This window comes from Pseudomonas sp. KCJK9111 (assembly GCF_046231935.1).
GTDB classification, from domain to species: domain Bacteria; phylum Pseudomonadota; class Gammaproteobacteria; order Pseudomonadales; family Pseudomonadaceae; genus Aquipseudomonas; species Aquipseudomonas parafulva_B.
Genome location: NZ_JBJJMO010000024.1, coordinates 1 through 54,855 on the forward strand (window position 1 = coordinate 1; position 54,855 = coordinate 54,855).

Here is a 54,855-nt window from a genome sequence, read left to right on the forward strand (position 1 = left end):
CCGCAAGACCTGCGTTCGGCCTTCTGAAGTCGCGAAGATCAAGATCAAGATCAAGATCAACAGCAACAGCAACAGCAACAGCAACAGCAACAGCAACAGCAACAGCAACAGCAACAGCAACAGCAGGGGCAGAGAGTGCCTTAGCAACATATTCTGAGCTGCTAGATTGCTTAGTTGCAGTTATGGAAAATTCAAGGTGGTTCGATTCAAACGATGGGCACAGTATAAGCCACGTAGCAGATTACTTATAACCCACCGACCACCACACCCCTTGCCGCCTACAACCTTGGAGCTGATGTAGTGCGAAGTCCAATTTATCGACATCTCTGTACGCTCTGTGCTGGGCAATGATCCGGGGGCTCTCTATACACGAGGTCAGGCACAGATCCTGCCTTCGGGGGAGTTGGAACCCAACGCTTTAGTGACGCCCTACAAGCACCATGGCGCCCACTGGCAGACCCTGCCAAACCCACGTTGGTCGCCCGCGTTGTTACGCAATCGGTAAAACACCGTTGCATCTAAGACTAAGGTCGTCTGGTTGCCGTCCAACAGCCGCATAAAGTAAGGGTGTGGGTTACATTCCCTCTCTGTGCTGCTAGGACAAAAACAATGAACGACAGCATTTACCTCTCGATACAAAACAGCCCCCGTTTCAAGGAGCTGGTCAGCAAGCGCGAACGGTTCGCCTGGATACTCTCGGCGATCATGCTCGGGCTCTATTGCGCTTTCATCCTTCTGATCGCCTACGGCCCCCAGGTACTGGGCGCCAAGATCAGCCCTGATTCATCGATCACCTGGGGCATTCCCCTGGGCGTCGGGCTGATCATCTCGGCATTTGTCCTGACCGCCATCTATGTGCGCCGTGCCAACGGCGAATTCGATGAGCTGAACAAGGCCATCCTGAAGGAGGCGCAACAATGATTCGTCCTGCCAAGACACTGGCCGTTCTGGCCTGCGGCGTCTTTGCACCCGCCGTGTGGGCTGCCGATGCCCTGACCGGCGAGGTGCAGAAACAACCGCTGAACGTTTCTGCCATCGCCATGTTCGTGGCCTTCGTGGCCTTCACCCTGGGCATCACCTACTGGGCTTCCAAGCGCAACAAGTCCGCCTCGGACTACTACGCTGCCGGTGGTCGCATCACCGGTTTCCAGAACGGCCTGGCCATTGCCGGCGACTACATGTCGGCAGCCTCGTTCCTGGGTATTTCCGCCTTGGTGTTCACCTCCGGCTACGATGGCCTGATCTACTCCATTGGCTTCCTGGTAGGTTGGCCGATCATCCTTTTCCTGATCGCCGAGCGCCTGCGTAACCTGGGCAAATACACCTTCGCCGACGTCGCCTCCTATCGCCTGGGGCAAAAGCAGATCCGCACCCTGTCCGCCTCAGGGTCGCTGGTGGTGGTGGCCTTCTACCTGATCGCACAGATGGTAGGTGCAGGCAAGTTGATCGAACTGCTGTTCGGCCTGGACTACCACGTGGCCGTGATCCTGGTCGGTATTCTGATGTGCCTGTACGTGCTGTTCGGCGGCATGCTGGCCACTACCTGGGTACAGATCATCAAGGCGGTGCTGTTGCTGTCGGGTGCAAGCTTCATGGCGCTGATGGTGATGAAGCACGTAGGCTTTGACTTCAACACCCTGTTCTCCGAAGCCATCAAGGTGCATGCCAAGGGCGAGGCCATCATGAGCCCCGGCGGTCTGGTCAAGGACCCCATCTCGGCCTTCTCGCTGGGCCTGGCCCTGATGTTCGGTACGGCTGGTCTGCCACACATCCTGATGCGCTTCTTCACCGTCAGCGATGCCAAGGAAGCCCGCAAGAGCGTGCTCTACGCCACCGGTTTCATCGGTTACTTCTACATCCTGACCTTCATCATCGGCTTCGGCGCGATTCTGTTGGTCAGCACCAACCCGGACTTCAAGGACGCAGCCGGCGCCTTGCTGGGCGGTAACAACATGGCCGCCGTGCACTTGGCCAATGCCGTGGGCGGGAGTGTGTTCCTGGGCTTCATCTCGGCCGTGGCCTTCGCCACCATCCTGGCGGTCGTGGCTGGCCTGACCCTGGCGGGCGCTTCGGCGGTTTCCCATGACCTGTACGCCAGCGTGTGGCGCAAGGGCAAGGCCAACGACAAGGACGAAATCCGCGTCTCGAAGATCACCACCGTTGCGCTGGGCGTCTTGGCCATCGGCCTGGGCATCCTGTTCGAGAAGCAAAACATCGCCTTCATGGTGGGCCTGGCCTTCTCCATTGCGGCCAGCTGCAACTTCCCCGTACTGCTGCTCTCGATGTACTGGAAGAAACTGACCACCCGTGGCGCCATGATTGGCGGCTGGCTAGGCCTGATCAGTGCAGTGACGCTGATGGTGCTCGGCCCGACCATCTGGGTGCAGATCCTTGGCCACGAGAAAGCCATTTACCCTTACGAGTACCCAGCCTTGTTCTCGATGCTGATCGCCTTCGTGGGCATCTGGTTCTTCTCGATCACCGACAAGTCTACGGCTGCTGAGAACGAGCGGGCGCTGTTCTTCCCGCAGTTCGTGCGCTCGCAGACTGGCCTGGGCGCTTCAGGGGCGGTATCGCACTGATTCGCAAGCATGAAAAAACCGCGCCTCGGCGCGGTTTTTTTTTTGCTTCACTAGATCATGCCGAGTAACAACAGCACCAGCAAGATCACCAGCACCACACCGACGATGCCGGACGGGCCATAGCCCCAGCTGCGCGAGTGCGGGAACACCGGCAAGCCGCCAATCAACAGGAGGATCAGGATGATGATGAGAATCGTGGTCATGGAGGAGTCCTTGCGTGGTTGAGGGTCAAGGGCCCAGGTTGCCGGCCTCTTGTAATTAATGACCGACGCCGCTTGTGAAAGATTCCATCGGCGTGTTGGCCATCGCCCCGTCTTTGTGCGCAGCGGGCGGTTCATGGCCGCTCATTCACTTGCCTGATAAGCACCCGCCCTGGGCATCGGCTTGATTAGACTGGGGCCACACCCTCTGAAAAAAGGCAGTCGCCATGCACAAGCGCATCATGATCACTGGCGCAGGCTCCGGGCTGGGCCGCGAAATTGCCCTGCGTTGGGCGCGCGAAGGCTGGCGCCTGGCGTTGGCCGACATCAGCGAGGCTGGCCTGCGCCAGACGCTTGAAATGGTGCGTGCCGCGGGCGGGGACGGGTTCGTGCAACGGTGCGATGTACGCGACTACAGCCAGCTCACCGCGCTGGCACAGGCATGCGAGGAGCACTTCGACGGCATCGATGTGATCGTCAATAACGCCGGGGTGGCATCAGGCGGGTTCTTCGCCGAGTTGTCGCTCGAAGACTGGGACTGGCAGATCTCGGTAAACCTCATGGGCGTGGTCAAGGGCTGCAAAGCTTTTCTGCCGCTGCTTGAACGCAGCAAAGGGCGCATCGTCAACATCGCCTCCATGGCAGCGCTCATGCAGGGCCCAGGCATGAGCAACTACAACGTCGCCAAGGCGGGAGTGCTGGCGCTCTCGGAAAGCCTGCTGGTGGAGCTGCGCCAACTTGGGGTGGGTGTGCACGTGGTCTGCCCGTCATTTTTCCAGACCAACCTGCTGGACTCGTTCCGTGGGCCGGATCCGGCCATGAAAGCGCAGGTCGGCAAGTTGCTGGAAGGCTCGCCCATCAGTGCCAGCGATATCGCCGAGTGCATCTACCACCAGGTGGCTGACGGGCAGTTTCTGATCCTGCCCCACGAAGCGGGGCGCCAGGCCTGGGCGTTGAAATGCCAGGCACCTGAACGGCTGTACGATGAAATGGCCGACATGGCAGTGAAGATGCGTGCGAAGGCCCGAACCCGTTAAGGAGTAGGGCGGCTCTGTAAGAAAGGTTACCTAGCCGTGTCAGGTCTTTCTGAATGAGGGTGGAAGTATTGAGTAGCCAAATGGCTAAGCTGCACGCTCCGGTTTTCCCTTTCGCTGGAGAACCGGAACATGTTGGTAATAGGACGCGAAGTGGGTGAGGTCATCATGATCGGCGATGACATCCGAATCATGGTGGTAGAGACCCGGGACGGGATGGTGCGCTTCGGTGTCGATGCACCCCGGGAGGTGCCGGTGCACCGCGCCGAGGTCTACAGGCGTATCAAGGAAACGCAATGTGCCAGGGCGCGCCGGGCGCACAAGGCTTCATAAGGCCGCCTGGAAGTCGCCCCGCCTGTGCCTTACTCCAGCAGTTCGCGAGGCACGTCGTGCTTGGCCAGCAGCTGGCACTGCTGGCTTTCAGGGTCGAACAGGATGAACGCCTGCCCCTTGGCCAGCGCCTGGCGGACCCTCAGTACACGGGTTTCCAACGGCGTGTCATCACCATTGTCAGTGCCGTCGCGGGTCACGAAGTCCTCGATCAGGCGAGTGAGGGTGTCGGCTTGCAGGTGTTCGTAGGGAATCAGCATGGGTAAAGTGTCTGAATGAGTTGTAGGCATCCTACGCGATTTCGATGGCGCAGGGACCGCCCGCCAGGCGGTCCCGCACTTGCTGTCAGGTCTTCTGACCGACCAGGCTGTCCACCGCCGGCACGCGCGTGTCGCTCTCCATCTGCGCATCGTGTTCAAGCTGATGACTGAAGCGCTCAAGTGACGCATTGGCTGGCTGCGAGTCGCTGGCAAACACGGGCGGGCTCAACAGGTAGGCCGACAACAATTGGCTCAACGCGGCCAGGCTGTCGATGTGCGTGCGCTCATAGCCGTGGGTGGCATCGCAGCCGAAGGCGACCAGCGCCGTGCGGATGTCATGGCCCGCGGTCACCGCCGAATGGGCATCACTGAAGTAGTAGCGGAACAGGTCGCGGCGTACCGGCAATTCCTGTTCGCCTGCGAGCTTGAGCAGGTGTCGGGACAAGTGGTAGTCGTACGGCCCGGACGAATCCTGCATGGCCACGCTGACGGCGTGCTCACTGGAGGCCTGGCCGGGCGCGACCGGGGCGATATCGATCCCGACGAACTCGCTGACATCCCAGGGCAGGGCGCCGGCGGCTCCCGAGCCGGTTTCTTCGGTGATGGTGAACAGCGGGTGGCAATCGATCAGCGGCTGGCGGCCACTTTCCACCACGGCTTTCAAGGCGGCCAGCAAGGCAGCGACCCCGGCCTTGTCGTCCAGGTGGCGGGCGCTGATATGCCCGCTGTCGGTGAACTCGGGCAGCGGGTCGAAGGCCACGAAATCGCCGATCCCTATGCCCAGCGCCTCGCAATCGGCACGGGTTGCACAATAGGCGTCCAGGCGCACTTCCACATGATCCCAACTGATGGGCATCTGGTCGATGGCGGTATTGAAGGCATGCCCGCTGGCCATCAGTGGCAGTACGCTGCCACGAAATACGCCTGCATCGGTGAACACGCTGACGCGGCTGCCTTCGGCGAAGCGGCTGGACCAGCAACCCACCGGCGCCAGGGCCAGGCGACCGTTGTCCTGCACCTGGCGCACGCTGGCGCCGATGGTGTCCAGGTGCGCGGAGACGGCGCGGTCCGGGGAGCTTTGACGCCCTTTGAGGGTGGCGCGAATGGTGCCGCGTCGGGTCAGTTCGTAGGGAATGCCCAGCTCGTCCAGGCGCTCGGCCACGTAGCGCACGATGGTGTCGGTGAAGCCTGTAGGGCTGGGGATGGCGAGCATTTCCAGCAAGACGCGCTTGAGGTACTCGAGATCGGGTTCGGGATGTCGTTCAGACATGTCCAGGCCTCCGGTCGGTTGAAAAAGCGTTGGGTGATCTGGTCGTCACGGTCGAGCGGGAGCGGCGCCGGCGCCGGGCTCCCGTCCGAGCGAAGCATGGGTGTATCAGGCCAGCGGCCTGCTATGGGGGAACAGCAGGTTGATGAAGCGCTCTGCCGTCGGTTGCGGCTCGTGGTTGGCCAGGCCTGCACGCTCGTTGGCCTCGATGATGACGTAGTCGGGTTCGCTGGCATCCTTGACCATGAAATCGAGGCCCACCACGGGTATCTCCAGTGCCCGCGCTGCACGGATGGCCGCATCGGCGAGGGTAGGGTGAAGGCGTGCCGTGACATCTTCGAGCGTGCCGCCGGTGTGCAGATTGGCGGTGCGCCGCACGGCCAGCTGGCGGCCAGCGGGCAACACATCCTCATACCCAAAGCCGGCCGCGGCCAACGTGCGCTCGGTCTCATCGTCCACTGGGATCTTGCTTTCGCCGCCCGTGGCTGCCTGGCGCCGCCGGCTTTGTGCGTCGATCAGCGCGCGGATGCTGTGCGTACCATCGCCCATCACCTGCGCCGGGTGGCGAATCGCGGCCGCGACCACTTCATAGCCGATGACCACGATGCGCAAGTCGTGCCCGGCATGGAAGCTTTCCAACAGCACGCGGCTGTCGAACTGTCGAGCGTGTTCGACCGCACGCGTGACCTCTTCGATGGTCGTCAGGTTGACCGCTACGCCTTGGCCCTGTTCGCCATCCACGGGTTTGACCACGACCGCGCCGTGGTCCTCGAGGAACGCCAGGTTGTCATCGGCGTTACCGGCCAGTTGCTGCGCCGGCACCAGCAGACCTGCATTGTGCAGGGCGTGTTGGGTCAGGCGCTTGTCCTGGCACAAGGTCATGGTCACGGCGCTGGTCAGGTCGCTGAGCGACTCCCGGCAGCGTACGCGGCGACCGCCCAGGCTCAGGGTGAACAGACCGGCAGCGGCGTCGCACACCTGCACCTCGATACCCCGGCGCAGGGCCTCATCGACGATGATGCGCGCATAGGGGTTGAGGTCAGCCTGTGGGCCAGGGCCCAGGAACAGGCGCTCGTTGATGACGTTCTTGCGCTTGACGGCGAACGTGGGCAGGTTGCGAAAGCCCAGTTTTTCGTACAGGCGCTTGGCCTGGCGGTTGTCGTGCAACACCGACAGGTCCAGGTAGGCCAGGCCGCGGCTCATGAAGTGCTCGATCAGGTGGCGCACCAGCACTTCACCCACCCCAGGACGGGTGCAGTGCGGATCTACCGCCAGGCACCACAGGCTGCTGCCGTGTTCCGGGTCATCGAAGGCCTTGGCATGGTTCAAGCCCATGACACTGCCGATGATCGCGCCACTGTCTTCGTCCTCGGCCAGCCAGTACACCGGTCCGCCCAGGTGCCGCGGGGTGAGCAGCTCAGGGTCCACGGGCAGCATGCCGCGTGCCTGGTAGAGCGTGTTGATGGCTTGCCAGTCACTGGGGTTTTGCGCCCGACGCACGCGAAAGCCGCGAAATACCCGTTGTGCCGGGCGATAGTCGGTAAACCACAGGCGCAGGGTGTCCGAGGGGTCCAGGAACAGTTGCTGCGGTGCGTGGGCCAGCACCTGCTGGGGTGCCGCCACGTACAGGGCAATGTCGCGTTCGCCGCGGCATTCGCCCAACAGGTCTTCGGCCAGTTTGGCCGGGTCGGCATAGGTATGCCCGATCAGTAGCCGTCCCCAGCCACAGTGCAGGGCACGTGGCTGGTCGTGGGGCTCGCTGCCATCGCCCGCAAGGCGTGCCTGCAGGCGCTCGTAAGAGGGCGCCTGGCCGCGCAGCAGGCGCTGGCCATAGGCCGTTTCGTGGGCTTTCATGGGTTCAGAGTCCTTGTTCGGTCAACCACAGGTTCAGCGCCGCCAACTGCCACAGTTTGGAACCGCGCAGGGGGGTGAGCTGGCCGTGCGGGTTGCTCAGCAGACGGTCGATCATGGCCGGGTTGAACAGGCCGCGGTCCTGGCTCGGGTCGGTCAGCAGGTCGCGTACCCAACCCAGGGTGGCGCCTTCGAGGTGCTTGAGGCCAGGTACCGGGAAGTAACCCTTCTTGCGGTCGATGACTTCATGCGGAATCACCCGGCGCGCCGCCTCCTTGAGCACCTGCTTGCCGCCGTCGGGCAGCTTGAAGCGTGCCGGAATGCGAGCCGACAGTTCTGCCAGGCGGTAGTCCAGAAACGGCGTACGGGCTTCCAGGCCCCAGGCCATGGTCATGTTGTCCACACGCTTGACCGGGTCGTCCACCAGCATCACCGTGCTGTCCAGACGCAGAGCCTTGTCAACGGCCGCGTCGGCGCCAGGGCGGGCGAAGTGTTCACGGACGAAGTCGCCAGCAGCATCGTTCTCCAGCTGCCAGGCCGGCTGCACGGTGTCACGGTATTCGGCATGGCTGCGGTCGAAGAACGCTTCGCGGTACGCCGCGAATGCATCGTTGGCGCCATCGACCTGCGGGTACCAGTGGTAGCCGGCAAACAGCTCATCGGCGCCCTGGCCGCTTTGCACGCCCTTGCAGTGCTTGGCCACTTCGCGCGACAGCAGGTAGAAGGCGATGCAGTCATGGCTGACCATCGGCTCGCTCATGGCGCGGAACGCCGCAGGCAACTGATCGATGATCTCGTGCTCGGCAATGCGCAGTTGATGGTGGCGGGTACCGTAGTGCTTGGCGATCAGGTCCGAGTACTGGAATTCATCGCCGCGCTCGCCGCCTGCGTCCTCGAAACCGATGGAAAAGGTCGACAGGTCATCCACCCCCACTTCGCGCAGCAGGCCGACCAGCAGGCTGGAATCGACACCGCCGGAGAGCAGCACGCCCACGTCGACGGCAGCGCGCTGGCGAATGGCAACCGCATCGCGGGTGGCGTCAAGGACCCGTGTGGTCCAATCCTCCAGGGTCAGGTCACGCTCATCCGGGTTGGGGCCGTACTGGAGTTGCCACCAGGTGCTGCGCTCGACTTCGCCGTGGCGGTCGATGCGCATCCAGGTGCCGGGTTCGAGCTTTTGCACGTTGGCCAGCAGCGTGCGCGGCGCCGGGACCACGGCATGAAAATTCAGGTAGTGGTTCAGTGCCACCGGGTCGAGCATCGGGTCGATGTCGCCCCCTTTGAGCAGCGCCGGCAAGGTCGATGCAAAGCGCAGGCGCTCGCCGTTGCGCGAGAGGTACAGGGGCTTTACGCCCAGGCGGTCACGGGCCAGGAACAGGCGCTGGCTGTCGCGCTCCCAGATAGCCAGGGCGAACATGCCGTTGAGCTTGGGCAGCAGGGCCTCGCCCCAGGCGTGGTACCCCTTGAGCAGCACCTCCGTGTCGCCGTCGGACCAGAAGCTATAGCCCAGGTCCAGCAGCTCCTGGCGCAATTCGGGGAAGTTGTAGATGGCGCCGTTGAAGGCCAGTGACAGGCCCAGGGTGCTGTCCTGCATGGGCTGGGCCGAGCCGTCGGACAGGTCCATGATTTTCAGGCGACGGTGGCCGAGGGCGATTGGCCCCTGGCTGTAAAAGCCCCACGCATCCGGGCCACGTGGCGCCAGGTGATGAGTAATTCGCTCAACGGCAGCCAGGTCGGCTGGGCGAGGGGCTTGACCGAGGGGGGTGAAACGCAATTCTCCAGCTAGTCCGCACATGTAACGTAAACCCTTTGAGTTTCGGCACTCATGGCGTCACTGGCTTTTCACGCGTACCGCATTTGTACTGCTTCCCGCAGGCTTAGGCTGATCAAACTGCGCCCAGTCGTTGGGGCGTTGATCCACCTGGCGCATGGAGAGCAGCACCTGCACGCTGTGCCCGAGTTGCGCGGCGATGAATGCCGGGTTCATGCCGGCCACCAGGCACATGGTTGCGTACGTGTGGCGCGTGTCGTGCATCCTGCGGGGCCTGATACCAAGCATCCGCGAAGCTGCCAGCCAGTAACGTTTTTGACTCGCTTCGGGGCGTCTGAACAGCGCCGAACGGTCGTCTGTCCCACTGGGCGCGAACACATCATCTGAACGCGCCTCGGTGAGCGGTCTGGGTTTTTCGAGGGCGTACAAGGCCCGATCGTTCAATAAAACTTTGCATGTGCGCCTGGTTTTGGTGCGATTTTCGAGAATTTCCAGTAGCTCAAGTCCCCCGGCGTCGGCCCTGTTAAGGGCACCGATCAATCGCTCTCCAACCCAGCGCTGCGCCCACCTGAACACGCTTTCGCAGGCTCGGTTGAAGCCCGCCAAGCAGGCCGTATGAATCATCGAAATGCCGTTCGTCGATGCTTGATGGCGATTCATCCATGACGGCCATTGGCACAAGATGTTGACCCGGAACGATTTTGATGGTCATCTGCGCGCCTGTTTCAGGTGCCCCCTGCCGCCGTGCATGGGGTGAAACGGGAAGCCGGTTCGTCACCCCAGGGTGATCAGTCCGGCGCTGCCCCCGCAACGGTATGCGAGCGATGCTTTCGACAGACCACTGTGCCGCCGGCATGGGAAGGTGACGGCATCATGACCCTCGCGAGCCCGGAGACCGGCCTGAAGCCTTGTTTGGCAAACCCGCGGTGGGCGGGCGCAGGCCGGTTTCCGTGGGCGCGTGCGCCTGCGCGTTCCCCATGCGTTGTTCCCTCCGGGATTCTTTCGTTCCTGCTGCAAGTGGAAAGATATGTCCCGCTATTGTGTTTTTCTTACCCCTCAAGGGGCGTTGCTAGGCGCGAGCCTGGTGCCCTGTGTGTGCATGGCCGTCCCGGTTCAGGCAGCCGAAGATGTCCATGCGCTGGCATTGCCCGCCACAGCCATCACCGGCACCGCCGAGCAGAACCCTCCCGTGGACCTGCACACTCCTGGCACCAGCGGTTCGCGCCTGAACCTCACGCCCTTGGAAACGCCAGCCAGCGTCACCCGCATCGGCGCCGAGCAAATTCTCGGGCGCAACAACGCCACGGTGCAGGACGCGGTGACCCGCACCCCCGGCATCACTTTCGTCGGCACGCCTGGCAACGGCGGCACTGCGCTTTCGGCCCGTGGCTTCACCGGGCACAGTTCGACCATGCAGCTGTATGACGGCACCCGCCTGTACGTGGGCGCCGGCACCGTCACGTTTCCCGTGGACACTTGGTCAGTAGAACGCATCGACGTGCTGCGCGGCCCGGCTTCGGTGTTGTACGGAGAGGGCGCCACCGGTGCGGTGATCAACGTGGTGCCGAAAAAGCCCTTCGACGGCGAGATTCGCAACCAGGTTCGCCTGGGCTACGGTTCCAATGATCGTCGGCAGTTGGCGTTGGACAGCGGCGGTTCGCTGACCGATACCCTGAGTTATCGCCTGAACCTCAACAAGTTGGACAGCAATGGCTGGGTCGACCGTGGTGAGTCAGCCAGCGTTGCTGTCAGCGGTTCATTGCGCTGGCAGCCGAACGACGATTTCAGCGTCACCCTCAGCCATGACTACGGTGACCAGGACCCGCAACAGTATTTCGGTACGCCGCTGGTCAATGGGCATTACCGTGAATCGCTTCGTGACCACAACTACAACGTGGCCGACGCCGAGGTGCATTACAACGATCAGTCCACTCGATTGGTCACGGACTGGGTGATCACCGACAACCTCACCGCCAATAACCAGCTGTATTTCCTCAAGGCCCAGCGCCGGTGGCGAAATGCCGAAAGCTACACTTGGCAGCCGGGCGACCAGGTGCAGCGCAGCAATTTCATCAGCATCAAGCAGACCCAGGAACAGATTGGGGATCGCCAATCGGTCACCCTGCAGCACACCCTGTTCGGCCTGGACAGCCAGACCGTGGTTGGTGCGGACTACAACGCGATCCGCTTCGTGCGCAAGCATGATTTTGGCAACACCTACACAGATACCGTTCCGCTATGGGGCTCGGGCGGCGGCGATTACATCAGCACCGACCCCTACCGCTCGCGCGAAGCGAACCAGGCCCGGCAATTCTCCCTGTTCGCCGAAAACCGCACGCAACTGACCCAGCGTCTGTCGTTGATCACCGGTGTGCGGCATGATCAGGTGCACCTGAACCGTGACGATCTGGACACCGATACCCGCGCCGATCGCAGTCTGAGTGGCGACAACTGGCGGGCGGGCCTGGTGTTCGCGCTGACCGAGGACCTCTCGGTCTATGGTCAGTACGCCACCAGCACCGAAGGCGTGAGCAACTTGCTGACGCTCAGTGCAGCGCAACAAAGCTGGGACCTGAGTACCGCCAAACAGACCGAAGTCGGTGTCAAGCAGATGCTGCCTGAAGGCCGTGGCGAGTGGACACTGGCGGCATACCACATCGTCAAGAAGAAACTCCTGAGTACCGACCCACTCAACCCCACTGTCCAGCAACAGGTCGGCCAGCAATCCTCGGACGGCATCGAGGCCACCCTGGCGTTGCGCCTGCCTTACGGTGTGCAGCTTTCGGCCAACGCCGCCTGGGTCCGCGCCGAGTACGACGAATTTGCCAGTGGCAACAGCGACTACAGCGGCAACCGGCCGATCGATGTGCCACGGCGGTCGGCCAACCTGTGGTTGAGCAAAGACTTTGGTCGGTTGTTCAGTGCCGGGGCTGGAGCGCGGTATGTCGACAGCCGCTATGGGGACAATGCCAATACCGTGCAGGTACCGAGCTACACCGTGGTCGACGCCAACGTTGACTGGCACGTGCAGCCGGACCTGACTTTGGGCCTGCAGCTCAACAACCTGTTCGATCGTCAGTACGCCACCACTACCGAAAATAACGGCCGGCAGTGGTACCTGGGTGAACCACGGTCGTTCTTTGTCACGGCCGATTACCGTTTCTGATCCGTCCCACCGGCCTGCGGGCCGGTGCTTGCTGGAGTGAATCCGATGACTCGACTGAGTATCGAAGGCCTGCACTGGGCAGTGCCTGAGGCGGGGCGCAGGGTGCGCCAGGTCCTGCAAGGCGTGGACCTGCATGTGGACGACGGTGAGTGCGTAGGGCTTGTCGGCCCCAACGGCAGTGGCAAGACCAGCCTGCTACGTTGCGCCTATCGCGCCACGCAACCCACCGCAGGCAGGGTCAGCGTGAGCGGTGTCGATATCTGGCAGCGCAGCCCGCGCTGGTGTGCGCAGCGTATCGCGGTGGTGCTCCAGGAGTTTCCTGGCGAATTCGGATTGAGCGTTGCCGAGGTGGTGAGCATGGGGCGCACGCCGCACAAGGCCCTGTTTGATGGCGACACGCCCGAGGACCGGCAAAGGGTCGCTCATACGCTTGTGCTGGTTGGGCTGGCAGGCCATGCCCAGCGTACGTTCGCTTCGCTATCCGGAGGCGAGAAGCAGCGCGTGCTGTTGGCCCGGGCACTGGTGCAAGCCCCTGAGCTGCTGATTCTCGACGAGCCGACCAACCACCTCGACCCGCATTACCAACTTGGGCTTCTGCAGCACTTGCGCAGCCTGGGGCTGAGCACCCTGGCCAGCTTCCACGACCTCAACCTGGCTGCGGCATTCTGTGACCGGCTGTACGTCCTCGACGCTGGCCGAATCCTTGCCAGCGGCACGCCCCAGCAGGTGCTGACCCGCGAACTGATCCAGGAGGTGTTTGGTGTCCAGGCGCTGGTCGACCTTCATCCGCTGCACCCTTACCCACGCATTACCTGGATAACCCGACCATGAACGCTCGCTTTCTGATCGCCCTGATAACGCTGCTGCTGGCGCTGCCTGCCACGGCCAGCGAGTACCCGCTGAACGTGCGCAGTTGCGAGCGCCTGGTGACGTTCAGCAAGGCCCCCCAACGGGTGGTGGTACACGATGTGAACATGACCGCCATGCTGCTGCACCTGGGGCTGCGAGACAGCATCATCGGCTACACAGGGTTCACCCGCAGTAAACACCGTGACCCATGGATCGACGCTGCGCTGGAGGGCGTACCTCAACTGGCAAGCCGTTATCCTTCCATTGAAACGCTGCTGGCGGTCGATGCCGACCTGTTCTTCGCCGGCTGGAACTATGGCATGCACGTGGGAGGGGCGGTCACCCCCGCGACGCTTGCGCCCTTTGGAGTGCCGGTCTACGAGTTGAGCGAGTCCTGCGCTTGGGTCATGTCCGGCCAACGTGCGAGCTTCGATGATGTCTATCGCGACCTGGATAACCTGGGGCACATGTTCGATCACCAGCGCCAGGCCCAAGCGCTGATCGGGCAGATGCGCCAGCGGATCGCCGGGGTGCAAGCGCGGGCAGGGCAGGCGCAACACCGACCACGGGTCTTCTTGTACGACAGCGGCGAAGATCGCCCGCTGACATCGGGGCGCCTGGGCATGCCGCAGGCACTGATCGACGCAGCCGGTGGCGTGAACGTGATGGACGACGTGGCCGCCAGCTGGACCCAGGTGAATTGGGAAAGCGTGGTAGAGCGCGACCCTGACGTGATCCTGATCGTCGACTACGGACCCAGGACCTGGCAGCAGAAACGTGATTTTCTGTTGCACCAGCCTGCGTTGAAAGACGTACGGGCCATCCGCGAGCAGCGCTTCGTGCCACTGACCTACCTGCAGGTCACCCCCTCGGTGGAGAACGTCGAAGCCGTGGAGAAAATCGCCCGCGCCCTGCATCCCGAGCTGTTCGCAGCGGGGGCACCATGACCTTGGCGCGCAGCCCAGCGCGTTATGGCTGGCTGGTCGTGATGCTGGTCATCCTGTTGGTGGCGTCTTTGGTCGTGTCGCTGGCATTTGGCCCGGCATCGGTGCCCTTGACCCACGTCATCGGGATCGTCGCGCACCAGATGGGCATCGACTGGGGGCCTGCGCTCAGCAAGAGCCAGACGCACATCATCTGGCTCATCCGTGCCCCGCGTGTACTGTTGGGCGCATTGGTCGGGGCAGGGCTTGCCCTGGTGGGTACGGCGCTGCAGTCCGTCACCCGAAACCCACTGGCAGACCCACATTTGCTGGGTGTCAGCGCCGGCGCTGCGCTGGGCGCAGTGCTGGTGATGCTTTACCTCGGGGACTTCGTCGGTGTGCTCAGCCTGCCGCTGGCTGCGTTCGTGGGGGCGACAGGGAGCATGCTGCTGGTGATCGGCGTGGCGCGCCGCGGCGGGCGCCTGGAAAGCGATCGCTTGCTGTTGGCGGGGGTGGCGGTGTCCTTCGTGCTGATGGCCGTGGTCAACCTGCTGCTCTATACCGGTGACCAGCATGCGGCGGCTTCGGTGGTGTTCTGGATGTTAGGTGGGCTGGGGGCTGCCCGCTGGGAGGTCATCTGGTTGCCGGCACTGTGCGTGCTGCTTGGGCTGTGTGCGCTCCAGGTGATGGGGCGCGGCCTGAATGCATTGATGAGTGGCGAGCAGACCGCGATCAGCTTGGGCTTCTGTGGCCGGCGCCTGCGGCTTGAGGTGTTCATCTGCACGTCCTTGTTGACCGGGGTGCTGGTCTCGCTGTCGGGTGCCATCGGTTTCGTGGGCCTTATGGTACCCCACGTAGCGCGCTTGCTGGTGGGGGCGGACAATCGGCGGTTGATGCCGGTCAGTGCGCTGCTGGGTGGGGTGTTTCTGGTCTGGGTGGATGTGGCCGCCCGCACCCTGATCGCACCGCAAGACCTGCCGATCGGCATTGCTACCGCAGCGCTGGGCGGGATGTTCTTCATGCTGTTGCTCAAGCGGTGACGACACGGCAAGCCACCGTGGGGTGCTTGCCGTGCCCTGCATCAGAAGTCCAGGGTGAGCCCTGCATACAGCGCACGGCCGTCGCCGGGGGAGTGCAGTGACGCATCTGCTCCATCTGGGTCGTACCAGACGTACTCGTAGTAACGGTTGGTCAGGTTCTTCAACTGCAAGTCCGCGCTCATGGTTTCGCTGAGTTTGTACGTCGCCCCGAGGTTCATCAGCACGTAGCCGCCATAGGTACCTTGGGTGTTCTCCCGCTCCAGGTAGTAGTTGGTCTGCCCGTTCGCCCAGGCAGTGAGCTGAAGCTTTGGAGTAGCCTGGTAGCTGATGCCGGTATTCCACAGGTGATGTGGCACGTGATCGATTTCCTGGCCCTTGCTACCTGGTAATGCGCTGCTGGGCTCAAGGATCTTGGAGTACTGCCAGGAGTACGACATCCATACCTCGGTGCGTTTATCCGGGTGCAGGTTGACCTGCAGGTCGTAGCCCCAGCGCCGTGTCTCACCGACATTGTCCGACTCCCCACTCGGGTCGTTCAGGCGCCGGCTCACTTCGCCAGAGGCGTCCTGACGCCAATAGGCCACACGGCCATCGACCCAGCTGGCCGGGGTGAACTTGACGCCGGTTTCCCAGCCTTCGTTGACCGAGGGATTCAGGTCTTCGTTACGCGGCGGCACCTTGTAGGCTGCGGCGCCGGTCCCGACCTGAAAGGTGCGGCCCCAGTTGGCATAAAGGCTGGCGGACGTCCATGGCGAATAGACAATGCTGAGCTTGGGCTGCCTGATCAGCCCGTAGTCGTTGATGTCGTAGGCCTGCCCGGTCATCTGGTTGGTGAAGTCACCACTGATCTTGTCCACCCGGTAGGCCGGCACGATCTTGAGCGACTCCAACGGCTCGATCTCTGCCTGTACGTAGGCACCGACTGTGTTGAAGCCGAAGTCCTGGTCACGGGTCTGGGCCTGACGCACCCGTCCCACCGTGCGATAGCGCTCGCTGCGGTTCTGCTGCTTTTGCACATCGCTGCCACCTTCCAGCGCAAAGGCGTGCAGCCAGTCCACCTGTGGCCGCCAGGTCAGCGAGGTGATGGCGCCGTACTGGTCCTCGTAGGTGTCGCGCTCCTGCTGTGAGCTGCTGCGCCAGTACTGGGTCCAGCGACGGTCGTCATAGGTGTTGAGGTAGGCCTTGGCCGACCAGGACAGGGTCTCGGCCAGGTCAGTGTCGAAGTGCACGCTGACCTGGTTCATTCGCCGCGTGCCTTTGTCCGTGGCGTTGTAGTCATTGGTCATGCGCGGATGATGGCGGGCGTCGTCCTTGGTCAAGTAGCCCGCTTCCTGGGCTTCGGATTCGTAGTGACGCGCGATCAGGCCAAGGCGGTAGCTGCCATCGTCAGGGGTATAGAACCACTTGCCGCCGAAACTGTAGCGTTCGGTGTCGGCATGATCGCGGTAACCGTCGACCTGCTGGCGGGCTAAGAAATAGTTCTGTGTCCAGTTACTGGTTTCGATGCCTTTGGCCAGTTGCACCTCGCGGGTGTTGAAACTGCCGTAGCGCAGGCGCGCCTTGTTGTAATTGCCGCCGGTGCGGGTGTTGATGTTGACGTTGCCGGCAATGTTGTTCAGCCCATAGCGCGGGTCGCTGGTGCCGCGCACCACGTCGATGCTGTCGATGTCCATGGGGAACACCGCGTCGATGAAGGGCATGTTGCCGTCGTTGGTGTTACTGGGGATGCCATCGATCAGCAACTTGACCGCGTTCACTTCGCCTTCGCCATTGAAGCCGCGAAACGACAGTTTGCCCGAGGTGGTGCCTTGGTTGAACTCGGTGAGCATCACCCCCGGTGCCCGGCGCAACAGCTCCCAGCTGTAGGCGACTGGCATTTTTTCGAGGATGTCACCGCCTAGAATATCCACTGAACTGAGCACGCTGCTGGTGGCCAGCGGGCCGCTTTCGGTGCTGGTCACGCTGACTGCACCGAGGGTTAGCGTCGAGTTCTCGGCAGCGCGTGTTTCGGCAATGGCCGATGACAAAGGGCTAAGGCTATAAACAGCGAGCACGGGCAGGACGGCGCGTGCGGTATGACGAAACGCAGACATGAAGTGTTTCCTGAAGACAGTCGAGCAGCGCTGCGCACCGCATGTCGCGGGGCAGCAATGGGTAAGCGACGACGGGTCAGGCCAGGGGAGAGGCGCGGGGGTTGAGCTTGGGCCACTGTTCACGCGGCAACGGCAGCTTGTGGCTGTCACCGATCAGCAGTGCGTCGGGCCAGTAGCGGGGGAACAGGTGGCGATAGTAGTCGCTGGCCAGCAAGGCATGCCCGGCATGGCCACAGCAGCAGTCACCCGCCTGATGCTTGATTGGCGGCTGATCGTCCAGTTGCGGCAGGTCGGCCTTGAGCTGGGCCAGCAGTGACTTGGGCAAGCTCTGCGCACCGTGCAGGCTGCAAAAGCTTCCCAGAATCAGCGATTGGCTGTCGATGCTGGGGGATTGCAAGGCACGATCGAGCGGCATCGCCAGCAGGTTGAACAGCACGGCAATGCTTGCAAGCAAACACACAAGTGAGCGTGCACGTACGGTCATCTGACCCCCAGGCGATCAAGGCCCGTATTAAGCCTCATTCGCGATCAGGTATGAAATGTCGCTGCTGCGCCCTATTGTCGCAGGGCGCCCGTCTGGGCGAGGCACCTGTTATTTGCCCCGAATCAGGCGCCGCAGTGCAAAGCGGTTGGGGTGGCAGGCTTCGGCGACGGTTCGCGGCACCGGCAGCGGTTCGCCGCAGACCCAGGCCGCCACCAGTTCTGCGCTGAGCGGCGCCGTGATCAGGCCCCGCGAGCCGTGGCCGCTGTTGACGTACAGGCCCTCAAGCCAAGGGCACGCCACCTGCGGCACTTGTCGCGCGTCCCGGGCAAGCGCTGCATAGGCCTGGGCAAAAGCGTGGTCGTCGGCCAAAGGCCCGACAATAGGCAGGTAGTCCGGGCTGGTGCAGCGGAAAGCGGCGCGGCCTTCGAGCGCCTGCGCATCGAACCCCGCCGCGCCAAGACGGTGGGACAGGTCAGGGGAAATTTCGTCCAGCAGCGCCAGGTTGCCCTCGTGTTCGGCCGCCGTGGGGGTCAGGTCAGTGCTGTGGAAATCGAAGCTGGCGCCCAGGGTGTGCTCGCCGCATCGCGCGGGCGCCACATAGCCTTGCGCGCAGACCACGGTGCCCAGCGCCCGGCTTTGGGGTGTTGCGGGCAGTCGGGTGACCTGGCCACGAATACGCTTGAGCGGCAAGCCGGCGCACGGTTCGAACCGTTTGACCTCGGCAGCACTGGCCAGGATCATCACCGGCGCGTCGGCCAGCAACTGGTCACCGGCCCAAGCCTGCCACCGCCCGGCGACCTTGTGCAGCGACAGGACCTCCTGGTGCGTGACCAGGCGGATGTTGGGGTGCTCAAGCTGCTGGCGGCATAGGGCGGGCGGATGCACCCAACCGCCTTCGGGGTAGAATAGCCCGCCTGCCGGTAGGGTGATGCCGGCAGTGGCCTGGGCCTGATCCTGGGTCAATGCGTGCACAAGACCGGGGTCGAAGGCCTGCACCAGCTTGCCCTGGCGCGCCGCTTCCTTGTCGTCGAAGGCCAGTTGCAGAACGCCGCAGGCGTCCCAGTCCTCGCCGCGCTGAAGGTGCTCAAGCTGACGGCGGGTGTAGCCGAAACCGGCGAGAATCATCCGGGACAAGGCCGTGCCATGCGCCGATAGCTTGAGATACAGCACCCCCTGCGGGTTGCCGGACGCTTCCTGCGCCGCTGACCCATGCCGCTCCAGTAGCGTGACCTGCCAGCCGCGTCGGGCCAGGCTTGCCGCCGTGCAGCTGCCGGCCAGCCCGGCACCCACCACCACGGCCTGACGCGGCCCATCCCCTGAAGGCGGTCGGGCGTACCAGGGCGCTGTAAGGGCAGGGGTCGGGCCCACATACGCCCCGCTCATCACTTCCCACTTCTTGCCGATGCCAGGCACCTTCTTCATGGCAAAACCCGCCTCCACGAGGCTGCGGCGTACCCAGCCGGTGGTGGTGAACGTACCCAGCACGGTTCCGGGGTGGGACAGCCGCGCCAGTTGCGCGAACAGGGCCGGGGTCCACATGTCGGGGTTCTTGGCAGGGGCAAAGCCATCGAGGAACCAGACGTCGACCTGGGCGTCGAGCTCCGGCAATTGCTCGAGCACATCACCGATCAGCAAGGTGAGGGTGACGCGTCCACCTTCGAAGGTGAATTGCTGATACCCCGGATGCACCGCCACGTATTGGGCCAGCAAAGGCTGGCTGTAGGCGGCCAGTTCCGGCCACAGACTGATGGCACGGGCCAGGTCATCGCGGGCCAGGGGGAATTTCTCGACGCTGACGAAGTGAAGCCGGGCATCTGCGGGGGCGTGTTGCGCGAACAGTTGCCAGGCGCAGTAGAAATTCATGCCGGTGCCAAAGCCCGTCTCGCCGATGACCATGCAGGCATCAGGCGCCATTGCAGTGAAACGTTCAGCCAGGCGGGTTTGTCCGAGAAACACATGGCGGGTTTCATCGATGCCTTCGTTGACGGCGAAGTACACGTCATCGTAATGCCGCGAATGAGGGCGGCCCTGTTCGTCCCAGTCGATCTGGGCGTGCTGGAGCGGGGGAGTTACGGTCATGGCAGGTGCACAGCGACAAGCGACTGAAGAAGTGGCGATAGTCGCATGACTGGGGCTTTCTTGCAGCCCGAGCTCCCAACCCAGGTGGGCTTTTGCGCTAGTCTTGTCTATCCATTGAAGGAGCCCGTGCATGTTCGAATCTGCCGAAATTGGTCACAGCATCGACAAGCAAACCTACGACGCCGAGGTACCCGCCCTGCGTCAGGCACTGCTCGAGGCCCAGTATGAGCTCAAGCAGCAAGCGCGTTTTCCGGTCATTGTGCTGATCAACGGCGTGGAGGGGGCCGGCAAGGGCGAGACGGTCAAGCTGCTCAACGAGTGGATGGACCCGCGCATGATCGATGTGCTCACCTTCGATCAGCAGACCGACGAGGAACTGGCGCGGCCACCGGCCTGGCGTTACTGGCGCGCCTTGCCGCCCAAGGGGCGCATGGGGGTGTTTTTCGGCAATTGGTACAGCCAGATGCTGCAGGGGCGCGTGCATGGGGTGTTGAAGGACGCGGTCCTGGACCAGGCCATCAACGGTGCCGAACGCCTGGAGCAGATGCTGTGCGATGAAGGCGCGTTGATCATCAAGTTCTGGTTTCACCTTTCCAAGAAGCAGATGAAGGGGCGGCTCAAATCCCTCAAGGACGACCCCTTGCACAGCTGGAAGATCAGCCCGCTGGATTGGCAGCAGTCACACACCTACGACCGCTTCGTGCGCTTCGGGGAGCGTGTGTTGCGTCGCACCAGCCGCGATTACGCGCCCTGGCATATCGTCGAGGGTGTCGACCCCAATTACCGCAGCCTGGCCGTCGGACGCATCCTGCTCGACAGCTTGCAGGCGGCCCTGGCCAACAACCCCAAGGGTAAGCACCAGAGCAATGTCGCGCCGCTGGGGCGCAGCATCGACCAACGTAGCCTGCTGGGTGCCTTGGACCTGAGCTTGCGTCTGGACAAGGCGGACTATCAGGAGCAACTGGTCACCGAGCAGGCGCGTCTGGCCGGTTTGCTGCGTCACAAGCACATGCGCCGTCATGCCTTGGTTGCGGCCTTCGAAGGCAATGATGCGGCGGGCAAGGGTGGTGCGATCCGGCGCGTGGCCGCTGCCCTGGATCCGCGTCAGTACCGGATCGTGCCCGTTGCCGCACCTACCGAAGAAGAACGCGCGCAGCCTTACCTGTGGCGTTTCTGGCGGCACATTCCCGCGCGTGGCAAGTTCACCATCTTCGACCGTTCCTGGTATGGGCGGGTGCTGGTGGAGCGGGTCGAGGGGTTCTGCAGCCCTGCCGACTGGATGCGTGCCTATGGCGAAATCAACGACTTCGAAGAGCAACTGGTGAATGCGGGCGTGGTGGTGGTCAAGTTCTGGCTGGCCATTGACCAGCAGACCCAGCTCGAGCGCTTCGAGGAGCGTGAACAAACCCCGTTCAAGCGCTACAAGATCACCGAGGACGACTGGCGCAACCGCGACAAATGGGACGACTACAGCCAGGCCGTGGGCGATATGGTCGACCGCACCAGTAGCGAGATCGCGCCCTGGACGCTGGTTGAAGCCAACGACAAGCGCTGGGCACGGGTCAAGGTTCTGCGCACCATCAACGAAGCACTGGAAGCGGCGTTCGCCAAGCACAAGAAGTAGGCCGGGCTCGTACACCTGACATGAAAGTGGGCTTGGGCAGCACAGCCGCGATCCGGTGTGTTGCCCGTATCATGCCCCCACAGAATGACGTGATGAATTCTTTTCCCGGCAGGGCTGCTCAGCTTACCTGCGCAACCCCGTAGAATTCAGCCACCCCCACCACGGATCTGATCGAGGACACCATGCACACCACCTCCGGCCGTTGGGTTCACGGCCTGCTGCTTGCCCTGCTGACGGCACTGCTGTGGGGCATCCTGCCGATCAAGCTCAAGCAGGTGCTGCAGGTGATGGACCCGTTGACGGTGACCTGGTATCGCCTGCTGGTGTCCGGTGGACTGCTGTGCGCCTGGCTGACGGCCAACCGCCGCCTGCCGTCGTTCGGCCGGCTCACGCCCAAGGGCAGGGGCCTGGTTGGGGTGGCGGTGCTGGGCTTGATGGGCAATTACGTGCTGTACCTGATCGGCTTGAAGTTGCTCAGCCCTGGGACCGCGCAGCTGGTGGTGCAACTGGGGCCGGTGCTGCTGCTGGTGGCCAGTGTGTTCGTGTTTCGCGAGCGCTTCAGCGTGGGGCAGGGGGTGGGGTTGTTGATCCTGCTGGCAGGCTTCGGGCTGTTCTTCAACCAGCGCCTGGAAGAGCTGTTGACCTCCCTTGGCGCCTACACCACCGGTGTGCTCACCATTGTGCTGGCCACCAGTATCTGGGTGTTTTACGCCTTGAGCCAGAAGCAGTTGCTGACGGTGTGGAATTCGCAGCAGGTGATGATGGTGATCTACCTGTGCTGCGCGGCGCTGCTGACGCCCTGGGTGCAGCCGCTGGAGGTCTTGCAACTGAGCCCCGTACAGGGCTGGCTGCTGCTGGCGTGCTGCCTGAATACGCTGGTGGCCTATGGCGCCTTCGCCGAAGCCCTGGCGCATTGGGAGGCTTCCCGGGTCAGTGCGACGCTGGCATTGACGCCATTGGTGACGTTCGTGGCGGTGGCACTGGCTGCGCTGGCGTGGCCTGATTATGTGCAGGCCGAGCAGATCAACCTGTTGGGGTATGTAGGGGCCGTGGTCGTGGTGGCAGGCTCTGCGCTGGTAGCGCTCGGGCCTTCGCTGGTGGCGGGATGGCGGGCACGTCGTGCCCGGCTGGCGCAGGTGTCCTAGGTGTTGGGGGCGAGTAACACCTCTGATCAGACCCCTGTTGGGCAGCAGGAATGGTTGTTGGAGCGGCCTCGCCGGGGCGCCGGACCGGCCGCGATGGGCTGCGCAGCAGCCCCAGAGATGTGAGCACTATCGCCAATTGCCGGGGCCGCTTCGCAGCCCATCGCAGCCCATCGCGGCCGGTCCGGCGCCCCGGCGAGGCCGCTCCCACACGGAGGTCAGCTGGCCCAGATGCGGTGCAAGGCAGTTGCTTGCACATCAAATGCGCAAGCCTGCTTGGCGTTGCCAAAAAAAGGGGCCACGCAGGCAGCCCCCCAACACCTCAACCCTTGCCACCCGGCGCCAGCATGTTCTCAGGCTTTACCCACTCATCGAACTGCTCGTTGGTCAGGTAGTCCAGCTCAAGCGCTGCCTCACGCAGGGTCTTGCCCTCACCATAGGCTTTCTTGGCAATCTCGGCAGCCTTGTCGTACCCGATATGCGGGTTCAGTGCCGTCACCAGCATCAGCCCCCGCTCCAGGTGTGCGGCCATCTGCTCGGCATCTGGCTCGATGCCCGCCACGCAATGCTCCTGGAAGTTGCGGCAACCGTCTGCCAACAATTCGATGGACTGCAGCAGGTTGTGGATGATCACCGGCTTGAACACGTTCAGCTGCAGATGCCCCTGGCTGGCGGCAAAGCCGATGGTGGTGTCGTTGCCCAGCACCTGGCAGGCCAGCATCGACAGCGCCTCGCACTGGGTTGGGTTGACCTTGCCGGGCATGATCGAGCTGCCGGGCTCGTTGGCGGGCAAGCGCACCTCGGCCAATCCCGCACGGGGGCCTGACCCGAGCAGGCGCAGGTCATTGGCGATCTTCATCAAGGCCACCGCCAGGGTTTTCAGCCCCCCAGCCAGGCTGGTCAGCGGCTCGTGCCCGGCCAGCGCTGCAAACTTGTTGGGCGCGGTCACGAAGGGTAGCCCGGACAGGGCAGCCAGCTCGGCAGCGATGGCTTCGGCGAAGCCCTGGGGCGCATTGAGGCCCGTGCCCACCGCCGTGCCGCCCTGGGCCAGCTCATACACCGCCGGCAGGCTGGCGCGGATGGCGCGCTGGGCATAATCGAGCTGCGCCACGAATGCCGAGACTTCCTGGCCGAAGGTGATCGGCGTGGCATCCATCATGTGCGTGCGCCCGGTCTTGACCAGGCGATGGTGCCGGGCCGACAGCTCGGCCAGGCCCGAGGACAGCTCGGCGATGGCCGGCAGCAGTTGCTCGTGCACGGCCTGGGCGGCTGCGATGTGCATGGCGGTGGGGAAGCAGTCGTTGGAGCTCTGGGAGCGGTTGACGTGATCGTTGGGGTGCACCGGCGACTTGCCGCCGCGCACCTGGCCGGCCAGTTCGTTGGCGCGACCTGCGATCACCTCGTTGACGTTCATGTTGCTCTGCGTGCCACTGCCGGTCTGCCAGACTACCAGTGGGAATTGATCGTCATGCTTGCCGTCGAGGACCTCGTCGGCGGCCTGCTCGATCAGCCGGGCAATGTCGGCGGGCAGGGCGCCGTTGCGGTCGTTGACGCGGGCAGCGGCTTTCTTGATCAGGGCCAGGGCATGCAGCACGGCGAGCGGCATGCGTTGCTGGCCGATGGCGAAGTTGATCAACGAGCGCTGGGTCTGGGCGCCCCAGTAGGCGTGCTCAGGAACTTCGACCGGCCCAAGGCTGTCTGTTTCGATACGGCTCATGCTGCATTCACTCCCTTGTCAGTCAGAATCAGCAGTTTAGGCCCTCATGCGACCTGGCGGTTCAATCGCCTGTCGTGCCACTTGAGCAGCTCGCCTTGGCGGGCGCAGAATGCTCGCTCTGAGGTACCGCCTCCCCCTCCTGAAGGAAATGCAATGACCCGTCTTCGTGTCCTCTGTGCTGCCGTCGCCCTGGCTTGCGCCAGTGGCCAGGTGCTGGCCGCCACCGCCAGCCACAACGCCGCTGCCGAGAAATTCCTGACCCTGGCCAATGCCGACAAACTGGGCACGCCGGTGTACATGCAAGTGCAGCAGATGTTTGCCCAGCGCTTCGCCCAGACCAAGGCGCCTGCCTCCAAACAGCCCGTACTGGAAAGCTACCAGGCCAAGGCCAACGCCGCGCTGGACAACGCCATCGGCTGGAACAAGCTCAAGCCCAAGATGGTCGACCTGTACACCCAGACCTTTACCGAGCAAGAGCTCAAGGACCTGGTCAAGTTCTACGAGTCGCCCCTTGGCCGCAAGGTGCTGCGCGAGATGCCCAAGGTCACCCAGCAATCGGCTCAGCTGACCCAGCAGACCCTCGAACCTGCGGTGCCGGTGGTCAACAAGCTGCTTGAAGACATGACCAAGCAGCTGGACCCCAACTATGGCAAGGCAGCCGCGCCAGCCAAGAAGTGAGCACGGCCATGAACATGCAACAGCGTATCGAACAGCAACTGGCAAGCCTGACGCCTCAGCACCTGCAGGTGCTCGATGAAAGCCACATGCACAGCCGTGGTCAGCAGACCCACTACAAGGCGGTGATCGTGAGCGATGTGTTCGAAGGACTGAACAGCGTCAAGCGGCATCAGAAGGTGTACGCGACCATGGGTGAGCTGATGGGCCAGATTCATGCGCTGGCCATCCACACCTATACCGGCGATGAGTGGGCGCAGGTCGGCAGTGCGCCGGCATCGCCTGTATGCGCCGGCGGCGGGCACTGAAACCTTGCTGTTGTTCTGGTAGAATCCGCTTCATCCCAAAAAGGGGCTGCTGCACAGCCCATCGCAGGTCCCCCAGCTGCTTCAGGTAAACCCACTGCGTTGACGCACCGGGCACCTGAAGCGGCAGGCGTGCCTGCGGTGGGCGTGCAGCGGCCCTTTGTTCATTGTGTAGCCCGGTCTGCCCCTTACGAGGGCAACCACCTGGAGAACCTGATTCATGTCACACCCCATCGTCGTCGCGGCGCTGTACAAGTTCGTCACCCTGCAAGACTACGTCGAACTGCGCGAGCCGCTGCTCAAGGCCATGCTCGACAACCACGTCAAAGGCACCTTGCTATTGGCCCATGAAGGCATCAACGGCACCGTGTCAGCCACCCGCGAAGGCATCGACGGCCTGCTGGCCTGGCTGCGCAGCGACCCGCGCCTGGTGGACATCGACCACAAGGAGTCGTACTGCGACGAGCAGCCCTTCTACCGTACCAAGGTCAAGCTCAAGAAAGAGATCGTCACCCTGGGCGTGCCTGGGGTCGACCCTAACCAGGCGGTGGGCACCTACGTCGAGCCCAAGGACTGGAACGCGCTGATCAGCGACCCCGAGGTACTGCTGGTCGATACGCGCAACGACTACGAAGTGGCCATCGGTACGTTCAAGGGGGCCGTCGACCCCAAGACCGAAACGTTCCGCGAATTTCCCGCCTACATCAAGGCCAACTTCGACCCAGCCCGCCACAAGAAGGTCGCCATGTTCTGCACCGGCGGCATTCGTTGCGAAAAAGCGTCCAGCTATATGCTCGGTGAAGGTTTCGAGGAGGTCTATCATCTCAAGGGTGGCATCCTGAAGTACTTCGAGGAGGTACCTGAGGAACAAAGCCTGTGGGAGGGCGACTGCTTCGTGTTCGATAACCGCGTCACGGTTCGCCATGACCTGAGCGAGGGTGAATACGACCAGTGCCACGCCTGCCGTCATCCGATCAATGCCCAGGAGCGTGCCTCGGAGCACTATTCGCCAGGTGTAAGCTGCCCGCACTGCTGGGATTCGCTGAGCGAGAAGACCCGCCGCAGCGCCATCGACCGGCAGAAGCAGATCGAGCTGGCCAAGGCCCGCAACCTGCCGCACCCGATTGGTCACAACTACAAAGCCGAGGCTTGATCCATGTCTGCGCGCCTGATCTACGTGATGGACCCGATGTGTTCCTGGTGCTGGGGCTTCGCCCCGGTGGCCAGTGCGCTGATCGATCAGGCAAATCAGGCAGGCGTGCCAACCCATCTGGTAGTCGGCGGGCTGCGCAGTGGCAGTGCCGCGCTGGACGGCGCCACCCGCAAGTACATCCTCGAGCATTGGCAGGCCGTGGCCGAAACAACGGGGCAGCCTTTCACGTTCGAGGGCGCCATGCCCGACGGCTTTGTCTACGACACTGAACCGGCCTGCCGGGCACTGGTAGCGGCCCGCGAGCTGGACGGCGAGCGCCTCTGGCCCCTGCTGGCAGCCATACAGTCTGCGTTCTATGAAGGGGCTCATGACGTGACCACCGCCCCGCATCTGGTGGAGCTGGCCGAGCAGGCGGGTTTCGAGCGCGGGCTGTTTGCCGAGGCATTCACCCGCGCCGAAACCCGCGCTGCGACCGCGGCGGATTTCGCCTGGGCCCAGGGCTTGGGCATCGCAGGGTTCCCGACCTTGCTCGCTGAGCGCAACGGTCAGCTGGCCTTGCTGACCAACGGGTATCAGCCGCTCGAGCGTCTGCAACCGTTGCTTGGCCGCTGGCTGCAGCAGGCAGCCAGTGCTTGATGTGCCCGGGTCGCCCGACCCGGCGCCGTCCAAGCCGGTGGGCTCGGCCGACCGGTTGAGCTGGTCGGAAATCCGGCGCCTTGCCCTGCACCATAAAAAGCAGCTGTGGACGGCGAACCTGATTGCCGTGCTGGCAGCGTGTTGCAGTGTCCCGATTCCGTTGTTGCTGCCGCTGCTGGTGGATGAAGTGCTGCTCGGGCATGGCGATGCCGCGCTCAAGTGGATGAACCAGCTGTTGCCGTCTGGCTGGCAGGTCGCAGCGGGCTATATCGGCCTGATGTTATGCCTGACCTTGTGCCTGCGCCTGGCGGCACTGGCGTTCAACGTCATCCAGGCCAGGCTGTTCGCCGGCTTGGCCAAGGACATCGTCTACCGGCTACGCATTCGCCTGATCGAACGGCTCAAGCGTATTTCGCTGAAAGAGTACGAGAACCTGGGCAGCGGCACGGTCACCACGCATCTGGTCACCGACCTGGACACCTTGGACAAGTTCGTGGGTGAGACCCTCAGTCGCTTTCTGGTCGCCATGCTCACCCTCACCGGCACGGCCGCCATCCTGCTGTGGATGCACTGGCAACTGGCGCTGCTGATCCTGTTGTTCAACCCGCTGGTCATCTACTTCACGGTGCAGTTGGGCAAGCGGGTCAAGCACCTGAAGAAGCTCGAAAACGACAGCACGGCACGCTTCACCCAGGCGTTGGCCGAAACGCTCGATGCCATCCAGGAGGTCCGCGCCAGCAACCGTCAGGGCTATTTCCTCGGTCGATTGGGCGTCAAGGCCCGCGAGGTGCGCGACTACGCCGTGGAGTCGCAGTGGAAGAGCGACGCCAGCGGCCGTGCCAGCGGGCTGCTGTTCCAGTTCGGCATCGACATCTTCCGCGCAGCGGCCATGTTGACGGTGTTGTTCTCGGACCTGTCGATCGGCCAGATGCTTGCCGTCTTCAGCTACCTCTGGTTCATGATCGGCCCGGTCGAGCAGTTGCTGAACCTGCAATATGCCTACTATGCCGCGGGCGGCGCGCTCAATCGCCTCAATGAGCTGTTGGCCCGTGCCGACGAGCCCCAGTACCCGGCGGCCAGTGACCCCTTCGCCGGGCACGCCACGGTGGGCATCGAGGTCCGGGACCTGTCCTTTGCCTACGCCGACGAACCCGTGCTGGACAACCTGAACCTGGCCATCGCACCCGGTGAGAAGGTGGCCATTGTCGGCGCCAGCGGGGGTGGCAAGAGCACGCTCGTGCAGCTGCTGCTCGGGCTGTACAGCGCAGATGCAGGCACCATTCGCTTCGGTGGCGCCACCCTGCAGGAGATCGGCCTGGAAACCCTGCGTGAGCAGGTGGCGGTGGTGTTGCAGCATCCGTCGCTGTTCAACGACAGCGTGCGGGCCAACCTGACCATGGGCCGGGACTGCACCGACGATGCCTGCTGGCAGGCATTACGGATCGCCCAGCTCGACGCCACCATCGCCGCGCTCCCTTACGGGCTGGACAGCGTGGTCGGGCGCTCGGGCGTACGCTTGTCCGGCGGCCAGCGTCAACGGCTGGCTATTGCACGCATGGTGCTGGCCGAGCCCAAGGTGGTCATCCTGGACGAAGCCACCTCGGCGCTGGACGCTGCCACCGAGTACAACCTGCACCAGGCGCTGGCGCGTTTTCTCAAAGGCCGCACCACACTGATCATTGCCCACCGCTTGTCGGCAGTGAAACAGGCGGACCGGGTGCTGGTGTTCGACGGCGGTCATGTGGCAGAGGATGGTGACCATCAGCAATTGATTGCCGAGGGCGGGTTGTACGCCAAACTGTATGGGCACCTGCAGCAGATCTAAGGGCTGTGTGAAATGGCTGGAGACGACGGTCAGGCGGGGCTGCTTGTAACACCACCTCACCGAGTATCGTAATGCGGTTCACTTAAGATCGTTAGGACCGCTGCGCGGCCCATCGCGGCCGGTCCGGCGCCCCGGCGAGGCCGCGCCTACAGGAGGCCCGTGTCACTCGAGATCGTGTAGCCCTACCTGCGCAGCCACTGTCTTTGCACCGTGCTTGAAAGCTACCGAATTGGGTGTAGGAGCGGCCCTTGTGCCGCGATGGGCCGCGTAGCGGCCCTAAACGAACAACATCAAACCAAGTTCTCGAGCTTTTCACACCCAGACTAAGGCTTGAGCAATCGCAGGAATTCCACACCGGCCGGCGCCATCACCTGTTCGGCCCGCGTGATGACGCCGATCTCGCGTACCACGCCCGGATGATCCACCACCACCTTGCTCACTTCGTCACGGCCCTCGTCGGCCGACTCGGGCAACAATGCAACACCCTGGCCCTGGCGCACCAGGGCCAGCACCGTCGACATGTAATTGGCTTCAAGCCCTGCCGCCAGGGGCAGGCGCGCGTCGGCGAACAGCCGCTCGACCAGGTTGCGCACGCTGCTGTCCCGTCCGGTCAGCAGCATGGGGTATGCCGCCGCTTCGGCCAGGGTCACCGCTGTCCGCCTGGCCAAGGGGTGGTCGTGCGGCACGTACAGGCACAGGCGATCTTCGAGCAGGGCCTTGAACGCCAGCCCCTGGGTAGGCCGCGCCTGTACACCCAGGCCGAAATCTACTTCTTGCTCCAGCACCAGCGTATCGATGCGCTGGGCTACCACGTCGCGCAGCCGGACCTCGATGCCGGGGAAGCGTTCGCGAAAGCGCTGCACCACGCCTGGCAGCAGCCCCGAGCATAGTGAGGGCAGGGCCGCGATGGTCAGCACGCCCCGACGGGAGGTGGCATGGTCGCGGGCCGCTTCGACGATGTTGTCCAGGTCGAGCAGCAACTTTTCCATCGGCAGCAATGCATGCTGACCGGCAGCGGTCAGGCCGACGTGGCGCGGGCTGCGTTCGAGCAAAGTCACCCCGAGCCAGTCTTCGAGTTGGCGAATCTGCACGGTGAGCGCCGAAGGCGACAGGTTCAAGGCCACGGCCGCTTTGGAAAAGTTGCCGGTTTGCGCCACGGCCAGGAACGCGCGGATGAGCTGGATCGCATTTTTCATTTTGTTTTTCCGAACGTGGCCTGCCGAATATTTCAATTCACAGAGCCTAACGCCGTTGTTATTACTCTTGCAAAACAACAACAGGGCCTTCTCTCGCAATTGCGAACCAGAGGCCGAAGAGGAAACCCCATGCTCGCCACCCTCGGTGTCGCCACTATCCTGTGCATGCTCGTGAGCATCATGAGCAAGCGCATCTCCCCCTTGGTCGCCCTGATTGCCCTGCCCATCATCGCGGCGCTGCTCGGCGGCTTCGGCCTGCAAACCAGCGCCTTCATCATCACCGGCATCAAGAACGTCGCCCCGGTCGTGGGCATGTTCGTCTTTGCCATCCTGTTCTTCGGCATCATGACCGACGCCGGCATGCTCGACCCGATCATCGATCGCATCCTCAAGCGCGTCGGCACCCGCCCGACGCGCATCGTCATGGGCACGGCCCTGCTGGCTTTGCTGGTGCATCTGGACGGTTCGGGCGCAGTGACCTTCCTGGTGACCATCCCGGCGATGCTGCCGCTGTACACGCGCCTTGGCATGGACAAGCGCATTCTGGCCTGCGTCACGGCCATGGCGGCCGGGGTCAACTTCCTGCCCTGGACCGGCCCGGTGCTGCGCTCATCGGCAGCGCTGCACGTGCCGGTGGCCGACCTGTTCCAGCCGCTGATTCCGGTGCAGATCGTCGGGCTGATCTTCGTCTTCGCCTGTGCCTACTGGCTTGGGCGCCGCGAAGAACGGCGCCTGGGCCTGGGCCGCGACCAACTCGACGTCACGCCGCACCAACGTACGCTCACCGACGCCGAGCGCGAGCTGCGCAAGCCCCGCCTGTTCTGGCCCAACCTGCTGCTGACCCTGGTGGTGATGGGGATCATGATCGCAGGGGTGGTGGACCCGGTGGTGATGTTCATGGTCGGCACCGTGCTTGCCTTGTGCCTGAACTACCCCAACGTGGACGCGCAGCGGGCGCGCATCGACGCCCATGCCAAGACCGCCCTGACCATGGCCAGCATTCTTCTGGCCGCAGGGGTCTTCACCGGCATCATGCAAGGCACCGGCATGCTCAAGGCCATGGCCGAGGTGGCGGTGGGGCAGATCCCCGCAGGGCACGGCCAACTGATTCCTGCGGTGGTCGGCTTTCTGTCCATGCCCTTGAGCCTGCTGTTCGACCCGGATTCGTTCTATTTCGGCATCATGCCGGTGGTCGCCGAGGTGGGCAGGGCCTTGGGCGTGGACCCGATGCAAGTGGCCCAGGCTTCGCTTCTGGGTGTGCACACCACGGGCTTTCCGGTCAGCCCACTGACCCCCGCGACCTTCCTGCTGGTCGGCCTGTGCAAGATCGAACTGGCCGATCACCAACGCTTTACCATCCCTTTCCTGTTCGCGGCCTCGGTCCTGATGACCTTGACCGCCCTGGTCATTGGAGTTTTCTAGATGAAAACCATACGCATCGGCGCTGGCGCCGGCTATTCGGGCGACCGCATCGAGCCGGCCATCGAGTTGGCGCAACAGGGCGAACTGGATTACCTGGTGTTCGAGTGCCTGGCCGAACGCACCATCGCCCTGGCGCAGCAAGCGCGGCTGCTCGACCCGCACGGTGGTTTCGACCCCCTGCTCGGCGAGCGCATGCGCCGCGTGCTGCCCTATGTAGGCACAGGGGCCGACGGCACGCGGCGGCGCCTGCGTATCATCACCAACATGGGGGCGGCCAACCCACTGGGCGCGGCCAGTGAAATCCGCCGCATTGCGGCTGAACTCGGTCTGCCTGGTATCAAGGTAGCGGCGCTGACCGGCGACGATGTGCTCGCCACCTTGCAGCAACGGCCCGAACAGACCCTCGACAACGGCGCCACCCTGGCTGAGCTCGGCGACCGGTTGATTTCAGCCAACGCTTATGTGGGCGCAGCAGGCATTGTGCAGGCCTTGCAGGCCGATGCCGACGTTGTGGTCACTGGCCGGGTGGCCGATCCGTCGCTGTTTCTCGCGCCGCAGCTGTTCGAGTTCGGCTGGCGCGAGGACGACTGGACGTTGCTCGGGCGCGGCACCCTGGTTGGGCACCTGCTCGAATGCGCAGGGCAGATCAGTGGCGGCTACTTCGCCGATCCCGGTGTGAAGGAGGTGCCCGACCTCGACCGCCTTGGCTTCCCACTGGCCGAAATCGATGCAACGGGCCATGCGGTGATCAGCAAGGTGGCCGGTTCCGGCGGGCGCATCGATACCGCTACCTGCACCGAGCAACTGCTGTACGAAGTGCATGACCCGGCCGCTTACCTTACGCCTGATGTGACCGCTGATTTCAGCCAGGTGGCGTTTCAGGCCCTGGCCCAGGATGAGGTCCGGGTGCAGGGCGCCGATGGGCGCGCACGCCCGGAGGCGTTGAAGGTGTCGGTGGGTTTTCTCGACGGTTGGATCGGCGAAGGGCAGATGTCCTATGGCGGCCCTGGTGCAATAGCCCGCGGGCGCCTGGCCGAAGCCATCGTTCGCAAGCGACTGCAACTGACCGGTGTGGCCTGCGACGACATCCGCAGCGAGCTGATTGGCGTCAGTGCCCTGCACGGTGATGACCTGGGCCAGCGCGCCCAGGGCGAACCCTGGGAGGTGCGGCTGCGTGTGGCGGCGCGCTGCGCCTCCAAAAGCGATGCGGTGCGCATCGGCAACGAGGTGGAAACCCTTTATACCAACGGTCCCTATGGCGGCGGTGGGGCGAGCAAGTCGGTGCGTCAGGTGGTGGCGGTGGCTTCGCTGATGCTGCCCAGGGACGCGGTCACCTTGCAGGTGCATCTGGAGGAGATGGCATGAATACCCCGACAAAACTGCGGGACATAGCCCACAGCCGTACCGGCGACAAGGGCGACACGTCGAACATCTCGGTCATCGTCTTCGATTCGGCTGACTACCCGCGCCTGGCCCAGTGGCTCACGGTAGAGCGCGTCACGGCCCACTTTGCCGAACTTCTGGACCCGGCAGGGCTCCCCGTTCGCCGGTACGAGTTGGCGCAGCTCGGGGCGTTGAACTTCGTGCTGCCCGGGATCCTGCGCGGTGGTGTGACCCGATCGCTGGCGTTGGATGCCCATGGCAAGGCGCTGGGGGCGGCACTGCTGGACCTCGAACTCTGACAAGGGGTTGGCCTGCGGCGTAACAGTGGTCATGCCCGGCCGCCGCGTTGCATACCTTGAGTGGGGTAGAAGCTACGCTGTCATGACCTGATTGACGGAGTTCATGCGGTGTCTGCGACAATGTTTCCAGCACCGCGCCGCGCTCAAACCGGCGAGCCAGACACCGCGCCCTGCAGACAGCAGGCGTGGCGGCTATCATTGACTGAAATCGGGCCCCTAAATTTCCATCGCGTTAATGGCAGATGGCCTACGCTGTGCTTTGTCTGGGTTGATTCGCGCCTTATCTGCTCTGTGACAGGGACTCCATGAAGGGACATCGCACTCAAGAAGCGCCCAAGCTACTCGGGCTCACCTGGCCATTCATCGCCGTGGTGGTTTTCCAAGTCGCACTTGGTAGTCTCAGCCTCTACACGCTTTCTGCCGTGCGTGCCTACGTGGCGGGCGAAAGCTTGTGGTCCAAAGCGCAAAAAGACGCCATCTACTACCTCAACCTGTACGCCACCACCCGCGACGAAGCCACCTATGGCCGCTATCAGCAGGCCATCGTGGTGCCCCAGGGCGATCAACGCGCGCGCAAGCTCATGGATCAGTCGAGTCTGGACCTGGAGGCGGCCCGTCAGGCCGTCCTGCAAGGTGGCAACCACCCCGACGACGTGGAACGCATCATCTGGTTCTACCGTCACTTTCGCACCGTCAGCTACCTGCAGACAGCCATCAATTACTGGGACATCGGCGACGACTACCTGGCCAAGCTGAACGTGCTGGCCGGGGAGATGCACCAGCGCTTCGCCAGCGGGCCGGTCGATGAGCAAGTGATCCGTGCCTGGAAAAGCCGCATTGCCACCATCAACGAGGGGGTGACGCCGGCTGCCAAGGCCTTCAGCGATGCCCTGGGCGAGGGGTCGCGCGTCCTGCTGCGGGTACTGCTGATCACCAACCTGCTGACCGCGATGATCCTGATCACCATCGCCTGGCGGCGCTCCAGCAAACTGCTGGCCCAGCGCCAGGCGTTTGCCAACGCGCTGCAGGAGGAAAAAGAGCGGGCGCAGATCACCCTGCAGGCTATTGGTGATGCGGTGATCACCACGGATGTGGAGGGCTTGATCGGCTACATGAACCCGGCGGCCGAGCAACTGACCCACTGGCAGGCCGCCCAGGCGCTGGGCCTGCCGTTGTCTGCACTGTTTACCCTGGTGGACGAGCACGATGTGGACGAGGGCCGCAGCCTGGTGGAACAGGTGCTCAGTGGCAGTTTGAAAGGCGGTGCCGAACATGCGCGGCTGATTCAGCGCCTGGACGGCAGTACGGTGTCGATCAATCTGGTGGGCTCGTCCATCGTCAACGACGGGCAGGTCAATGGCATCGTGCTGGTGCTGCACGACATGACCCAGGAGCGCCAGTACATCGCCAACCTCTCCTGGCAGGCCACGCACGATGCACTGACCGGCCTGGCCAACCGTCGCGAGTTCGAATACCGACTGGAGCAGGCGCTCAATGCGCTGGCGCGCCAGCCTGGGCGGCATTCGCTGATGTTCCTGGACCTGGACCAGTTCAAGCTGGTCAACGATACCTGTGGGCATGCCGCCGGGGACGAGCTGCTTCGGCACATCTGCGCCGTGCTGCAATCGGGCCTGCGTGAAGGCGACACCCTGGCGCGGCTAGGGGGCGATGAGTTTGGCGTGCTGCTTGAGAACTGCCCGTCAGAGCAGGCCGAGCGGATTGCCGAGCAGCTACGCCAGACGGTCCAAAGCCTGCATTTCGTGTGGAAAGGGCGGCCGTTCGTGACCACCGTCAGCATCGGCCTGGTGCATATCGCCCAGGCCCCCGGCACCCTCGAGGCGTCGCTGCGGGCAGCTGACATGGCCTGCTACATGGCCAAGGAAAAGGGGCGCAACCGGGTGCAGGTGTACCACGCCGATGACAGCGAACTGTCCATTCGTTTTGGCGAGATGGCCTGGATTCAGCGCTTGCACGTGGCCCTGGAAGAGAACCGGTTCTGTCTGTACGCCCAGGAAATCGCGCCGTTGAAGGCCTTCGAGGGGCCTGGCCACATCGAAATCCTGTTGCGCCTGCACGATGAAAGCGGGCGCACCATACTGCCCAATAGCTTCATCCCGGCCGCCGAACGCTATGGGTTGATTACCGCGCTCGATCGCTGGGTGGTGCGCAACGTCTTCATCATTATCCGCCAATGCCTGGATGCAGGCCACCAGGGGCCGCTATCGACCTGCGCCATCAACTTGTCCGGTGCCAGCATCGGCGATGACAAGTTCCTTGAGTACCTGCAGCGCCTGTTCGCCGAATATGCCATTCCTCCGCGCATGATCTGCTTCGAGATCACCGAAACCAGCGCCATTGCCAACCTGGGCAGCGCCATCCGCTTCATCAATGAGCTAAAAGGCCTGGGTTGTCGTTTTTCACTGGATGATTTCTGTGCTGGCATGTCATCGTTCGCCTACCTCAAGCATCTGCCCGTCGACTTTCTCAAGATCGACGGCAGCTTCGTCAAGGACATGCTGGACGACCCGGTCAATCGGGCCATGGTCGAAGTCATCAACCACATCGGCCATGTCATGGGCAAGCGCACGATTGCAGAATTCGTGGAAACACCCATGATCGAGCAAGCGTTACAGGAAATTGGTGTCGATTATGCCCAGGGCTATCTGATCGAGCGGCCCCAGGTATTTACCTGTGACAGTCTGCATCGCCAACGGATTGCCGCCCGGCCTCTGTTGCAGCGGGCACCTGGCACGTTTCGTTAGTTAGCTGGAAATCACAAGGAACAAGGAGTAGACAGTGATTGATGCATTCGTTCGTATCGGGCCATTGATGGACCCGGCCAGTTACCCCAAGTGGGCCCAGCAACTGCTTGCCGATTGCCATGAAAGCAAGCAGCGGGTGGTTGACCATGAGGTGTATCGACGTCTGCGTGACGGCAAGTTGAAGCAAGCGACCATTCGCCAGTACCTGATCGGTGGCTGGCCGGTGGTGGAGCAGTTCTCGTTGTACATGGCCCATAACCTCACCAAAACCCGGTATGGCCGGCACCCAGGCGAGGACATGGCGCGGCGCTGGTTGATGCGCAATATCCGCGTGGAGCTCAACCATGCCGACTACTGGGTGAACTGGGCCCACGCCCACGGCATTCACCTGCACGACCTGCAGGCCCAGGATGTGCCGCCCGAGCTCAATGGCCTCAACGATTGGTGCTGGCGTGTGTGTGCCACGGAAAACCTGGCCATTGCCATGGCCGCCACCAACTACGCCATCGAAGGGGCCACCGGGGAGTGGTCGGCGGTGGTGTGCTCCACCGACACCTATGCGATGGGCTTTCCGGAAGAGCAGCGCAAGCGGGCCATGAAGTGGCTGAAGATGCACGCACAGTATGACGACACCCACCCGTGGGAGGCGCTGGAGATCATCTGTACGCTGGTAGGCGAGAACCCGAGCATGGCCTTGCGCACTGAGTTGCGCCGAGCCATCTGCAAGAGCTATGACTGCATGTACCTGTTCCTGGAGCGGTGCATGCAGCTTGAAGCCACCCAGCACGAGCGGGCGAGCCCGGCGTTGGCAGCGGGGTGATTGCGCGGCTGTTCTGATGCAGGCCCCGCCCATCGCTGGCACGTCGGCGATGGGCGGGGAGACGAGTGCACATGCACAACGCTGTGTCAGGTAGGCGACCCCATCACTGGGCGTTGAATGCCTGCCCGTTCACATCCTTGCTGTCAGGCCCCATCAAGTAGAGGTAGACCGGCATGATTTGCTCGGGCAGCGGGTTGTCCTGAGGGTTCTCGCTCGGGTAGGCCTGCGCGCGCATGGCCGTACGCGTCGCGCCCGGGTTGATGCTGTTGGACCGCACCGGCGCCACCCCTTCGAGCTCGTCTGCCAGGGTCTGCATCATGCCTTCGGTGGCGAACTTGGAGATGCCGTAGGCGCCCCAATAAGCGCGGCCCTTGCGCCCGACACTGCTGCTGGTAAACACCACCGAAGCATCTTCGGACTGCTTGAGCAGCGGCAGCAGGGTGCTGGTGAGCATGAAGGTGGCATTGACGTTGATGTGCATGACGCGCATGAAGTTGTCGCCCGACAACTGCTCCATGGGCGTGCGTGGGCCGATGATCGAGGCGTTGTTGAGCAACCCGTCCAGGCGCCCGAACTGTTCCTCGATCATGACCGCCAGCTCGTCGTACTGATGGGCGAGGGCGGTTTCCAGGTTGAACGGGATCACCACAGGCTGGGGGTGCCCGGCCGCTTCGATCTCGTCATAAAGCGCATTCAGGTTCGCTTCGGTCTTGCCGAGCAGCAGCACCGTGGCGCCCAGGGCAGCGTAGGCCTTGGCCGCGGCGGCGCCGATGCCGCGCCCGGCACCGGTGACCAGGATGACCCGGCCTTTGAGCAGGTCGGGGCGGGCAGTGTATTCGAACATGTCAGATCCTTTGGCGTTAGCGGTGATCAGCAACCACAGAGGGCGCTGTCGATGACTTTACGCAGGTCCTGCGGGCTGTCCACCACCACATCGGCACCCCAGTTGTTGGGGTTGTCCTCGGGATGGATGTAGCCGAAGCGTACCGCTGCGGTGCGGGTGCCGGCATCGCGGCCGGATTCGATATCGCGCAGATCGTCACCGACGAACAGCACGCTGGCAGGGTCCAGCGCCAAGGTTTTGCAGGCCAGGATGAGCGGCTCGGGGTCGGGCTTGCTGTTCTTTACATGATCCGGGCAGATCAGCAAGGCCGAGCGTTCAGCCAGCCCCAGGCGCTGCATGATCGGCTCGGCGAAGCGCACAGGCTTGTTGGTGACCACGCCCCACAACAGCTTGCCTCGCTCGATGTCTTCCAGCAGCTCGGCCATGCCGTCGAACAGGCGGGTATGCACGGCGCAGTCGCGCTGGTAGCGCTCCAGGAACTCCAGGCGCAAGGCTTCGAAACCTTCGGCCTGCGGTTCCATGGCGAAGGTGGCGGCCACCATGGCGCGCGCACCCCCGGAGATCACGCCCCGAATCAGCGCGTCGTCGACGGCCGGCAGGCCTCGATCGGTGAGCATGGCCTGGCAGATGGCGATGAAGTCGGGCGCCGTGTCCAGCAAGGTGCCGTCCATGTCGAAGAGTACCGCTCGCAGGCGCATGCTTATTCCTCGCGCAGGGTCTGGATCATGTAGTTGACGTCCACATCGCTGCTGAGCTTGTAGTGCTTGGTCAGCGGGTTGTAGGTCAGGCCGATGATGTCCTTGACCTCAAGGCCGGCGACGCGGCTCCAGGCACCCAGCTCGGAAGGGCGGATGAATTTCTTGAAGTCGTGGGTGCCGCGCGGGAGCATCTTGAGGATGTACTCGGCGCCGACGATGGCCAGCAGGTAGGCCTTGGGGTTGCGGTTGATGGTGGAGAAGAACACCTGGCCGCCTGGCTTGACCATGCGGTAGCAGGCGCGGATCACCGATGAGGGGTCAGGCACGTGCTCGAGCATCTCAAGGCAGGTGACCACGTCGAAGGCACCGGGCATTTCTTCGGCCAGGGCTTCGGCCGTGACCTGACGGTATTCGACCTCCACACCCGATTCCAGCTGATGCAGGCGGGCGACGGCCAGGGGCGCCTCGCCCATGTCGATGCCGGTCACCGAAGCGCCGCGCAGGGCCATGGCTTCGCTGAGGATGCCGCCGCCGCAACCCACGTCCAGCACGTTCTTGCCAGCAAGGTGGGCGCGCTCGTCGATCCAGTTGACGCGCAGCGGGTTGATATCGTGCAGCGGCTTGAACTCGCTCTCGCGGTCCCACCAGCGGTGGGCCAGCGCTTCGAATTTGGCGATTTCAGCGCGGTCGACGTTGCTCATTGAACAGTCCTCAGAAACGTGGGAATCAGCTTCACGTGGCAAGCTGCAAGGTGCATGACATACAGACGGTGGCGTTGGCCAAAGCGTTCGCACGGCGTCAGGCTTGTCTTGTCAGACGCCATGAGCCTTCTGCCCGCAGGGCGTGCGGCAGCTTTCTGTGCGTGGCCTGGCAGGCCCACGCCAGAGAGCGGGCGTTGGTGGTGCTTCGGCCAGCGGCTCTATGCCCAACTTTGATTGTGCTGCCGGGTGTCTGCGGCGCGCAGCTTGCGCTCGAAAAGGCCGAAGTATACCCGAGCGCTCAGGGCGCCGGGTCGCTATAATCGCCGGCTTTTGATACGCGAACGACGGGGAGAGGTGATGCGCGAGCAACTTTTGGCGGCCGAGAAGGTGACCGGAATCCGCTGGCAGGGCGGCGTTCTGCATCTGCTCGACCAGCGCCTGCTGCCATCCCAGGAGCACTGGCTGGCCTGCGACACGGTCGCGCAGGTGGCCACCGCCATTCGCGACATGGCCGTGCGTGGCGCATCGGCCATCGGTATCGTGGCGGCGTATGGGCTGGTCCTGGCCGCCGAGGAGCGCCTGGCCGAAGGGGGCGATTGGGAGATGGACCTCGAAGAAGATTTCATGCTTCTGGCCGAGGCGCGCCCTACCGCAGCCAACCTGTTCTGGGCCCTTAACCGCATGCGCGAGCGCCTGCAACGCCTGCGCCCCAGCGAAGATGTGCTGGGTGCGCTGGAAGCCGAGGCGCTGGCCATTCACGAAAGCGATCGCGAGGCCAACCTGACCATGGCCCAGCACGGCACCGAGCTGATCCGTCGGCACCAGGGCAATGCCCAGACGCTGCTGACCTATGGCAATGCCGGGGCCTTGGCCAGCGGCGGTTTCGGAACGGCGCTGGGTGTGATTCGCGCAGGGTTTCTGGAAGGCATGGTGGAGCGGGTCTACGCCGGGGAAACTCGCCCGTGGCTCCAGGGTTCGCGGCTCACGGCCTGGGAGCTGACCAATGAAGGCCTGCCGGTCACCCTGTGCGCCGATTCGGCCCTGGCGCACCTGATGAAGACCAAGGGCATCACCTGGGTAGTGGTCGGCGCTGATTGCATCGCTGCCAATGGAGATGTGGCCAGCAAGATCGGTACCTACCAACTGGCGGTCAGCGCCATGCACCATGGGGTGCGCTTCATGGTGGTGGCCCCGAGCAGCAGTATCGACCTGAACCTGGAAACGGGCGACGACATCCCGCTTGAAGAGCGCGAACCGGATGAACTGCTCGACTATGCCGGCACCCGGGTGGCGCCGCAGGTGGAGGTGTTCAACCCTGTCTTCGACGTGACCCCGGCGGACCTGATCGATGTGATCGTGACCGAGCGCGGCATCATCGAACGCCCGGATACGGCCAAGCTGGCGCAGATGATGTGCCGCAAGCGTTTGCACTGAAAGGCGACACAGCAGTTGCGTTGCGCTCGACTGCCGGGCGTGGCCCTCGGCAGGCGTTTTTCCATGCCTGGGCGCCCCTGCCGGGCACGCTGTCGAACGCGGGCCAGGTGGTGCTCGGCTACCTTGCACCACGGCGCGGGCCCCTCGGCCTGGGCATGAATTCGCGGCCCGGCTGGCCGCTTGCCGCATCTCCCACTACCCCTGCCGTTGTGGTAATATCCGGCAGTTTCCAAGACCCCGCTGTGCGGCGGTCTTCATTGCGCAGATCCATGGCACAACTCATTGATTTGTCGTAAGTCGTCGCGGGCGAGTGCACTGCGGCGGCGAGCTTCGTTCGGCCCTTGATGGCGCTGCGAAGTTTCACCAGAAAAAGGAATCAGGCTTCTCATGGGCGAACTGGCCAAAGAAATCCTCCCGGTCAATATCGAAGACGAACTGAGACAGTCTTACCTCGACTACGCGATGAGCGTGATTGTCGGGCGAGCGCTGCCCGATGCGCGTGACGGCTTGAAGCCCGTGCATCGCCGCGTTCTCTTTGCGATGAGCGAACTGGGCAACGACTGGAACAAGCCGTACAAGAAATCCGCCCGTGTGGTCGGTGACGTGATCGGTAAGTACCACCCGCACGGCGACACTGCGGTCTACGACACCATCGTGCGTATGGCCCAGCCCTTCTCGCTGCGCTACCTGCTGGTCGACGGCCAGGGCAACTTCGGTTCGGTGGACGGCGACAACGCCGCGGCCATGCGATACACCGAAGTGCGCATGGCCAAGCTGGCGCATGAGCTGCTGGCCGACCTGCACAAGGAAACCGTCGACTGGGTGCCCAACTACGACGGCACCGAGCAGATCCCGGCGGTCATGCCGACGCGTATTCCCAACCTGCTGGTCAACGGTTCCAGCGGCATCGCCGTGGGCATGGCCACCAATATTCCGCCGCACAACCTGGGCGAAGTCATCGATGGCTGCCTGGCGCTGATCGATAACCCGGACGTCACCATCGATGAGCTGATGCAGCACATCCCCGGTCCTGACTTCCCTACCGCCGGCCTGATCAACGGCCGCCAGGGCATTATCGAGGCCTACCGCACCGGCCGTGGCCGCATCTACATGCGTGCCCGCTCCCAGATCGAAGACATCGACAAGGTGGGCGGTCGCCAGCAGATCGTCGTGACCGAGCTGCCGTACCAGTTGAACAAGGCGCGTCTGATCGAGAAGATCGCCGAACTGGTCAAAGAGAAGAAGATCGAGGGTATCACCGAGCTGCGCGACGAGTCCGACAAGGACGGTATGCGCATCGTCATCGAGCTGCGTCGCGGCGAGGTGCCGGAGGTGGTGCTCAACAACCTGTACTCGCAGACCCAGCTGCAGAGCGTGTTCGGCATCAACGTCGTCGCCCTGGTCGATGGCCGTCCGCGCCTGCTCAACCTCAAGGACCTGCTCGAAGCCTTCGTGCGCCACCGCCGCGAAGTGGTTACCCGGCGCACCGTGTTCGAACTGCGCAAGGCGCGTGAGCGCGGCCACATCCTTGAAGGCCAGGCGGTTGCACTGTCCAACATCGACCCGGTCATCGCGATGATCAAGGCCTCGCCCACGCCGTCCGAGGCCAAGGAAGCCCTGGTGTCCACCGCCTGGGAATCGAGTGCCGTGCAGGTCATGGTCGAACGTGCCGGCGCCGAGTCGTGCCGCCCGGCCGACCTGCCTGAACAGTATGGCCTGCGCGACGGCAAGTACTACCTCTCGCCGGAACAGGCCCAGGCCATCCTTGACCTGCGGCTGCACCGCCTGACTGGCCTGGAGCACGAGAAGCTGCTGGCCGAGTACCAGGAAATCCTGGAACAGATCGGTGAGCTGATCCGCATTCTCAACAGCGCCGAGCGCCTGATGGAAGTCATCCGCGAAGAGCTCGAAGCGATTCGCGCCGAGTACGGCGATGCCCGTCGCACCGAAATCCTCAATGCCACCCACGACCTCAACTACGGCGACATGATCCCGGAAGAAGAGCGTGTGGTGACCATTTCCCATGGTGGGTATGCCAAGACCCAGCCATTGTCCGCCTACCAGGCCCAGCGCCGTGGCGGCAAGGGCAAGTCGGCCACCGGCGTGAAGGACGAGGACTACATCGAGCACCTGTTGGTGGCCAACAGCCACGCTACCCTGCTGCTGTTCTCCAGCAAGGGCAAGGTGTACTGGAAGAAGACCTACGAAATCCCCGAGGCGTCCCGCGCTGCCCGTGGTCGCCCGCTGGTCAACCTGCTGCCGCTGGAAGAGGGTGAGCGCATCACCGCCATGTTGCAGGTCGATCTTGAAGCCTTGCAGCAGAACGCCGACCTCGAAGAAGAACTCGAAGACGCCGATGACACCGTGCTCGAAGGCGAGCTGGTCGAAGTGGAGGAAGTGGACGAGGAAGAAGGCGACACCCCCGAGTGGGCGGCAGAGCCTACCGGCGCCTACATCTTCATGGCCACCGCCTCGGGCACCGTCAAGAAGACGCCGCTGGTCCAGTTCGCCCGTCCTCGCTCCAACGGCCTGATCGCCCTGAAGCTCAAGGAAGGCGACACCCTGATCGCGGCGGCCATCACCGATGGCGCCAAGGAAGTCATGATGTTCTCCGACGCCGGCAAGGTCATCCGCTTTGCCGAGAGCGTGGTGCGCGAAATGGGCCGTACCGCCCGTGGCGTGCGCGGCATGAAGCTGGGCAAGGGCCAGCAGATCATTTCGATGCTGATCCCGGAGTCCGGCGCGCAGATCCTCACCGCGTCCGAGCGTGGCTATGGCAAGCGTACCCCGCTGTCCAAGTTCCCCCGTCGCGGCCGTGGCGGCCAGGGCGTGATCGCCATGGGTACCAAGGGGCGCAACGGTTTGCTGATCGGCGCCATCCAGGTGCAGGAAGGTGAGGAAATCATGCTGATTTCCGATCAAGGCACATTGGTGCGTACCCGGGTCGGCGAGGTGTCCAGCCTGAGCCGTAACACCCAGGGCGTGACGCTGATCAAGCTGGCCTCCGACGAGACGCTGGTGGGCCTTGAGCGTATTCAGGAGCCGTCCGAGGAAGAGCTCGATGCGCTCATCGAGCTGGACGAGGAGGGCGTGGAGGCCCAGACCCCTGACGAGCAAGATGCGGCGGGCGCCGAAGAGGCCCCGCAAGAGTAAGTGCGCTGAACCCGAACGGGGCGACCAAGGTCGCCCCGTTTGACTGATCAAGCCAGGCATTTGGCCTGCAAGGGCCCCAAGCAGGCCTGGGCCACCGAATTACGATGTTGTTCTATTTGGCAGAGCGAGAGTGGATGTGAGCAAACGAGCCTTTAACTTCTGCGCAGGCCCTGCCGCGCTTCCTGATGCCGTGCTGCAGCGCGCCCAGGCCGAGATGCTGGACTGGCACGGCAAGGGCCTGTCGGTCATGGAAATGAGCCACCGCAGCGACGACTACGTGGCCATCGCCGAGAAGGCCGAGCAGGACCTGCGTGACCTGCTGTCCATCCCCTCCAATTACAAGGTGCTGTTCCTGCAGGGCGGCGCCAGCCAGCAATTTGCCGAAATCCCGCTCAACCTGTTGCCAGAAGACGGCACCGCCGACTACATCGAGACCGGGATCTGGTCGAAAAAGGCCATCGAGGAAGCGCGCCGCTTCGGCAACGTCAACGTGGCTGCCAGCGCCAAGCCCTACGACTACCTGGCCATTCCTGGCCAGAACGAGTGGAACCTGACCGCCAACGCGGCCTACGTGCACTATGCGTCCAACGAGACCATCGGTGGCCTGCAGTTCGACTGGGTGCCACAGACCGGCGATGTGCCGCTGGTGGTGGACATGTCCTCCGACATTCTCTCGCGCCCCATCGACGTGTCGCAGTTCGGCCTGATCTACGCAGGTGCCCAGAAGAACATCGGCCCTAGCGGGCTGGTGGTGGTGATCGTGCGGGAAGACCTGCTGGGCCATGCCCGCAGCAGTTGCCCGACCATGCTCGATTACAAGGTCTCGGCAGACAATGGCTCGATGTACAACACGCCTGCGACTTACGCCTGGTACCTCTCGGGCCTGGTCTTCGAGTGGTTGAAGGAGCAGGGCGGCGTGGACGCCATGGAGCAGCGCAACCGTGCCAAGAAAGACTTGCTGTACGGGTTCATCGACGCCAGCGCGTTTTACAGCAACCCGATCAGCGTCAATGCCCGGTCGTGGATGAACGTCCCGTTCCGCCTGGCCGACGAACGCCTGGACAAGGCGTTCCTGGCCGGTGCGGACGCCCGTGGTTTGCTCAACCTCAAGGGCCACCGGTCGGTTGGAGGCATGCGTGCATCCATCTACAACGCCCTAGGCCTGGATGCGGTTGAAGCCCTGGTGGCCTACATGGCTGAATTCGAGAAGGAGCACGGTTGATGTCCGAGCATGAACTGCAGGCGCTGCGTGTGCGCATCGACAGCCTCGACGAAAGGATTCTTGAGCTGATCAGCGAGCGTGCTCGCTGCGCCCAGGAAGTGGCCAAGGTCAAGACCGCGTCGCTGGCCGAGGGCGAGTCGCCGGTGTTCTACCGTCCCGAGCGCGAGGCTGCCGTGCTCAAGCGCGTGATGGAGCGCAACAAGGGGCCACTGGACAACGAGGAAATGGCGCGGCTGTTCCGCGAAATCATGTCCTCGTGCCTGGCACTGGAAGAGCCGCTCAAGATCGCTTACCTGGGCCCTGAAGGTACCTTCACCCAGGCCGCCGCCATGAAGCATTTCGGTCATGCCGTGGTCAGTCGCCCGATGGCGGCCATCGACGAGGTGTTCCGCGAAGTGGCCGCCGGGGCCGTGAACTTCGGCGTGGTGCCGGTGGAAAACTCCACCGAAGGCGCGGTCAGCCACACCCTCGACAGCTTCCTCGAGCACGACATGGTGATCTGTGGCGAAGTGGAGCTGCGTATTCACCACCACCTGCTGGTGGGCGAGAACACCAAGACCGACAGTATCAGTCGCATCTATTCCCATGCCCAGTCATTGGCCCAGTGCCGCAAGTGGCTGGATGCCCATTACCCCAACGTCGAGCGTGTGGCGGTGTCGAGCAACGCCGAGGCTGCCAAGCGCGTCAAGGGTGAGTGGAACTCGGCGGCCATCGCCGGGGATATGGCAGCCAACCTGTACGGCCTGACCCGTCTTGCCGAGAAAATCGAGGATCGCCCGGACAACGCCACGCGATTCCTGATGATCGGCAACCAGGAAGTGCCGCCCACCGGGGACGACAAGACGTCGATCATCGTCTCGATGAGCAACAAGCCCGGTGCGCTGCACGAGCTGTTGGTGCCGTTCCACCAGAACGGTATCGACCTGACCCGCATCGAGACCCGGCCTTCGCGCAGTGGCAAGTGGACCTATGTGTTCTTCATCGACTTCGTCGGCCATCATCGCGATCCGCTGATCAAGGCGGTGCTCGAGCAGATCAGCCAGGAGGCGGTGGCGCTGAAAGTGCTGGGGTCTTATCCGAAGGCGGTGCTTTGACGCGCAACCTTCCGGGTCGGTGCACGGCCCCGTAAGTCCTCATGGACTGCCTCGATTTTCGTACAGGGTTCATACCAGTGGTAAAAGCAGCAAACACCAAACCCACCCCGATCATCGACCGCCTGGTGGTGGTCGGCCTCGGTCTGATCGGTGGCTCGTTCGCCAAAGGCCTGCGTGAAAGCGGCCTGTGCCGCGAAGTGGTCGGCGTCGACCTCGATGCGCCGTCGCGCAAGCAGGCCGTTGCCCTGGGCGTGGTCGACCGCTGCGAAGAGGACCTGGCCACGGCCTGCCTTGGCGCCGACGTGATTCAACTGGCCGTGCCGATCCTGGCCATGGAGAAAGTTCTGGCGCGCCTGGCCCGGCTCGATCTGGGTGAGGCCGTGATCACGGACGTCGGCAGTGCCAAGGGTAACGTCGTGCGCGAAGCGCGTTCGGTGCTTGGCGAGCGCTTGTCGCGCTTCGTGCCTGGCCACCCCATCGCTGGCTCCGAGCAGAGCGGGGTGGAGGCGTCCAACGCCAGCCTGTTCCGTCGGCACAAGGTCATCCTCACGCCGCTGGCCGAAACCGACCCTGCTGCGCTGGCCCTGGTCGATCGCCTGTGGCGTACGCTGGAGGCTGACGTTGAGCACATGCCGGTCGAGCGCCATGACGAAGTGCTGGCCGCGACCAGCCACTTGCCACACCTGCTGGCCTTCGGGCTGGTCGATTCGCTGGCCAAGCGCAATGAAAATCTGGACATCTTCCGGTACGCTGCGGGAGGCTTTCGCGATTTCACGAGAATCGCCGGTAGCGACCCGACCATGTGGCATGACATTTTTCTCGCCAACCGCGACGCTGTCCTGCGCACACTCGATACATATCGCAGTGATCTCGACGCCTTGCGCGACGCGATCGCTGAAGGGGACGGGCACCAACTGCTGGGTGTTTTCACCCGCGCTCGGTTTGCCCGCGAGCATTTCAGTAAAATCCTGGCCCGCCGGGCCTATGTGGACGCTATGAACGCCAACGATCTGATTTTCCTGGCCCAACCCGGTGGCCGCCTGAATGGGCGAATCCGCGTACCGGGCGACAAGTCGATTTCCCATCGCTCGATCATGCTTGGCTCGCTGGCCGAAGGCACCACCGAGGTCGAGGGTTTTCTCGAAGGTGAAGATGCCCTGGCGACCTTGCAGGCTTTTCGCGACATGGGCGTGGTCATCGAAGGCCCTCATCAGGGCCGCGTGACCATCCATGGCGTCGGCCTGCATGGCCTTAAGCCACCGCCTGGCCCGCTGTACGTGGGCAACTCCGGTACCTCGATGCGCCTGCTGTCGGGCCTGCTGGCCGGCCAGTCGTTCGACGTCACCATGACCGGCGACGCCTCGCTTTCCAAGCGCCCGATGAACCGGGTGGCCAACCCGCTGCGCGAAATGGGGGCTGTGGTCGAGACCGGTCCGGACGGCCGTCCGCCGCTGACCATTCGTGGCGGCAGCAAACTCAAGGCGCTGACCTACACCCTGCCGATGGCCAGTGCCCAGGTTAAATCCTGCCTGCTGCTGGCTGGCCTGTATGCCGAAGGCAAGACCACCGTCACCGAGCCTGCGCCGACCCGTGACCACACCGAGCGCATGCTGCGCGGCTTCGGCTATTCGGTCGAAACCAAGGGCCCGGTCGCTTCGCTGCAAGCTGGCGGCAAGCTGACCGCGACTCGCATCGAAGTGCCAGCGGACATTTCGTCGGCAGCGTTCTTCCTGGTGGCGGCGTCCATTGCCGAGGGTTCGGAGCTGGTGCTCGAACATGTCGGCATCAACCCGACCCGTACCGGCGTCATCGACATCCTGCGCCTGATGGGCGGCGATATCACCCTGGAAAACCAGCGTGAAGTCGGTGGTGAGCCGGTGGCCGACCTGCGCGTGCGCGGTGCCAAGCTCAAGGGCATCGATATCCCTGAAGAGCTGGTGCCGCTGGCCATCGACGAGTTCCCCGTGCTGTTCGTTGCCGCTGCCTGCGCTGAAGGGCGTACCGTGCTGCGCGGTGCCGAAGAACTGCGGGTGAAAGAGTCCGACCGCATCCAGGTGATGGCCGACGGCTTGATCACCCTGGGCATCCAGTGTGAGCCCACTCCCGATGGCATCATCATCGACGGCGGGCAACTGGGTGGTGGTGAGGTGCACGGGCACGGTGACCACCGCATCGCCATGGCCTTCAGCGTCGCATCGCTGCGCGCCAGCGCGCCGATTCGTATCCATGACTGCGCCAACGTCGCCACCTCGTTCCCCAACTTCCTGTCGCTGTGCGCCGAGGTTGGCATCCGCGTGGCCGAAGAGGGCAAGTCGTGAGCACCTTGACGCCGGTCATCACCATTGATGGACCCAGTGGTTCCGGCAAGGGGACCGTGGCCGGGCTGATGGCACGCGAGCTGGGTTGGCGGCTGCTGGATTCGGGCGCGCTGTACCGTCTGCTGGCCTTCAATGCCAGCAACCACGGCGTGGACCTGACCAATGAGGAACTGCTGACCCAACTTGCCGCCCATCTGGATGTGCAATTCATTGCCGCCGAGCCCGGTAAACTGCAGCAGATCATTCTCGAGGGTGAGGATGTCAGCAACGTGATCCGCACCGAAACCGTCGGTGCCGGCGCTTCGATGGTCGCTTCGCTGCCTGCGGTGCGTGATGCACTGCTGGTGCGCCAGCGCGCCTTTCGCGAGGCGCCAGGCCTGATCGCCGACGGTCGTGACATGGGCACGGTGGTGTTTCCGGACGCGCCGCTGAAGGTGTTTCTGACCGCCAGTGCCGAGGAACGTGCCCGCCGCCGTTACCTTCAGTTGAAGGGCAAGGGTGAAGATGTTAGTCTGTCGAGTCTGCTGGATGAGATTCGTGCGCGTGACGAGCGCGACACCCAACGTGCAGTGGCCCCGCTAAAACCTGCGGCCGACGCCATTCAGTTGGACTCAACCGAGTTGTCCATCGAGCAGGTGTTGCAACGTATCAGGAGCGAGCTCGCCTTGCGCGATCTCCTCTGATAACCAGGAAGGCAGGCAGGGGCACCAGTCAACGTCCTGCCCGCTTTCCTTTATCTAAACGAAACCCACATTGTCTGGAATGTGGCGATGGGCGTCTGTTTCGCCCGAATCTACAGGAATTAAAATGAGCGAAAGCTTTGCAGAACTCTTTGAAGAAAGCCTGAAAACCCTCAATCTTCAGCCGGGTGCGATCATCACCGGTATCGTTGTCGATATCGACGGCGACTGGGTTACCGTACACGCTGGCCTGAAGTCCGAGGGCGTCATCCCGCTCGAGCAGTTCTACAACGAAGCTGGCGAGCTGACCATCAAGGTCGGTGACGAAGTGCACGTTGCGCTGGACGCGGTCGAAGACGGCTTTGGCGAAACCAAGCTGTCCCGTGAAAAAGCCAAGCGCGCCGAGTGCTGGATTGTTCTGGAAGCAGCTTTCGCCGCCGAAGAAGTGGTCAAGGGCGTTATCAACGGTAAGGTTAAAGGCGGCTTCACTGTCGACGTTAACGGCATCCGTGCGTTCCTGCCGGGCTCCCTGGTTGATGTCCGCCCAGTGCGCGACACCACCCACCTGGAAGGCAAAGAGCTGGAATTCAAGGTCATCAAGCTCGACCAGAAGCGCAACAACGTTGTCGTTTCCCGTCGCAGCGTGCTGGAAGCCGAGAACTCCGCCGAGCGCGAAGCCCTGCTGGAAACCCTGCAGGAAGGCCAGCAAGTCAAAGGTATCGTCAAGAACCTCACCGACTACGGCGCATTCGTGGACCTGGGCGGTATCGACGGCCTGCTGCACATCACCGACATGGCTTGGAAGCGTATCAAGCACCCATCGGAAATCGTTAACGTTGGCGACGAAGTCGACGTACGCGTTCTGAAGTTCGACCGCGAGCGCAACCGCGTTTCGCTGGGTCTGAAGCAGATGGGCGAAGATCCGTGGGTAGCTATCACTGCCCGTTACCCAGAAGGTACTCGCGTACAGGCTCGCGTAACCAACCTGACCGACTACGGCTGCTTCGCTGAGCTGGAAGAAGGCGTTGAAGGTCTGGTACACGTTTCTGAAATGGACTGGACCAACAAGAACATCCACCCGTCGAAAGTCGTTCAGGTTGGCGACGAAGTGGAAGTCATGGTTCTGGACATCGACGAAGAGCGTCGTCGTATCTCCCTGGGCATCAAGCAGTGCAAGTCCAACCCATGGGAAGACTTCTCCGGCCAGTTCAACAAGGGTGACAAGATCACCGGTACCATCAAGTCGATCACCGACTTCGGTATCTTCATCGGTCTGGACGGCGGCATCGACGGTCTGGTTCACCTGTCCGACATCTCCTGGAACGAAACCGGCGAAGAAGCCGTACGTCGTTTCAAGAAGGGCGACGAGCTGGAAACCGTCATCCTGTCGGTCGATCCAGAGCGCGAGCGCATCTCCCTGGGCATCAAGCAGCTGGAAGACGATCCGTTCTCCAACTTCGTTGCTGTCAATGACAAGGGCGCTATCGTCAAGGGCATCGTGAAAGAAGTTGACGCCAAAGGTGCCATCGTCACCCTGGCCGACGACATCGAAGCCACTCTGAAAGCTTCCGAAATCAGCCGTGACCGCGTTGAAGACGCGCGTAACGTTCTGAAGGAAGGCGAAGAGATCGAAGCCAAGATCATCAGCGTTGACCGCAAATCGCGTGTCATCAGCCTGTCGATCAAGTCCAAGGACGACGCTGAAGAGCGTGAAGCCATCCAGAGCCTGAAAAACGCTCCGGAAGCGGCTGCCGATACCACCATGGCTGCGCTGCTGCGCGAAGCAATGGCCAAGCAGAACTGAGTTCTGTTTGATCGGTAAAAAGGGCGACCCTCGGGTCGCCCTTTTTTATGGGCGTTATCTACGCCTGCCTGGGGTGTGACCCTACGTTTTTCGTGGTTGAACTCGCTTGCCTCAACCCGCTAAGGTCCCGACCTTGATTTTCGAGAGACAACCATGGGCTATCTGATCATCGTCGCGCTTATCCAGGCGTTCTCTTTCAGCTTGATAGGCGAGTATCTGGCCGGTCACGTCGACAGTTATTTTGCCGTGCTTGCCCGCGTGGTGCTGGCGGGCTTGGTCTTTCTGCCGTTGACCCGTTGGCGGCAAGTAGAACCGCGCTTTGTGCGCTCGATGCTGCTGATAGGCGCCTTGCAGTACGGCATCACCTACGTGTGCCTTTACTTGAGCTTTCGCGTGCTCAGCGTACCTGAGGTGTTGCTGTTCACCATTCTTACACCGCTGCACGTGACTCTGATCGAAGACGCCATGAATCGGCGGTTCAACCCATGGGCGCTGGTGGCAGCGCTGGTGGCTGTGGCTGGAGCGGCGGTGATTCGCTTCGACAGCATCAGTGGCGAATTTTTCATGGGCTTCCTGTTGCTGCAGTTGGCCAACTTCACGTATGCCGCGGGCCAGGTGTTGTATCGGCATCTGGTTGCCCGGTTCCCCAGCGACCTGCCGCACTATGCGCGGTTCGGCTATTTCTACCTGGGGGCGTTGTTGGTGGTCCTACCTGCGTTTGTGCTGTTTGGCAACAGCGCACACCTGCCCAGCACCTCGGTGCAATGGGGCGTCTTGGTGTTTCTGGGGCTGTGCCCCACGGCGCTGGGCCTGTACTGGTGGAACAAGGGAGCTTGCCTGGTATCGGGTGGCACACTTGCCGTCATGAACAACCTGCACGTACCAGTGGGGCTGCTGCTCAACCTGCTGATCTGGAACCAGCATGAACCGCTTGGACGGCTTCTGGCAGGCGGTGCCATTATTCTGGGATCTGTATGGCTAAGCCGTTTCAGTGGACGGGCACAGGCCCCGATGCCCGGCAAAGCCTGACATGCATACCGTTTTCGTGATTGTTGCACCGATCTTCGCCTTGATCATCGTCGGCTACCTGTGCCGCCGTACCAACAAATTGGGCGACAAGGCGGCGGCCGAAATCAACAAGATGGTGGTCTGGCTGTGCCTGCCGGCCTTGCTGTTCAAGGTCACCGCTACGGCCACCTGGGCCGAAATCTGGCACCCTGGGTTCATCGTCGCATTTGGCGCCGGGGCGCTGGGGATGTTTGCGATTACCCTGCTGTGGCGGCTGCGTGGCGGCCATGGATTAGTGGCGTCGAGCATCGATGGGCTGAGTGCCGGCTACGCCAATACCGGCTACATCGGCATTCCCTTGTGCCTGCTGTTGTTCGGTCAGCCTGGCTTGCAGCCAGCGCTGATTTCGTCGTTGATCGTGGTCTGCCTGGTATTTGCCCTGTCGCTGATGTTGATCGAGATCGGCTTGCAGGATGAGCCCGAGGTGGGCCGCGCCGTGGGCCTGGTGCTCAGGGCACTGGCCAAGAACCCGCTAGTCGTCGCGCCGCTGGCAGGTGCAGCGTGGGCCATGACCGGGCTGGGGCTGGCCGAACCGGTGATGCACTTGCTCGACATGCTCGCATTGGCCACCACGCCCTGTGCATTGGTGTCGCTCGGCGCATTTCTGGCAGAGAAACAGCCGCGCGCACAGGCCAGCCCCTGGCCGCTGGTAGTGTTGAAATTGGTCGGCCAGCCGGCGCTGACTTGGGTGCTGGCCTACAAGGTGTTTCACCTGCCCGAGATGTGGGCCGCCTCGGCCGTGCTGCTGGCCGCGCTGCCCACCGGTACAGGGCCGTTCATGCTGGCGGAGTACTACAACCGGGATGCGGGGTTGATCTCCAGGACCATTCTCTGGTCAACGGTAGTCTCGCTGCTCACCTTGACGGCGCTGCTGTACGCATTGGGGTATGCGCAGTGAATGAGCGGTTCAAACGTTTACAGATTCGGGTCGCGTCCAGCGAGACGCTGGCCGGGCCCAGAACGCGAGGTGAAGCGCTGCTCCAGAACGCCTCACCGACATCGCTACTGGACCGTCGGGCAGGTCGCTAGCGCGCCAGCAGCCAGATCACGACCACCACGATTACCACGCCAGCCACGATCATCCAGCGGGGCTGGCTGTTTTCCCGTGGCTGCGCCTGGGCGTGTGGCCGGGTGTGCGTCTGCGCCTTGTCAGGTTCAGCGAATCGCGCCTGCTGGGCAGGAGCTTGCGGCGCTGCCAGCGGTGCCTCTTCCCCGCGCAACAGTCGCACCAGTCGCGGCCATCCTGCCTGCTCGGCCAATTGAAACGGCGTTTGCCCCAACGGGTTGAGCGCCGAGGTGTCGGCCCCGTGCTCAAGCAGAGCACTCACCACCGGGTAGTTGCCCGCCAACGTCTCGCGGTGCAGCAGCAACCAACCGCCCTCATCGGGATCGGTGACCATAGCAGGGTGTTGCACCAGTGCATCGTGCACCTGCGCCACCATGTTCACGGCCATGGGATGGTCGGCCTCTTCCAGCTGCTTGAGCGCTTGTGCGTCAGCCGGCGTATCCAGAGCCCGCGAGAGCAACACCTGGGATTGCCCTTTGGGCGCCGGTACGAGCGCCACGAAGCCGGGCTCACCAAACTCCAGGCCCCAGGCCGCATCGTGTTCAGCACGTTCGGCTGCGGGCATCTCGCTGCGCATTGCATCGATGGTGAAGCCTCCATAGACCTCGCCGGCAGACACGTACATCCAGTCGGTGAGCGCCGAAAACGGCAGCGTCACCCGCTGCGATGCGTCGAATCCCGTGGCCCATTCCGGTTCGTTGAGCAGCACGCCGCTGATCGAGACGCCGTCGAACGCCACCTCGCTGAGCCACATGTTCTCCACGGTTGGCAGTTCCGGGTCATCACCGTGGACCGGAAAGGCCATCTTCACGGCGGCCATGTCCAGGCCCTTGATAATCCGGCGCGCCTCCCAGGAGAGCTCGCGCCAGAAGAACTTGAACGTGGCCTGCGCATTGGCGATGGCGGTTTGAAGGGCAGGGCTGTTGTCGTCGGCCGGGTAGATGATTTGCTCGGTCATAGGGTACATCCGTGTGAGTGCGTGTTGATGACGAGGGGTATCAAGGTCATCAGACCGAAGAGCACGGGGCTGGTTCGAGAGGCTTGCCAGCCTTGAGCTCAGCCTCCCTGGCTCAAGCCTCACTCATTTCCTCAACCCGCCGCGACATCGGCGTCTGCACGGGCGCATCATGCCCGGCCAGGCCCATGCGCTCATTATTGCCACTGGGCTGCTGATACAAGCTCAACCCAAACGCCGGCAGCACTGCCAGCCGCTTCCGTGGACCGGGCGAGCCTGTATTAAGGGCTTGCCCTTGAAGTGGTGGAGGATCCAAGTTGTTTTTAAGTCTCACGAATCAGTGCTGCAATCTTTGGAGAAAGTCCTTCAGTATTCATGCTTTTGAGCTCCTCGAACAATGCATCCGGATTCGAAGCGCGCCGGGCAGCTATGACAGCTCTGGCATTGGTCGGCCCTAACTTGAGTACATCATCAACCTCAGTCCCCCAAATAGCTACGGGTTTCATGGAATTAGCGTTATGCCGGGAATTTTCAGGCAATGCGATCGCCGCGTGATGAGCTAACGTTGAGTGCCCTGTCAAGGCTGGCGTACGTGCCGCCATGCTACGAAGTTCCCTGAGGATCTTCAGTCGAGCGTTGGAGGCCGCGGTCATTTGAGCATTGGAAGCTACTTGTTTTACATTGTAGTAAATCGATGTAGCAGCTGCCGACGCTGAAATAACTAAATAAGAATTGGCCGTGCGGTCAGTTATATTAGCCGCTGCAGCTAAGCCTGCTCCAGCCGCAATGCCACCTGTAATCTGCGCCATTCGACTACCGGTAAACATTGCTGCCAACCCCGAAAAGGCACCGGCCATCGTTGATATAGATGCGGCCAATGCTTTTAATAATATGAATCTTCCCGAGGGATCAATGTAATTTATCGGATCG

At 63.0% G+C, this 54,855-nt stretch carries 45 protein-coding genes, 1 pseudogene and 1 riboswitch; of the genes and pseudogenes, 29 read left to right on the plus strand and 17 right to left on the minus strand.

What is annotated here, in order from left to right:
• The first annotated feature begins 609 nt into the window (after positions 1 to 609).
• A complete protein-coding gene (locus ACK59L_RS10580) occupies positions 610 to 921 on the plus strand; it encodes a DUF485 domain-containing protein (RefSeq protein WP_196136264.1) in 312 nt (103 codons plus the stop codon).
• Positions 918 to 2,582 (plus strand): cation acetate symporter, encoded by a 1,665-nt coding sequence (locus tag ACK59L_RS10585; protein ID WP_058637553.1) that lies wholly within the window; start codon positions 918 to 920, stop codon positions 2,580 to 2,582. The genes ACK59L_RS10580 and ACK59L_RS10585 overlap by 4 nt, the downstream gene beginning before the upstream one ends.
• 50 nt (positions 2,583 to 2,632) lie before the next feature.
• On the opposite strand, the gene ACK59L_RS10590 is transcribed toward ACK59L_RS10585, so the two are convergent.
• Positions 2,633 to 2,785, minus strand: coding sequence for a DUF3309 family protein (locus ACK59L_RS10590; RefSeq protein ID WP_012271016.1), 153 nt, complete (start codon positions 2,783 to 2,785; stop codon positions 2,633 to 2,635).
• Between the two features lie 224 nt (positions 2,786 to 3,009).
• Between ACK59L_RS10590 and ACK59L_RS10595 the strand changes: the two genes are divergently transcribed.
• Together ACK59L_RS10595 and csrA are read left to right on the plus strand one after the other, a co-directional pair.
• Entirely contained in the window at positions 3,010 to 3,819 is an 810-nt protein-coding gene (locus ACK59L_RS10595; RefSeq protein ID WP_144964708.1) for an SDR family oxidoreductase, read from the plus strand.
• A 129-nt stretch (positions 3,820 to 3,948) separates the two neighbouring features.
• Positions 3,949 to 4,149: a carbon storage regulator CsrA gene (gene csrA / locus ACK59L_RS10600; protein ID WP_058605637.1), complete on the plus strand. Its 201-nt coding sequence runs from the start codon at positions 3,949 to 3,951 to the stop codon at positions 4,147 to 4,149.
• Between the two features lie 29 nt (positions 4,150 to 4,178).
• Here the strand turns inward: csrA and ACK59L_RS10605 are convergent, their stop codons facing one another.
• From ACK59L_RS10605 to ACK59L_RS10625, 5 genes are all read right to left on the minus strand, one after another.
• Positions 4,179 to 4,406 carry a YheU family protein gene (locus ACK59L_RS10605; protein ID WP_023533767.1) on the minus strand — a complete coding sequence of 76 codons (228 nt, stop codon included), beginning with the start codon at positions 4,404 to 4,406 and terminating at the stop codon, positions 4,179 to 4,181.
• A gap of 85 nt (positions 4,407 to 4,491) precedes the next feature.
• A complete protein-coding gene (locus ACK59L_RS10610) occupies positions 4,492 to 5,676 on the minus strand; it encodes an osmoprotectant NAGGN system M42 family peptidase (RefSeq protein ID WP_058605636.1) in 1,185 nt (394 codons plus the stop codon).
• Between the two features lie 105 nt (positions 5,677 to 5,781).
• Entirely contained in the window at positions 5,782 to 7,527 is a 1,746-nt protein-coding gene (ngg, locus tag ACK59L_RS10615; RefSeq protein ID WP_409273477.1) for an N-acetylglutaminylglutamine synthetase, read from the minus strand.
• A 4-nt stretch (positions 7,528 to 7,531) separates the two neighbouring features.
• Positions 7,532 to 9,319 carry an N-acetylglutaminylglutamine amidotransferase gene (locus ACK59L_RS10620; protein ID WP_058605634.1) on the minus strand — a complete coding sequence of 596 codons (1,788 nt, stop codon included), beginning with the start codon at positions 9,317 to 9,319 and terminating at the stop codon, positions 7,532 to 7,534.
• A 36-nt stretch (positions 9,320 to 9,355) separates the two neighbouring features.
• Positions 9,356 to 9,955, minus strand: a complete 600-nt coding sequence (locus ACK59L_RS10625; protein WP_409273479.1) for a hypothetical protein — start codon at positions 9,953 to 9,955, stop codon at positions 9,356 to 9,358.
• 50 nt (positions 9,956 to 10,005) lie between these two features.
• Positions 10,006 to 10,214: riboswitch (cobalamin riboswitch) on the plus strand.
• A 108-nt stretch (positions 10,215 to 10,322) separates the two neighbouring features.
• Here ACK59L_RS10625 and ACK59L_RS10630 point away from each other — a divergent pair.
• Genes ACK59L_RS10630 through ACK59L_RS10645 form a run of 4 tightly spaced genes read left to right on the plus strand, consistent with a single transcriptional unit; the run spans position 10,323 to position 15,273 of the window.
• Positions 10,323 to 12,461, plus strand: coding sequence for a TonB-dependent receptor (locus tag ACK59L_RS10630; RefSeq protein WP_409273481.1), 2,139 nt, complete (start codon positions 10,323 to 10,325; stop codon positions 12,459 to 12,461).
• Between the two features lie 45 nt (positions 12,462 to 12,506).
• A complete protein-coding gene (locus ACK59L_RS10635) occupies positions 12,507 to 13,292 on the plus strand; it encodes an ABC transporter ATP-binding protein (RefSeq protein ID WP_409273483.1) in 786 nt (261 codons plus the stop codon).
• Positions 13,289 to 14,257 carry an ABC transporter substrate-binding protein gene (locus tag ACK59L_RS10640; RefSeq protein ID WP_409273485.1) on the plus strand — a complete coding sequence of 323 codons (969 nt, stop codon included), beginning with the start codon at positions 13,289 to 13,291 and terminating at the stop codon, positions 14,255 to 14,257. The genes ACK59L_RS10635 and ACK59L_RS10640 overlap by 4 nt, the downstream gene beginning before the upstream one ends.
• Positions 14,254 to 15,273 carry a FecCD family ABC transporter permease gene (locus ACK59L_RS10645; protein ID WP_409273487.1) on the plus strand — a complete coding sequence of 340 codons (1,020 nt, stop codon included), beginning with the start codon at positions 14,254 to 14,256 and terminating at the stop codon, positions 15,271 to 15,273. The genes ACK59L_RS10640 and ACK59L_RS10645 overlap by 4 nt, the downstream gene beginning before the upstream one ends.
• A gap of 41 nt (positions 15,274 to 15,314) precedes the next feature.
• Here the strand turns inward: ACK59L_RS10645 and ACK59L_RS10650 are convergent, their stop codons facing one another.
• The 3 genes from ACK59L_RS10650 to mnmC all read right to left on the minus strand — a co-directional run bounded on the left by ACK59L_RS10650 (position 15,315) and on the right by mnmC (position 19,929).
• Entirely contained in the window at positions 15,315 to 17,366 is a 2,052-nt protein-coding gene (locus ACK59L_RS10650; protein WP_409273489.1) for a TonB-dependent receptor, read from the minus strand.
• Positions 17,367 to 17,442: 76 nt separating this feature from the next.
• A complete protein-coding gene (locus ACK59L_RS10655) occupies positions 17,443 to 17,850 on the minus strand; it encodes a DUF2946 family protein (protein ID WP_409273491.1) in 408 nt (135 codons plus the stop codon).
• A gap of 108 nt (positions 17,851 to 17,958) precedes the next feature.
• Positions 17,959 to 19,929 (minus strand): bifunctional tRNA (5-methylaminomethyl-2-thiouridine)(34)-methyltransferase MnmD/FAD-dependent 5-carboxymethylaminomethyl-2-thiouridine(34) oxidoreductase MnmC, encoded by a 1,971-nt coding sequence (gene mnmC / locus ACK59L_RS10660; RefSeq protein ID WP_409273493.1) that lies wholly within the window; start codon positions 19,927 to 19,929, stop codon positions 17,959 to 17,961.
• Between the two features lie 130 nt (positions 19,930 to 20,059).
• On the opposite strand from mnmC, the gene pap reads away from it, so the two are divergent.
• Both pap and ACK59L_RS10670 read left to right on the plus strand, forming a co-directional pair.
• On the plus strand, positions 20,060 to 21,553 hold the full coding sequence (gene pap / locus ACK59L_RS10665; RefSeq protein ID WP_409273495.1) for a polyphosphate:AMP phosphotransferase: 1,494 nt from the start codon (positions 20,060 to 20,062) through the stop codon (positions 21,551 to 21,553).
• Between the two features lie 182 nt (positions 21,554 to 21,735).
• A complete protein-coding gene (locus tag ACK59L_RS10670; protein WP_167339277.1) occupies positions 21,736 to 22,698 on the plus strand; it encodes a DMT family transporter in 963 nt (320 codons plus the stop codon).
• Between the two features lie 319 nt (positions 22,699 to 23,017).
• Here the strand turns inward: ACK59L_RS10670 and ACK59L_RS10675 are convergent, their stop codons facing one another.
• Entirely contained in the window at positions 23,018 to 24,412 is a 1,395-nt protein-coding gene (locus tag ACK59L_RS10675) for a class II fumarate hydratase (protein ID WP_058605623.1), read from the minus strand.
• 153 nt (positions 24,413 to 24,565) lie between these two features.
• Here ACK59L_RS10675 and ACK59L_RS10680 point away from each other — a divergent pair, with 153 nt between their 5' ends.
• The 5 genes from ACK59L_RS10680 (at position 24,566) to ACK59L_RS10700 (ending at position 29,006) form a co-directional block, all read left to right on the plus strand.
• A complete protein-coding gene (locus ACK59L_RS10680; RefSeq protein ID WP_058605622.1) occupies positions 24,566 to 25,090 on the plus strand; it encodes a DUF2059 domain-containing protein in 525 nt (174 codons plus the stop codon).
• An 8-nt stretch (positions 25,091 to 25,098) separates the two neighbouring features.
• The gene (locus tag ACK59L_RS10685; RefSeq protein WP_144964697.1) at positions 25,099 to 25,395 is read left to right on the plus strand and encodes a BolA family transcriptional regulator; all 297 of its coding nucleotides are present in this window, start codon (positions 25,099 to 25,101) and stop codon (positions 25,393 to 25,395) included.
• Positions 25,396 to 25,612: 217 nt separating this feature from the next.
• On the plus strand, positions 25,613 to 26,545 hold the full coding sequence (locus tag ACK59L_RS10690) for a rhodanese-related sulfurtransferase (RefSeq protein WP_078478918.1): 933 nt from the start codon (positions 25,613 to 25,615) through the stop codon (positions 26,543 to 26,545).
• A 3-nt stretch (positions 26,546 to 26,548) separates the two neighbouring features.
• Positions 26,549 to 27,181 carry a DsbA family protein gene (locus tag ACK59L_RS10695; RefSeq protein WP_197844184.1) on the plus strand — a complete coding sequence of 211 codons (633 nt, stop codon included), beginning with the start codon at positions 26,549 to 26,551 and terminating at the stop codon, positions 27,179 to 27,181.
• Complete coding sequence (locus ACK59L_RS10700; protein ID WP_409273499.1) at positions 27,174 to 29,006, plus strand: ABC transporter ATP-binding protein; 1,833 nt, start codon at positions 27,174 to 27,176, stop codon at positions 29,004 to 29,006. The genes ACK59L_RS10695 and ACK59L_RS10700 overlap by 8 nt, the downstream gene beginning before the upstream one ends.
• Positions 29,007 to 29,329: 323 nt before the next feature.
• Here ACK59L_RS10700 and ACK59L_RS10705 read toward each other — a convergent pair whose 3' ends face one another.
• A complete protein-coding gene (locus ACK59L_RS10705; protein WP_058637571.1) occupies positions 29,330 to 30,202 on the minus strand; it encodes a LysR family transcriptional regulator in 873 nt (290 codons plus the stop codon).
• A 129-nt stretch (positions 30,203 to 30,331) separates the two neighbouring features.
• Between ACK59L_RS10705 and ACK59L_RS10710 the strand changes: the two genes are divergently transcribed.
• The 5 genes from ACK59L_RS10710 to ACK59L_RS10730 all read left to right on the plus strand — a co-directional run bounded on the left by ACK59L_RS10710 (position 30,332) and on the right by ACK59L_RS10730 (position 36,888).
• Positions 30,332 to 31,624, plus strand: a complete 1,293-nt coding sequence (locus tag ACK59L_RS10710) for a CitMHS family transporter (protein WP_058637572.1) — start codon at positions 30,332 to 30,334, stop codon at positions 31,622 to 31,624.
• Positions 31,625 to 32,989: an acyclic terpene utilization AtuA family protein gene (locus ACK59L_RS10715; RefSeq protein ID WP_409273501.1), complete on the plus strand. Its 1,365-nt coding sequence runs from the start codon at positions 31,625 to 31,627 to the stop codon at positions 32,987 to 32,989.
• Positions 32,986 to 33,306, plus strand: a complete 321-nt coding sequence (locus tag ACK59L_RS10720) for a hypothetical protein (RefSeq protein WP_409273503.1) — start codon at positions 32,986 to 32,988, stop codon at positions 33,304 to 33,306. The genes ACK59L_RS10715 and ACK59L_RS10720 overlap by 4 nt, the downstream gene beginning before the upstream one ends.
• A gap of 305 nt (positions 33,307 to 33,611) precedes the next feature.
• The gene (locus ACK59L_RS10725) at positions 33,612 to 36,068 is read left to right on the plus strand and encodes an EAL domain-containing protein (RefSeq protein ID WP_167339284.1); all 2,457 of its coding nucleotides are present in this window, start codon (positions 33,612 to 33,614) and stop codon (positions 36,066 to 36,068) included.
• 34 nt (positions 36,069 to 36,102) lie between these two features.
• Positions 36,103 to 36,888 (plus strand): TenA family transcriptional regulator, encoded by a 786-nt coding sequence (locus ACK59L_RS10730; RefSeq protein WP_058605612.1) that lies wholly within the window; start codon positions 36,103 to 36,105, stop codon positions 36,886 to 36,888.
• A gap of 103 nt (positions 36,889 to 36,991) precedes the next feature.
• Here the strand turns inward: ACK59L_RS10730 and ACK59L_RS10735 are convergent, their stop codons facing one another.
• The 3 genes from ACK59L_RS10735 to ubiG are packed head-to-tail and all read right to left on the minus strand — an operon-like array spanning position 36,992 to position 39,131.
• Positions 36,992 to 37,732, minus strand: a complete 741-nt coding sequence (locus ACK59L_RS10735; RefSeq protein ID WP_023533782.1) for a YciK family oxidoreductase — start codon at positions 37,730 to 37,732, stop codon at positions 36,992 to 36,994.
• A gap of 26 nt (positions 37,733 to 37,758) precedes the next feature.
• Positions 37,759 to 38,430: an N-acetylmuramic acid 6-phosphate phosphatase MupP gene (gene mupP / locus ACK59L_RS10740; protein ID WP_409273506.1), complete on the minus strand. Its 672-nt coding sequence runs from the start codon at positions 38,428 to 38,430 to the stop codon at positions 37,759 to 37,761.
• A 2-nt stretch (positions 38,431 to 38,432) separates the two neighbouring features.
• Positions 38,433 to 39,131, minus strand: a complete 699-nt coding sequence (gene ubiG, locus ACK59L_RS10745; protein WP_058605610.1) for a bifunctional 2-polyprenyl-6-hydroxyphenol methylase/3-demethylubiquinol 3-O-methyltransferase UbiG — start codon at positions 39,129 to 39,131, stop codon at positions 38,433 to 38,435.
• A 357-nt stretch (positions 39,132 to 39,488) separates the two neighbouring features.
• Here ubiG and mtnA point away from each other — a divergent pair, with 357 nt between their 5' ends.
• The 9 genes from mtnA (at position 39,489) to ACK59L_RS10790 (ending at position 52,802) form a co-directional block, all read left to right on the plus strand.
• On the plus strand, positions 39,489 to 40,565 hold the full coding sequence (gene mtnA, locus ACK59L_RS10750; protein WP_144964686.1) for an S-methyl-5-thioribose-1-phosphate isomerase: 1,077 nt from the start codon (positions 39,489 to 39,491) through the stop codon (positions 40,563 to 40,565).
• 387 nt (positions 40,566 to 40,952) lie between these two features.
• Positions 40,953 to 43,718, plus strand: a complete 2,766-nt coding sequence (gyrA, locus tag ACK59L_RS10755) for a DNA gyrase subunit A (protein WP_409273509.1) — start codon at positions 40,953 to 40,955, stop codon at positions 43,716 to 43,718.
• Positions 43,719 to 43,854: 136 nt separating this feature from the next.
• Complete coding sequence (gene serC / locus ACK59L_RS10760; protein ID WP_023533733.1) at positions 43,855 to 44,940, plus strand: 3-phosphoserine/phosphohydroxythreonine transaminase; 1,086 nt, start codon at positions 43,855 to 43,857, stop codon at positions 44,938 to 44,940.
• A complete protein-coding gene (gene pheA / locus ACK59L_RS10765; RefSeq protein ID WP_409273511.1) occupies positions 44,940 to 46,034 on the plus strand; it encodes a prephenate dehydratase in 1,095 nt (364 codons plus the stop codon). The genes serC and pheA overlap by 1 nt, the downstream gene beginning before the upstream one ends.
• A 77-nt stretch (positions 46,035 to 46,111) precedes the next feature.
• The gene (locus ACK59L_RS10770; protein WP_409273513.1) at positions 46,112 to 48,352 is read left to right on the plus strand and encodes a bifunctional prephenate dehydrogenase/3-phosphoshikimate 1-carboxyvinyltransferase; all 2,241 of its coding nucleotides are present in this window, start codon (positions 46,112 to 46,114) and stop codon (positions 48,350 to 48,352) included.
• Entirely contained in the window at positions 48,349 to 49,035 is a 687-nt protein-coding gene (gene cmk, locus ACK59L_RS10775; protein ID WP_058637582.1) for a (d)CMP kinase, read from the plus strand. The genes ACK59L_RS10770 and cmk overlap by 4 nt, the downstream gene beginning before the upstream one ends.
• A 124-nt stretch (positions 49,036 to 49,159) precedes the next feature.
• Complete coding sequence (rpsA, locus tag ACK59L_RS10780; RefSeq protein WP_003252673.1) at positions 49,160 to 50,836, plus strand: 30S ribosomal protein S1; 1,677 nt, start codon at positions 49,160 to 49,162, stop codon at positions 50,834 to 50,836.
• A 153-nt stretch (positions 50,837 to 50,989) separates the two neighbouring features.
• Complete coding sequence (locus ACK59L_RS10785; RefSeq protein ID WP_058605605.1) at positions 50,990 to 51,865, plus strand: carboxylate/amino acid/amine transporter; 876 nt, start codon at positions 50,990 to 50,992, stop codon at positions 51,863 to 51,865.
• Position 51,866: 1 nt separating this feature from the next.
• On the plus strand, positions 51,867 to 52,802 hold the full coding sequence (locus ACK59L_RS10790) for an AEC family transporter (RefSeq protein WP_409273516.1): 936 nt from the start codon (positions 51,867 to 51,869) through the stop codon (positions 52,800 to 52,802).
• 127 nt (positions 52,803 to 52,929) lie between these two features.
• Here the strand turns inward: ACK59L_RS10790 and ACK59L_RS10795 are convergent, their stop codons facing one another.
• From ACK59L_RS10795 to ACK59L_RS10805, 3 genes and pseudogenes are all read right to left on the minus strand, one after another.
• Entirely contained in the window at positions 52,930 to 53,928 is a 999-nt protein-coding gene (locus ACK59L_RS10795; RefSeq protein WP_409273518.1) for a DUF2314 domain-containing protein, read from the minus strand.
• Positions 53,929 to 54,040: 112 nt separating this feature from the next.
• Positions 54,041 to 54,178 (minus strand): annotated as a pseudogene (locus ACK59L_RS10800) (mechanosensitive ion channel family protein); the annotation flags it as partial.
• 70 nt (positions 54,179 to 54,248) lie between these two features.
• On the minus strand, positions 54,249 to 54,855 hold a 607-nt coding region (locus ACK59L_RS10805; RefSeq protein ID WP_409273520.1), incomplete at its 5' end, for a hypothetical protein.

Bases quoted from the DNA above. Each gene is read 5' to 3' on its own strand.
- ACK59L_RS10650 (WP_409273489.1), bottom strand. From the start codon at position 17,366: ATGTCTGCGTTTCGTCATACCGCACGCGCCGTCCTGCCCGTGCTCGCT.
- ACK59L_RS10720 (WP_409273503.1), top strand. From the start codon at position 32,986: ATGAATACCCCGACAAAACTGCGGGACATAGCCCACAGCCGTACCGGC.
- ACK59L_RS10695 (WP_197844184.1), top strand. From the start codon at position 26,549: ATGTCTGCGCGCCTGATCTACGTGATGGACCCGATGTGTTCCTGGTGC.
- ngg (WP_409273477.1), bottom strand. From the start codon at position 7,527: ATGAAAGCCCACGAAACGGCCTATGGCCAGCGCCTGCTGCGCGGCCAG.
- ACK59L_RS10705 (WP_058637571.1), bottom strand. From the start codon at position 30,202: ATGAAAAATGCGATCCAGCTCATCCGCGCGTTCCTGGCCGTGGCGCAA.
- ACK59L_RS10790 (WP_409273516.1), top strand. From the start codon at position 51,867: ATGCATACCGTTTTCGTGATTGTTGCACCGATCTTCGCCTTGATCATC.
- ubiG (WP_058605610.1), bottom strand. From the start codon at position 39,131: ATGAGCAACGTCGACCGCGCTGAAATCGCCAAATTCGAAGCGCTGGCC.
- rpsA (WP_003252673.1), top strand. From the start codon at position 49,160: ATGAGCGAAAGCTTTGCAGAACTCTTTGAAGAAAGCCTGAAAACCCTC.
- ACK59L_RS10685 (WP_144964697.1), top strand. From the start codon at position 25,099: ATGAACATGCAACAGCGTATCGAACAGCAACTGGCAAGCCTGACGCCT.
- ACK59L_RS10680 (WP_058605622.1), top strand. From the start codon at position 24,566: ATGACCCGTCTTCGTGTCCTCTGTGCTGCCGTCGCCCTGGCTTGCGCC.
- ACK59L_RS10655 (WP_409273491.1), bottom strand. From the start codon at position 17,850: ATGACCGTACGTGCACGCTCACTTGTGTGTTTGCTTGCAAGCATTGCC.
- ACK59L_RS10725 (WP_167339284.1), top strand. From the start codon at position 33,612: ATGAAGGGACATCGCACTCAAGAAGCGCCCAAGCTACTCGGGCTCACC.
- ACK59L_RS10675 (WP_058605623.1), bottom strand. From the start codon at position 24,412: ATGAGCCGTATCGAAACAGACAGCCTTGGGCCGGTCGAAGTTCCTGAG.
- ACK59L_RS10795 (WP_409273518.1), bottom strand. From the start codon at position 53,928: ATGACCGAGCAAATCATCTACCCGGCCGACGACAACAGCCCTGCCCTT.
- csrA (WP_058605637.1), top strand. From the start codon at position 3,949: ATGTTGGTAATAGGACGCGAAGTGGGTGAGGTCATCATGATCGGCGAT.
- ACK59L_RS10590 (WP_012271016.1), bottom strand. From the start codon at position 2,785: ATGACCACGATTCTCATCATCATCCTGATCCTCCTGTTGATTGGCGGC.
- gyrA (WP_409273509.1), top strand. From the start codon at position 40,953: ATGGGCGAACTGGCCAAAGAAATCCTCCCGGTCAATATCGAAGACGAA.
- ACK59L_RS10690 (WP_078478918.1), top strand. From the start codon at position 25,613: ATGTCACACCCCATCGTCGTCGCGGCGCTGTACAAGTTCGTCACCCTG.
- mnmC (WP_409273493.1), bottom strand. From the start codon at position 19,929: ATGACCGTAACTCCCCCGCTCCAGCACGCCCAGATCGACTGGGACGAA.
- ACK59L_RS10625 (WP_409273479.1), bottom strand. From the start codon at position 9,955: ATGAATCGCCATCAAGCATCGACGAACGGCATTTCGATGATTCATACG.
- ACK59L_RS10735 (WP_023533782.1), bottom strand. From the start codon at position 37,732: ATGTTCGAATACACTGCCCGCCCCGACCTGCTCAAAGGCCGGGTCATC.
- ACK59L_RS10640 (WP_409273485.1), top strand. From the start codon at position 13,289: ATGAACGCTCGCTTTCTGATCGCCCTGATAACGCTGCTGCTGGCGCTG.
- ACK59L_RS10635 (WP_409273483.1), top strand. From the start codon at position 12,507: ATGACTCGACTGAGTATCGAAGGCCTGCACTGGGCAGTGCCTGAGGCG.
- pheA (WP_409273511.1), top strand. From the start codon at position 44,940: ATGTCCGAGCATGAACTGCAGGCGCTGCGTGTGCGCATCGACAGCCTC.
- ACK59L_RS10620 (WP_058605634.1), bottom strand. From the start codon at position 9,319: ATGTGCGGACTAGCTGGAGAATTGCGTTTCACCCCCCTCGGTCAAGCC.
- mtnA (WP_144964686.1), top strand. From the start codon at position 39,489: ATGCGCGAGCAACTTTTGGCGGCCGAGAAGGTGACCGGAATCCGCTGG.
- pap (WP_409273495.1), top strand. From the start codon at position 20,060: ATGTTCGAATCTGCCGAAATTGGTCACAGCATCGACAAGCAAACCTAC.
- ACK59L_RS10715 (WP_409273501.1), top strand. From the start codon at position 31,625: ATGAAAACCATACGCATCGGCGCTGGCGCCGGCTATTCGGGCGACCGC.
- ACK59L_RS10710 (WP_058637572.1), top strand. From the start codon at position 30,332: ATGCTCGCCACCCTCGGTGTCGCCACTATCCTGTGCATGCTCGTGAGC.
- ACK59L_RS10610 (WP_058605636.1), bottom strand. From the start codon at position 5,676: ATGTCTGAACGACATCCCGAACCCGATCTCGAGTACCTCAAGCGCGTC.
- ACK59L_RS10580 (WP_196136264.1), top strand. From the start codon at position 610: ATGAACGACAGCATTTACCTCTCGATACAAAACAGCCCCCGTTTCAAG.
- ACK59L_RS10605 (WP_023533767.1), bottom strand. From the start codon at position 4,406: ATGCTGATTCCCTACGAACACCTGCAAGCCGACACCCTCACTCGCCTG.
- mupP (WP_409273506.1), bottom strand. From the start codon at position 38,430: ATGCGCCTGCGAGCGGTACTCTTCGACATGGACGGCACCTTGCTGGAC.
- ACK59L_RS10585 (WP_058637553.1), top strand. From the start codon at position 918: ATGATTCGTCCTGCCAAGACACTGGCCGTTCTGGCCTGCGGCGTCTTT.
- ACK59L_RS10630 (WP_409273481.1), top strand. From the start codon at position 10,323: ATGTCCCGCTATTGTGTTTTTCTTACCCCTCAAGGGGCGTTGCTAGGC.
- ACK59L_RS10785 (WP_058605605.1), top strand. From the start codon at position 50,990: ATGGGCTATCTGATCATCGTCGCGCTTATCCAGGCGTTCTCTTTCAGC.
- ACK59L_RS10670 (WP_167339277.1), top strand. From the start codon at position 21,736: ATGCACACCACCTCCGGCCGTTGGGTTCACGGCCTGCTGCTTGCCCTG.
- ACK59L_RS10595 (WP_144964708.1), top strand. From the start codon at position 3,010: ATGCACAAGCGCATCATGATCACTGGCGCAGGCTCCGGGCTGGGCCGC.
- ACK59L_RS10645 (WP_409273487.1), top strand. From the start codon at position 14,254: ATGACCTTGGCGCGCAGCCCAGCGCGTTATGGCTGGCTGGTCGTGATG.